The sequence below is a fragment of the Tistrella sp. genome (genome assembly GCF_002684955.1).
Taxonomy (GTDB): Bacteria; Pseudomonadota; Alphaproteobacteria; order Tistrellales; family Tistrellaceae; genus Tistrella; species Tistrella mobilis.
Map to the genome: position 1 here is coordinate 112,371 of NZ_NYWI01000076.1, position 55,184 is coordinate 167,554.

Below are 55,184 nucleotides of genomic sequence, written 5' to 3' on the forward strand. Positions count from 1 at the left end.
GCTGCGCGACCAGCCGGTGACGGTGAAGCCGAGGCCTGCCAGCGCCTGCGCCGCCGCGGCCCCCAGCTCCCCCAGCCCCAGCATGCCGACCCTGAGCGCGCCGCCCGGCACGCTCCGCTCTTCCCACAGGCCGGCGGCCTGCTGGGCGCGATAGCCGGCCGCATCGACCGAGATTGCCAGCACGGCATGGACCACGAAGCGCACCATCTCGCCGGTCATCGCCGGATCGACCGCCCGGCCGAGGGCGACATGGTCGCCGATCGCCGGATCGTTCAGCAGATGCTCCACCCCGGCCCCCAGCGACTGGGCGAGACCAAGCCGGCTCATGCCCGCAAGCGCACCCGCCGGCTGCTTCCAGAGCAGCACCGCCTCGATCTCGGACACATCCCCCAGATCGGGCCAGAGCCTGACCTCCAGCCCCGGCGCCGCGGCCACGAGCGCCCGCTGCCAGCGCGGCTGATCCCAGCCGGGCGCGATGATGGCGGTGACGGGCAGGCGGGGGGTGGCGGCGGTCGTCATCGCATGCAGGCTCCGGTATGGGGAGAGGCAGGACAGGGGATGGGCGCGCAGCATAGCGCGCCGCCGCCGCTGCCGTCATCCTCGGCAACCCCTGCCGTTCAAAGCCTGACCGCAGCCGCGACGAGGAAGGTGATCACCGACCAGCCCGCAAATACCCGCGTCTGCACCCAGGGCTTGCGCCGCATCCCGGGCCTGCCCGCAACTGCCTCGTCCCAGGGCCCGGTGAGCAGACGCGCCACGACCATATAGATCAGCATCCCGGCGAAATACGGCGTCAGCGCCTCGCCCGTTATCAGACGCCCCCACCAGGCCGACCAGACCATCAGCAGCACGGCCAAAGCAAGGACGAGGTATTCAGGCCAGGAGAGACGGGCAGGCGTAAACAAGGTCTTAAGGGCGCGCCACATCAGGGTCGCCCCTTTGTCTGAGCATCTGGCCGAGGAACGCAGTCCGGGCAGGTGAGCTTTCAGCATCCATCAAAATGCGATCCGCACCACGGCGGCCGCCACCAGCGTAACCCCCACCCACCCGGCGAGCACCCGCGTCTTCACCCAGGGCCGCCGCTCCGAAACGCCCCGCCGCAGAAGCATCGCCTTCACGACCAGAAGATAAAGGCAGAACCCCGCGATATACGCCGCCCCGATCTCGCCGCCATAAAGCGGCGTCCACCACACGGTGAAGACGCCGACGATGCAGAGGAGCAGGGAGGTGAGGCGTGCGGTCGGGGCATGACCTGATCGTCGATTTCAGAACTGGTGAGGACCGGATCGACATCACCGGCTGGCAGGTGGACAGCCTGTCGTCGATCTTCATGGAGCAGACGGCAGGCGATACCGTGCTCTCTTTCGACGGGGCTATGCTCAGGGTTCACGGGCGCGTGATGGCCGACGATCTGATCTGGTGACATGTGGCGATGGGGGAGGATCGCGGCTCTCCCCCATTCCCCCAACCCCCGCCCCGCGCTATCCTCGACACGACACCCAATCCCGAGGATGCCGCCCGACCCATGTCCGAGCCCGTCTCCGCCTATCGTGTGTTGATCGTCGACGACCATTCGGTGGTGCGGGCGGGGTTGCGGCATCTGCTGGCGGAGGTGTTCGATCCGGTCGAGATCGTGGAGGCGAACGGGCTGGCGGCGCTGGAGGCGCTGCTCGACGAGGGCATGCGGTTCAGCTTCGCGGTGGTCGATCTCTATCTGCCGGATTTCCTGGGCCAGGACCGGCTGGACCGGATCCGGCGGCGGCTGGAGCCGGCGCCGGTGGTGGCCTTCACCATGTCGGAGAGCAAGTCCGATCTGCGGGCGGCGCTGGCGGCGGGCCTGCGCGGCTACATTCCGAAATCGACCCATGACGAGGTGATCATCGGCATCCTGCGGATGATCCAGGTCGGCGGCACCTATTTCCCCTATGAACTGCTGGCGCGTGATGCCGAGGCAGAACGCGGGCCCGCGCCGATCCCGGCGGCTGCCTTGCCGATTGCCGGGGATGCCGGCCTGGCGGAGGCGGGCGAGGGCGAGAGCGGCGCCGCGCTGACCGAGCGGCAGATGGAGATCATGGACCTGCTGGCCCGCGGCCATTCCAACCAGCAGATCGGCGATCTGCTGGGGCTGAACCTCAATACCGTGAAGGGCCATCTGTCGCGGATCTTCCGCCAGCTGGGCGTGGAGAGCCGGACCCAGGCGATCCTGAAATATCAGCGCATGCGCGGCGGCTGACGGCTCAGCTGCCGGTGGTGGGGTCCAGACGGTCACGGAGATGGTCGCCGATCAGGCAGACGGACATGGTGGTGGCCAGGATCAGCAGACCGGGGATCACCGCGATCCACCAGGCATTGAGCAGCAGCCCGCGCCCGTCGCCGAGCATCTGGCCGAGCGAGGTGGCCGGCGGCTGGACGCCCAGACCGAGGAAGGAGAGCGCGGTCTCCAGCAGGATCGTGCCCGGAAAGTTGAGGGTGGCCTGCACCACCAGCGGGCCGGCGACATTGGGCAGAACATGGCCAAGATGCAGCCGCGCGCCGGTGATGCCGGTCATCCGCGCCGCCCGTACCCAGCCGGCCGAACCGGTGGCGAGCACCAGATTGCGCGACAGCCGGGCATAGCGCTCCCAGCCGTCGAGCCCGACCAGGATCACGAACAGCACCAGATCGTTGCCGAGAAAGGCGATCACCGCCAGCGCCAGGATCAGAGAGGGCAGCGCCGCCTGCACGTCGACCAGCATCATCAGCAGCTGGTCGGCCAGGCCGCGGAAACGGGCGGCGAGGAAGCCGGCGCAGGTGCCGAGCACCGCCCCGATCGCCGTGCCGGCGACCGCGATCAGGATCGACACCCGGGCACCGTAGAGCACGCGCGAGAGCAGGTCGCGGCCGAGCGCATCGGTGCCGAGCGGATGGGAGAGGGTGCCGCCGAAACCTGCCGGCGGGCGCAGCCGCGCACCCAGATCCATGGCGAGCGGATCGGCCGGCGCCACCCAGGGGGCGCAGATCGCGAGCAGGACGAGTGCCGCCAGAAAGCCCAGGGCGCAGCGGATCGACCAGGGCAGGCCGCGGCCGCGTGCAGCGCCGGATGCGAGCGGACGGAACAGCCGGTGCAGCCGGCCGGCGGCGGGCAGGGCAGGGATGGGGCTCATCGGCGGGCCTCTCCGGCAAGGGCGGCGCGGACCCGCGGGTCCAGCCGGGCATGGAGCAGGTCGGCGGCGAGATTGGCCAGGATCATGGCGAGCGCGATCATCAGGATGATGGTCTGCACCACGGCAAGATCGCGGGCGGCCACCGACTGGACCAGCAGCCGGCCGACCCCCGGCCAGCCGAAGACGCTTTCGACCACCACCCCGCCGCCGACCAGCAGCCCGGCTTCGAACCCCAGGAAGGTGATCACCGGCACGGCGGCATTGGGGGCAAGATGGGCCGCGACCAGGCGGATGCGGCCGAGGCGCTTGCCGCGCGCGACCCTGAGATGCAACTGGCCCAGGACATCGAGCACGGCGCCGCGCACGAAACGGGCGAGCTTGCCGGCCATGGCGGTGCCCAGGGTCAGCGCCGGCAGCACCAGATGCGCCGCGGCGCCGAAGCCCGATGACGGCAACACCCTGAGCCAGAGCGCGAAGACCAGGATCAGCACCAGCCCCAGGAAAAAATTCGGCATCGCATAGCCGAAGACCGCCACCCCCATCACGCCCCGATCGACCGGCCCGCCACGGCGAAGGGCGGCGATGGTGCCGGCGGGGATGCCGATCAGCAAGGCGAGGGCGAAGGCGGTGCCGCCCAGCAGCAGGGTCGCCGGCAGCCGTTCGGCCACCACGCCCGCGGCACTGCGCCCGTCGAGCAGCGAGCGGCCGAAATCCCCCGTCGCGAGCCCGCCCAGATAGCCCAGATACTGCTCATAAAGCGGCCGGTCGAGGCCGAGGCGGGCGGCATAGGCGTCGCGGATGCTTTGGGGCGCATCCTCGGGCAGCAGCGCGTCGAGCGGATCGCCCGACAGCCGGAGCACGACGAAAGTGAGGGTGATGCAGATCAGCGCGGTGACCAGGGTGCGGGCCAGGCGGATCAGAAGGGCGCGGGACATCGCGGATCAGGCCTCGGCCGGAGGGGGAAAGTGACAGGCGGCGAGATGGCGCGCGGTCGTGCGGGCTGAGGGTTCCGGGCGTTGCCGGTGGCAGATGTCTTCGGCCAGCGGGCAGCGCGGATGGAAGGCGCAGCCCGCGGGCGGGTTCAGAATGCTGGGCGGTTCGCCTTGAAGGCGCAGGCGCGGCCGGCGCAGCCCCGGATGGGCGACCGGTACGGCATCGAGCAGGGCGCGGGTATAGGGATGGGCGGGGGCGCCGAACACCGCGTCGACCGGCCCGGTTTCCACCACCCGGCCCAGATAGAGCACCGCCACCCGATGGGCGAGGTGGCCGACCACGCCCAGATCATGGCTGATGAACACCATGGCGAGGCCGCGATCCCGGGCCAGCGCCGCCAGATGGTTGACCACCTGCGCCTGGACCGAGACGTCGAGCGCCGAGACCGGTTCGTCCAGCACCAGCACCGAGGGATCCAGGCTGAGCGCGCGGGCAAGCACCGCACGCTGGCGCTGCCCGCCCGAGACCTGATGCGGCCAGCGGTCGAGCAGGGCGGGATCGAGCCCCATGGCGTCGAGCGCCGCAGAGATGCGCCGGCGCCGGTCGGCCGGGGGCAGCCCCGCCACGACCAGCGGCTCGTCGAGCTGCCGGCCAAGGGTCATGCGCGGGTCGAAGGCGCCGAGCGTGTCCTGAAACACCAGCTGCACCGCACGCCGCCGGGCCGGCGGCAGGGGCAGGGTGAGGGCTGCGCCATCCAGCAGCACCCGGCCCCTGTCGGGCGCAATCTCGCCGGCCAGCATGCGGCCGATCGTGGTCTTGCCCGAGCCGCTTTCGCCGACCAGGCCCAGAATCTCGCCCGGCGCGACCTCAAGATCGATGTTCGAGACGATCGCGGCCCGGCGCGGCCGGGTGAAGAGGCCGGGGTCGCGGTGCCGCACATCCAGACCGAGCCCGCGGGCCATCAGCCGCGGTGCGGCGGAGGTGAGGGCCGGCATAGCGGCGGGCCTGGTCGCCGATGTCGTATCGGCCCGGGTGGTGGCCGGGGCGGTCATGCCGGCACCCCACAGGCAACCAGCCCGCCGCCGGCAGCCGGAAGAAGTTTTGGCGGTATGATGGAGCAGCTTTCAGTTGCGCGACGGCAGCGTGGAGCGAAGTCGCAGCCGGGGCCGCGCCGCCCGGGCCGGGGCACCATGCCGGGAATGGCGGCAAGAGGGCTGCCGCGCGCCTGGCGGCCGGGGCGGCAGGCCAGAAGTTCGGCGGCATAGGGATGGGCGGGGGCATCGAAGATCCGGCCGACCGGGCCCTGTTCGACGATCCGCCCGGCATACATCACCGCCATCTCGTCGGCGATTTCGGCGACCACGCCCAGGTCATGGGTGATGAAGACCAGCCCCATCCCGGTTTCGGCGGCAAGCCCAGCCAGCAGGTCCAGGATCTGGGCCTGGACGGTGACGTCGAGCGCGGTGGTGGGCTCGTCGGCGATCAGCAGGCGGGGGCGACAGGCGAGCGCCATGGCGATCGCGACCCGCTGGTTCATGCCGCCGGAGAATTCATGCGGCCAGGCCCGGGCCCGTTCCGCCGCCCCGGCGATGCCGACCCGTTCCATCAGCCGCACGGCTTCGGCCATGGCCGCACGGCGGCTGAACCCCGCCTGTGCCACCAGCGGCTCGGCGATCTGCCGGCCGACCGTCATCAGCGGGTCGAGCGAGGCCATGGCGTCCTGGTGGACCATGGCGAGCCCGGCAGGGGTGGGGCCGCCCGGGCGGAAGGGCCGGCCGTCGATACGAGCGGTGCCGGATACCACCCGGGCGCCCGCCGGCAGCAGCCCCATCAGCGCCAGTGCCGTCAGGCTTTTGCCGCAGCCGCTTTCGCCCACCAGGCAGAACACCCGGCCGCGGCCGATGGCGAGGTCGAGCCCCGCCACAGCCGGGCCGCCCGGCACGTCGATCCTGAGGTTTTCGACGGTGAGTGCGGTCATGCGAAGGACAGGTTGTCGGGGCGGAGATCGAGATAATAGAGCGGGTAATGGGTCCAGTTGACCGGCCGGCGCTTGCCGTAGACCTCGTTGACGCCATAAAGCACCACACCCGGCGCCTCTTCGTCGAAGAGGTCGAGCAGGTGCTGGAAGATCCGCCGGCGATCGGCGGTGTCCTGCGCGGCCTGAAGCTCGGCGATCCCGGCATTGAACCGGTCGGACGACCAGAAACCGCGCTTCTGCACCGCCGAATCCGGCCCCCAGGCCGGCACCACCCCGCCGCCCAGCGGATCGGGGAAACGGAAGGCGGCTGAGATCATCCGCACATCGGCTCCGGGTTCCAGCGCCTGCTTCATACTCTCGACGAATTCCAGCTCAAGCGGCACGCCGATCTGTGCCCACATCGCCTGGATGATCTGCCCGGCCGCCTCGGCCCCGACGTAGTAGCCTGAGATCAGGCGCATACGCACGGGGGTGCCGTCATAGCCGGCCTCCGCCAGCAGCGCCTTGGCCCGGGCCGGATCGAAGGGGAAATGCCGGCGGCCGGCATCATAGAGCGGGCCGAAGGCGGGGGTCTGCAGACCGTTCGGCCGGCTGAACCGTGCGCCCCAGACCGCACGGCCGAGCGCATCATAGTCGATGGCGTGGTTCAGCGCCTGGCGGATGCGGGCATCGGCCACCGCCGGGCGGCGGGTATCGTAGAACAGCATGTGGACCAGATCGAGCGGCACGGCCACCGCCTCGACATCGTCATAGCCGTCGAGCTGCGGCATCTGGTCGGGCAGCAGGTTGGTGACGATGTCGTATTCGCCCGAGATCAGCCCGGCGATCCGGGTTGCGGCCTCGGGCACCACCTCGATGCGCACCTCGCGCGCCGCCGGCCGGCCCATCCAGTAGTCGTCGTGAGAGCTGAGGACCAGCCGGGTGTCGCGGACGAATTCGGCCAGCTTGTATGGGCCGGCCCCGACCGGGGCGGTGCGCATGGTCTCGGGCCCGCCGGCCGCCATCGCCTTCGCCCCCACGATCCAGGCGCCATAGGCGGCCAGGCGCTGGGGCATCACCGGGTCGGGGTTCCGGGTGACGAGATCCACGGTCAGCGCGTCCACCGTTCGGACCTCGGCCAGATGGCCGAACAGGATCCGGCCCTCGGGCCAGGGCGTGTCGGGGCCGATCCGGCCGGGCGCGAAGGTCGCCGCCACGTCGGCGGCCGAGAGGGTGGAACCGTCATGCAGCATCACCCCCGGGCGCAGCGTCATCCGCCAGGTGAGATCGTCGATCCGGGTGACGGCGGTGGCGAGCTGCGGGTCGATCTTCGCCGTGCCAGGCGTGGCGGCCTCCGCCTTGAAGTCGCGCCGGAGCGGGCTGTCGAACAGGCAGGTGGTCTGGCGCAGGCCGATATTGGAGATCACCTCCAGCGGCTCCAGACTGGCGGGCAGGGCCTGAACGGCGATACGCAGAACCGGGCGCGGATCGGCGCCTGCCGCCTGCACCACCGACGAGAAGGTGCCGGGCAGGGCAGCAGTGGCGGTGCCGGCGCCGATCAGGCGCAGCAGGTCGCGACGGGTGATGGTCATGGCGGGAAGGCCTCTCGTCGGATGCAGATCGGATCGATACGGATCTGGGAGGTACGGATAGGGGAGGTGCTGATCAGGCAGGGCCGGTGCGTCGCAGCGCCCGCACCGCCGGATAGGCGTCGTCATGGTCGAGCAGATCGTTCTCGGGCAGGCTGGCCGGGTGGCGGAAATCCAGGCGATGGCGGCCGTCTTCCAGCGTCAGCACCGCCCAGCCGACCCGCTTCTCACCGATCCGCTCCTGGATGTGATCGGGAATGATGAAGGCGGTGGAGGGCATCCACAGATGCTCGACTTCGCCGACCACCAGCCGCCGGGCCTGATGGGCATGGCCGGAGATCACGAAGCGCAGATCGACGCCCGCCAGCACTTCGAGCAGCCGGGCGCGCGGGCCCGCCGGGACATAGCGGACATGGGCCTCGTCGTCGCAGGGGCGGTCGCGGAACAGCGGCTTGTGCAGGAACAGGCCGACGGGCCCACGGGCGGCGGAGAGCGTTGCCGCCAGCCAGTCGAACTGTGCCGCCTCGGCATCCAGCCCGGTGCCGAAGAGCTGGGCGTTGAGCCCGATCAGCCGGAAACCCGCCAGTTCGGTCACCCAGTGATCGGGGCCGAAAGCGGCCGCCCAGGTGGCAAGGCGGGCCGGAGTCACGGGGCTTGCGACATGGGCGCCCGGATGGGGCGGGTTGTCGCCCAGATCGTGATTGCCGGGCACGGCCAGGCGCGGGGCAGACAGCGCCTGCATGGCCTCCAGCGCCTGGCCGTGCTCGGCCGGATCGCCGGCGCCATCGACCGTGACGTCACCCAGATGGATGATCAGATCCGGGCGCTCGGCCTCGATCAGCCGGGCGGCGATGTGCCAGTTGGCGGTGAAGCCGCGGGCGCGGGTGGCGATATGGGTATCGGAAACCAGGGCGATGCGCATGGGCGCGAACCTTTCGGCCGGTCAGATCCTTCCGCCTCCGTCGCAGCCCGGTGTATGCGGCCGCAGCGAGGTGACGCACCGACCATAAGCCGTCATGATGTCACCCTGGTGACCGGCTTCGAACGCTGCCCGAAAGCCGTCATCGAACCGTCGCGAAGGGCAGCCGGCCCCATGTCCATCGGAGCTGCATGTCCACCGAATTGACCACGGCCCGCATTCTGGAGGTCACCGAACGCCTGATGGCGACCACGGACGATCCCGACCGGATCACCGTGCGCCGGATCGCGGCCGCGGCCGGGGTGGCGGTGTCGGCGATCAGCTATCATTTCGGATCGCGTGATGCGCTGATGGTGGCAGCGATGGCGCGCTGCTACACCCGCTTCAATGCCGAACGCCTGAACCGGCTGACCGCGGCGGTCGATGCCGCCCGGCCCTCACCGCCGCCGCTGGATGCGGTGCTGACGGCGCTGCTGGAGCCGTCGGTGCGCTGGCGTTACGATCCGACCTCGGATTATCGCGTGTTCCTGAACTTCCGCGCCATCCCCCGCCGCAGCGCCGATCCCAGGCTCGGCCAGGCATTGGCCGAAGAGGTCGACCATCTGGGGCTGTTCCTGGACGTGCTGGCCCGGATCGCCCCGCATCTGACCCGGGCGGAACTGGGCTGGCGGCTGCATGCCACTTTGGGTATCCGCGACAACGTGCTGCGCAACCGCACCCGGCTGGTGGCCCTGGCCGGCACCGCCATCGACCCGGACGACCCGGCACGGGTGCTGGCCGAACTGGTGGCGATGACCCGTTGCCTGTTTCTGGCGCCGGCGGGCCGGAGGGTGCGTTGATGAGCATGGGTCGGCATGGCAGGACGCCGTGATGTTGTGACCTGACGGACTCTCCGATTGAATCGGCGGAGCCACAAGCGGATCGCCCACGGGAGGCCTCATGTCGAATGTCTTCATCTCGCATGCATCAGTGGACAAGCCCTTCGTGCTGCGGCTGGCCGTGGGGCTGCTGGCGAAGGGGATCCCGGTCTGGCTCGACAGCTGGAGCATGACGCTGGGGGATTCTCTGCGCGATGCCATCTATGAGGGTCTGGAGCAGAGCAGTCTGGTCGTGGTCGTGGTGTCCGATGCCTCCATCCGGTCCGGCTGGGTGAAAAGGGAACTGGTCGTGGCACTGAAGAGGGAGCGGCAGACCGGCCGCCGCTTCGTGATCCCGCTGCGGATCGATGATACGGCTATGCCCTGCGACCGGCTCCACGCAGATTTCGCGGGGCGCGGCTTCTCTGAAGCCCTGGAGGATCTGACCCGTGTGCTTGTCGCGAAAGGCGCCACCGACATGGCGGTCCTGCCGGCGCGGGAGGTGCTGCCGCTGCGCTTCACCCGGCCGGTCGATCTGGACGCCGCGGTGTTGGAGGCCAGCTGGAAGCATATGCGTCGGCGCCATCCGGATCTGGTGCTGTTGCCCGAGCAGGTCGTCCTGGTCGAGGAGCCGGAATACGGGGCCTTGCGCCGGTCGCTGCATCACCGCATCGACGCGATTGCACAGGATCCGGATTACACGCCCGAGGCCGAAAGACATCTGAAAGATGTGAATGACCTGGTCGGCCGGCTGGAGGTCGTGCTACGCACCGGGGTTGCGGAGCTGTTGAACCGGGGCAAGGAGATCGACGCGGTCCTTTGGTTTGCGAAGATCATCCGGGCGCGCGCGCTCTACAGGCTGTGGACCACCAGAATGGTGGCAGGCGGTCTGGGGCAGGGCTGGAAAATTGCCGGTCTTGACGATTACAAGGATGCCCGCGAGCTTTTCGGAACGGACGAGCTGGACCTCGTCGATCTGTGGCGGGACGGGCATCGGACCGGAAATTTCACCCTCTGGATGCCGCGCCGCGACGTCGCGGATCTGCTCCGCTTTGGTACCCCGCAGCGCTATTACGACGGCCTCCCGATGATGATGACGGAGCACATTTATGTGTACCCGCAGATGCTGGCGGAGCACCTCTGTTATCCGCGGAAGACCCGTGAGCCGGTCTGGGATCTCGCCGAGGCGATCATCGGCCTCCACTGACAGGGCCCGGCGCGGTGGGTCAGGTGCCTTCGTAAAGCCGCGGCGCGCGTTCCCAGATCAGCAGGGCGGTGCAGCCGGTGTCGCTGCGCACCTTGTGTTCCGTGCCGGGCTCGTTGACCACCAGCGTGCCGGTCTCGTAGATGCCGGCATCGTCGCTCTGGCGGCCCTCCAGGATGAGGATGGTCTCGCGGCCGATATGGGCGTGGCGCGGCACCTCGGATCCGGGGGCATAGCGCAGCAGCGCCGCCGCCGGGCCGCCATCGGGGCTGCGGTGCAGCCAGTGGGCCTCGACACCCGGGCGGAAGGGCTGCCAGTCCAGCGCCGCGCGGGCGGCGGGGTCGAGCAGGCCGGCGCGGAGCACGGCGGGAAGATCAGTGCTCATGTGTCGGCCCTCAATCCGGCAAGGACGGCATCCACCGGTGCCGCCCAGCCGACGATGCCGGCCTGGGCGGTGATCATGGCGATGGTCGCGGCCTTGAAGTCGGGGAAATAGCTGTCGGTGGCGTCGGTGGCGAGCAGGCAGTCGAAGCCCCGGTCGTTCGCCTCGCGCATCGTGGTCTGCACGCAGACCTCGGTGGTGACGCCGGCGAAGACCAGATGGCCGATGCCGCGGCGGGCAAGCTCGTCGCCGAGCGGGGTGGCGTGGAAGGCGCCCTTGCCGGGCTTGTCGATCACCACTTCGCCCGGCAATGGCGCCAGTTCGGGAATGATATCCGCCCCCGGCTCGCCGCGGATCAGGATCCGACCCATCGGTCCCGGATCGCCGATGCGGAGCGGCCCGGGCCCGCGGCCATGCTTGGCCGGCGGGCAGTCCGAGAGGTCGGGCAGATGGCATTCGCGGGTGTGGAAGACCGGCAGCCCCGCCGCACGGAAGCCGTCCAGCAGGCGCCGGGTCGGCGCGATCGACGGCTGCAGCCGGGCGACGTCGTTGCCGAGCGCGGCGCCGAAGCCGCCCGGCTCCAGGAAGTCGCGCTGCATGTCGATCACGATCAGCGCCAGCCGGTCGCGCGGCGCGGTGAAGGCATAAGGGGCGGCGTCGATGGTGATGGGCATGGCGTGACGGGGCTCCCCTCAGTGGCCGGCCATGTGGCGGCCGATCGCCACGCGGTCGGCGGTGGCGCCGGCCGTCTCGTGGACGATGCGGCCGTCGGAGATGACCAGGATCCGGTCGGCCAGTTCCAGCAACTCGTCCAGATCCTCGCTGACCAGCAGCACCGCGGCGCCGCGATTGCGGGCGCCGACGATCTGGCCGTGGATGTCGGCCACCGCAGAGAAATCCAGCCCGAAGACCGGGTTGGCGGCGATCAGCCCCTCGACCTCGCCGCCGATCTCGCGCGCCAGAACCGCCCGCTGGACATTGCCGCCCGACAGTGCGGCGATCGGCGTGTCGGGCGATGGCGTGCGGACGTTGTAGCGGGCGATCAACTCGCGCGCCGCCGCCCGGATCCGGCCCTTCGACAGGAACCAGCCGCGGGCATAGGGCGCCTGATCGAAGCGGCGGAAGGCCATGTTCTCGGCCACACTCATCCGGCCGACGCAGGCGTTCTTCAACGGCTCTTCGGGCAGCAGGCAGACCTTGTGGCGCAGCATCTGCGCGCGCCTGGCGGCATAGGGCGCGCCGTCGACGGTCATATGTCCCGCCTCGGCCCGGCGCTGGCCGGCCAGCACCTCGACCAGGGCGCTCTGGCCATTGCCCGACACGCCGGCGATGCCGACGATCTCGCCGCGCCGGACCTGGAGCGAGACGCCGCGAAGTGCGGGTTCGCCGGTATCGTCCAGCGCTTCCAGATCGCGGATGTCGAGTGCCACCTCGCCGGGCACGCCCGCAAGGCGGGCGGCCGGTGCCGCCGGCGTCGCCTCGCCGATCATCATCGCCGCCATCCGGTCGACATCCAGATCGGCGACCCGGCCGCCGCCGACCAGTCGGCCGCGGCGCAGCACCGACACCTCGTCGGCAAATGCCAGAACCTCGCGGAATTTGTGGGTGATGATCAGGATGGTGAGGTCACCGGCCCGTGCCATGTCCGCCAGCAGACCCAGGATGTCGTCGGCCTCGTCGGGGGTCAGAACCGAGGTCGGCTCGTCCAGGATCAGGAAGCGGACGTCGAGCCAGATCTGTTTCAGGATCTCGACCTTCTGCTTCTCACCGGCGGCCAGGCTGGCCACGGGTGCCTCCAGCGGCACCCGGAAGGGCATGCGGGCCATGAAGGCTTCGGCCTCGGCCCGCGCCGCCGCCCAGTCGATGATCGCGGGCGTATCGGCCCGGGCCATCACCAGGTTTTCGAGCACCGTCATCCCCGGCACCAGGGTGAAGTGTTGATAGACCATGCCGATGCCCAGCGCATGGGCCTCGCGCGGGTTGGAAATCGGCGCTTCGCGGCGGCCGACGATCACCGCCCCCTCTTCGGGGCGGTAATAGCCCATGATGCATTTGACCAGGGTCGACTTGCCGGCGCCGTTCTCGCCCAGCAGGGCATGAACGCTGCCCGGGCGGACCCGCAGGTTCACGCCGTCGAGCGCCGTGAAGGCGCCGAAGCGCTTGGTCATCGCCACGGCTTCGATGCCGAGCGCCCGGATCTCCGGGCCGTCATCGGCCCCGATCGGTACCGCGGCGTCCGGTACCGCTTCGATCCCGGCCGCGGTGCTCATGGCAGGGCCTCGATGAAGGCGGTGGAGCTGGAGACCGAGCCGAAAACACCGCCCTGCATCTTGATCATGCGGATGGCATGATCGTGATTGGCCCGGTCGGTGGCACCGCAGCAGTCTTCCAGCAACAGGCATTCGAAGCCGCGGTCATTGGCTTCGCGCATCGTGGTGTGGACGCAGACATCGGTGGTGATGCCGGCGAGCACGATGTTGCGGATGCCGCGGGTGTGCAGGATCAGCTCAAGGTCGGTGGCGCAGAACGATCCCTTGCCCGGCTTGTCGATCACGGGCTCGCCCGGCAGCGGCGCCAGTTCGGGGATGATTTCCCAGCCCGGTTCGCCGCGAACCAGGATCCGCCCGCAGGGGCCCGGATCGCCGATGCCGGCGCCGATGCGCTGCGACCGCCAGAGCTTGTTGGCCGGCAGGTCCGACAGATCCGGGCGATGGCCCTCGCGGGTGTGGATGATGTGATAGCCCCTGGCCCGCATCGCCGCCAGCACCGCCCCGATCGGCCCGATCGGCGCGCGGGTCAGCGACAGGTCGTAGCCCATCTTGTCGACATAGCCGCCGACCCCGCAGAAATCGGTCTGCATGTCGATGATGATCAGCGCGGTGTTGGCGGCGGCAAGCCTGCCGTCGAAGGGCCAGGGATAGGGGTCGCCCGGGATGGTGTGGAGATCGGTTGCGGTCATTCTGGACATCCTCGGTTCAGACGGGCGTGAGGGCGGGATCAGCGGGTGACCGACAACTCGCCCGGTGCGCCGGCCAGGCGGCGGCGCGAGGAAGAGGCGAGGACCATGATCACCAGGGTCAGCAGATAGGGGGCGGCGTTGAACAGGTAGTAGCCCTGGGTGACGCCCACCGCCTGGAGCGCGGGGCCGAGGGTGCTGGCGCCGCCGAAGAGCAGTGCGGCATAGAAGCACCAGATCGGGTTCCAGCGGGCGAAGATGACCAGCGCCACCGCGGTGATGCCCTGGCCGCTCGACAGGCCTTCATTCCAGCTGCCGGGGTAGTAGAGCGACAGGAAGGCGCCGCCGACACCGGCCAGGAAGCCGCCGGTCATCGTTGCCCACATCCGCACCCGGTCGGGGTCGTAGCCCATGGCGCGGGCGGCATCGGCGCTGTCGCCGGCCATGCGGATGATCAGCCCCCAGCGGGTGGCGCGGAAGGCCCACAGCATCGCGACCGCCAGCAGCGCGCCGATCACGAACAGCACGTTCACCTCCAGCGCCGCGCGGATCTGCGGCACCTCGCTCCAGAAGCCCAGGCTGATCGCCGGCAGATGCGGGGCGGTGGGCTGGATGAAGGGCTTGCCCAGGAAGAAGGCGAGGCCGGTGCCGAGCAGCATCAGCGCGATGCCGACCGCGATGTCGTTGACCCGCGGCAGGGCGCAGATCAGCGCATGCAGCAGCCCGAAGGCCGTGCCGGCGAGGCCCGCGACCAGCACGCCCGCCCAGGGCGAGCCGGTGAGATAGGCGGTGCCGTAGCCGCTCATCGCGCCCATCACCAGCGTGCCTTCCAGGCCGAGATTGATCCGGCCGCTCTTCTCGGTCAGGCATTCGCCCAGGCTGACGAAGAGGAAGGGGGTGGAGATGCGGATCGCGCCTGCGATCACCGCCAGCGGCACGCCCCACCAGCCCAGAGCCGCGTCTTCCATGGGATCAGGCCTTTCCGGTGGCGGCCGGTGCCGCGGGGGCGGCGTTGCGGCGGCGGGGGAGAGAGGGCAGGCGCAGCCGGCCATAGAGGGTTTCACTGGCAAGCAGCACCACGAACAGGATGCCCTGCAGCACCAGAACCGTGGCGTCGGGCAGGTCCAGCCGGCGCTGAAGCAGGCCGCCGCTGGCGCCGATCCCGCCCATCAGGATCGCGACCGGGATGATGGCGAGCGGGTTCTGGCGGGCGAGGAAGGCGACCAGAATGCCGGTGAAGCCATAACCGGCGGCGAGCGTGGCATTGGCACGGCCATGGACGGCCGCGACCTCGACCATGCCGGCGAGGCCGGCCGCCGCGCCGCCGATCATGGTCACGGCGACGATCAGCCACCCGACCGGCAGGCCGGCGGCCCGGCCGGCGCGGACATTGCCGCCGACCATGCGGGCCGCAAAGCCGAAGGTGGTCTTGAACATCAGCACCCAGGCGGCCAGGCAGAAGACGACGCCGATCACGAAGCCCCAATGCACATCCATGCCCGGCATGTCGCCGATCATGAAGCCATCGCCGATCGCGGGGGTGGAGGGCTTGTTCAGGCTGGCCGGGTCGCGCATCGGCCCTTCGACCATGTGGTTCAGCACCGCGATTGCGATATAGACCATCAGCAGGCTGGAAATCGTCTCGCTGACGCCGCGGGCATGGCGCAGCCCGCCGGCGATGCCGATCCAGACGGCACCGGCCGCCATGCCGGCCGCCGCCATGGCCAGCTGGACCAGCAATACCGGTGCCCCGGCATCGGCCAGCGGCGGGCCGGCCGCCATGGCCGCCAGCCCGCCCAGCACCAGCGCCCCCTCGGCCCCGATCACCACCAGCCCCATCTGGGCGGGCAGGGCGGTGCACAGCGCCACCAGCAGCAGCGGGGCGGCACGCTGAAGCGTGTTCTGCCACGAGAACCAGGTGCCGAAGGCGCCGCGATACATCAGCTGGTACAGCTCGATCGGGTCCACCCCCACTGCCGCCACGAAGGCGCCGAACAGCACCATGCTGACCGCGACCGCCAGCACGGGAATGGCGACGGCCTCGGCCGCCTGCCGGAGTTTCGGGTCTGACATCGTCCGGGCCTGGAGCATGGCGCTGCGCGACTTCCTGACGGCGATGGAAGAGGATGCGGGGGGAGGGGGCGATTGGGGGAGGTGGCCGATCAGGCGGTGGCGCCGATGACGCCCTCGACCAGGTAGTCCATCTTTTCAAGCGCGATGTCGGTCTGGCCGCGGGTGGTGCCGTCGGCGATGACGATGGCGCCCTTGTTGTCCCTGATCGGGCCCTTGAAGATCGCGAAATCGCCGGCCATGAACTGCGCCTTGACCGCATCGGCCGCGGCGCGCCCGGCCTCGCGCGCCGCGGCACCATAGGCCGAGGTCTTGACGATGCCCTCTTTCAGCCCGCCGCGAACCAGCGACGGGATGTCGGTGCCGGCCAGCACGTCCTTCACGAAGCGGGGATAAAGGCTCTCCCAGTTCCATTCGGCGCCGGTGAGATAGCCCTTGGGCGCCAGTGGCGCCTGAGTGGCGTGATAGCCGCAGGTGAACATGCCCCGGCGTTCGGCGGTCTCCACCACCACCTTGGGGCTGTCGACATGGCAGGTCACGACGTCGGCGCCCTGATCGGCCAGGCTGTTGGTGGCCTCGGCCTCCTTGACCGGCATCGACCAGTCGCCGGTGAAGATCACCTGGGTGGTGATGGTCGGATCGACCGACCGGGCGCCAAGGGTGAAGGCGTTGATGTTGCGCAGCACCTGCGGGATCGGCTTGGCGGCGACGAAGCCCAGCTTCTTCGTTTTCGAGGCATGGCCGGCCACGATGCCCGACAGGTATTGCGGCTCGTCGATATAGCCGAAATAGCTGTGGGCATTCTTCGGATGCCCCTCGGCCCAGAGCCCGCCGCAATGCAGGAAGGTCACGTCGGGATATTTCTCCGCCATCTTCATGACGTGCGGATCGTAATAGCCGAAGGAGGTGGGGAAGATCAGTCCGGCGCCGTCGAGATTGATCATGCTCTCGATGGTCTTCTGGACCTCGATCGTCTCGGGCACGTTTTCTTCTTCCAGCACCGTGACGTTCGGGAAGGCCGCCTTCACCGCCGCGGCACCCTGGGCATGGGCCTGGTTGTAGCCGAAATCGTCGCGCGGCCCGACATAGATGAAGCCGACCGTCAGCTTGCCGGCCGCCAGAGCCCGCCTGAGCGGCAGGCCCGCGGTGGCGCCGAGCAGGCCGAGCGCGCCGGCGCCCTTCAGCAGCGTGCGGCGGTTGAGGGAGAAATCATGGGCCATGACGAGAGCATCCTCCTCGGGACGGGCGGGCTGTGGGGCCGGACGGGCGATGGGGGCTGATCGGCCGTGTCTGATCCGCCGTCCGCAAGCCGCGTGCCAAGCGCCCCCGCCCATCGCAATGGATTGATTCAAAAAGAAGAAGCCGGCAGTTGCGCCGCCAACGCAGAGGCTGACTGCATGTGTTTGTCTATTTTATATGCATAAATTGTATGCAATGATTAATTCATAATCATATATGAGGATGGTGCCCGAAAAATCCGGGGGAACTCTCCGGAGTTATTGAATTAATATATTGTTCTAAAAGAGAAAAATATGGCGTTTGCCGACTTGGCACTTTGCATGCAAACTCGTATGCAGCCCCTGACCCCCGCATCAGCAGTCGAAGGCCCCCGATGACCGATCAGATCCGACCCGCCGCCGACGACCCGCCGGGCGGGCTGCGTCGCAGCCTGGCCGATACCCTTGCCCGTGCGATTGCCGACGACATCATCGAAGGCCGCCTGCTGCCGGGCGTGCGGCTTGACGAGCATGAACTGGCTGCCCGCTTCGATGTTTCGCGTACGCCGGTGCGTGAGGCATTGGGCCAGGTCTGCACGATGGGCCTGGCCGAACGCCGGCCCAATCGCGGCGTGCTGGTGATGGTGATGTCCGAGGCCCGGCTGGAAGAGATGTTCGTGGCCATGGCCGAGCTGGAGGCCGCGGCGGCCCGGCTGGCCGCCCTGCATATGACCGGCGCCGAACGCCGCGGGCTGGAGGCGCTGCATCTGGACAGCGCCGCCGCGGTGCGGGCCGGCGCCACCGACGACTATGCCGCCTTCAACACCCGCTTCCACCAGGCGATCTATGCCGGCGCCCATAATTCCTATCTGGAGGAACTGGTCGGGCTGACCCGCAAGCGCCTGGCGCCTTTCCGGCGCGCCCAGTTCAACGTTCTGGGCCGGCTCGCCTCGTCCTGCGAGGAACATGACCGCATGGTGCAGGCCATCCTGCGCGGCGATGCCGAGGCCGCCGCGGCCGAGACCCGCGCCCATGTGCTGACGGTCAGCGCCGCCTCCGTCGCCTATGTCGGCACCCGCGCCCGCAGCACGACCAGATCCGACCAGCCCGTTTAAGGACGTCGCCCGATGACCGACACCCTGCCTGCCGCCTTCGACATTGCCCGGCTTTCCGCGGCCTATGCCGCGGGCGAGACCGACCCCGTGACGGTGGTGCGGCTCGCCTTCGAGCGGATCCGCGCCTGGCCCGACCCGGCCGTCTGGATCCTGCTGCGCGACGAGGCGGATCTGCTGGCCGAGGCGCGGGCGCTGATGGCGCGGGGCCCCGCGGGGCTGCCGCTCTGGGGCATCCCCTTCGCGGTGAAGGACAATATCGATGTGGCGGGGCTGCCGACCACGGCCGCCTGCCCCGAATTCACCTACATGCCTGAGCAGTCAGCCACGGTCGTGGCGCGGCTGGTGGCGGCCGGCGCCCTGCTGATCGGCAAGACCAATCTGGATCAGTTCGCGACCGGTCTGGTGGGCGTCCGTTCCCCCTGGGGTGCGCCCCGCAGCGCCTTCGATGCCGAGTATGTCTCGGGCGGGTCGAGTTCGGGATCGGGGGTTGCGGCCGCGGCCGGGCTGGTCTCGTTCTCGCTCGGCACCGATACCGCCGGCTCGGGCCGGGTGCCGGCCGCCTTCGGCAACACGGTGGGGCTGAAGCCCAGCCGCGGGCTGGTCAGCGCCGCCGGCGTGGTGCCGGCCTGCCGCTCGCTCGACTGCGTCACCGTCTTCGCCCAGACCGCCGATGATGCCGCCGCCGTGCTGGATGTGGCCGGCGGCTATGATCCCGCCGACCCCTATTCGCGCCCGGCCCCCTGGCCCGCGGGCCAGCCCCTGCCGGCGGCACCCGCGGCCTTCCACTTCGGCGTGCCCGCCGCCGATGCGCTGGAATTCTTCGGCGACCGGCTCAACCCGCCGCTCTTCGCCGCGTCCGTCGCCCGGCTCGAAAGCCTGGGCGGCGAGGCGGTGGAGATCGATCTCGCGCCTTTCCTCGAGGTCGCGCGCCTGCTCTATCAGGGGCCCTGGGTCGCGGAGCGCACGGTGGCGGTGGGGGATTTCCTGGCCGCCAACCCCGAGGCCGGCCATCCGGTGGTGCGCGGGATCATCGAGGGCGGCCATGGCGTGACCGCGGTCGCGGCCTTCCGCGCCATGTACCGGCTGGAAGAGCTGCGCAAGGTCTGCGATGCCGTGTGGGATGCGGTCGATCTGGTGATCACCCCCACGGCCGGCACGACCTATACCGTGGCGGCGCTGGAGGCAGATCCGGTACGGCTGAACAGCAATCTGGGCTATTACACCAACTTCATGAACCTGCTGGACTATGCCGCGGTGGCGGTGCCGGCCGGGTTTCGCGATGACGGGCTGCCCTTCGGCGTGACCCTGTTCGCGCCGGCTTTCGCCGATCGCCGGCTGCTGGCGCTGGGCGACCGGCTGCACCGGGCGGCCGGGTTGACCGCCGGCGCCACGGGGCTGCCGCTTGGGCCTGCGGGCCCGCGCGGACCGCTGGAGGCCGGGCGGACGGTAGATCTGGCCGTGGTCGGCGCCCATATGGCGGGGCTGCCGCTCAATGGCGAGCTGGTCGCGGCCGGGGCGCAGTTCGTGCGGGCGGCGACCACGGCGCCGGTCTACCGGCTGTATGCGCTGAACCAGCTGTCCCCCGCCCGGCCGGGGCTGGTGCGGGTGGAAGAGGGCGGTGCCGGGATCGCGGTCGAAATCTGGCGGATGCCGGTGGCGGCGCTCGGCCGTTTCGTGACCGGCATCGCCGCGCCGCTGGGTCTGGGCACGCTGGTGCTGGAAGATGGCGGCACGGTCGCAGGCTTCATCTGCGAGGCGGCGGCGGCATCCGAGGCGCGCGACATCACCGGCCATGGCGGCTGGCGCGCCTGGATGGCGAGCCAGGCCGCGGCCTGAGATTGAGACTGGGGAGAGGAGATGCGGCGGCGTCAGCCGGCGATCTGCCGGCGCGCCGTATCCTCGTCATCCACCATCGGCAGCAGGTCGGCCAGGCCCGACATGGTGATGGTCTGGCGCACCTGATCCTGCACGCCGACCAGGATCATCCGGCCGCCGCGGCGGGTGACCGCCTTGGCATTGGCCAGCAGCAGGCGGATGCCGATCGAGGCCAGGAAGGCGACGCCGGTCATGTCGACGATCACGTTCTTCGCGGCACCGCAGGCGGTGGAGACGGGCAGTTCGGCAGTGGCGCTGCCGGCGACGTCGAGACGGCCCTCGAGCACGATCCGGGTGACGGCATCGTCGGATTTGTGGACGGAGATCTGCATCTGGGCGTGCTCCTGGTCGGAAAGGTCCAGCGGATCATGCCCGGGAATCATGACAGTTTCATGTCGGTATTATGTGATGTCGAGGTGGGGAGAGCGCTCAGCCGCGCCGGGCCGCCGCATCGGCCACCGCCAGGGCGGTGGGCGTGTTGATGTTGAGGAAGGGATCGCCGCCATCCCGGCGGGCGGGGAAGTCGGCGGCAACCGCCCCCAGCGCGGCCAGCGCCCCACCCAGAGAGGCGGCCCTGCCGCCGCCGGTGGCGCAGGCCCGGGCGGTATCGGCCAGTGCCGAGACCCTGGGCGCCAGCGCCAGCGGCCAGAGCGAGACCACCGGATGGATGCGGCCGAAACTGGCCGCCACCGCCGGGCGCGGCGGCCCGCCCGCGGGCAGGGCGGCGAGCAGGCCGCGCACCAGATCTTCGGGCAGCAGCGGCGCGTCGTTGGGCACCACCAGCAGGGCGCGGGGGCAGGGGGTGAGCGTGGCGGCCCAGGCGAGACCTGATTCGATGCCGGCGATCGGGCCGATCGGCGGGCCGGGCTGATCGATCAGCGCCCGCAGCGCGCCCGAGGCGCAGCCGGGTGGCGCGTCGCCGGCAATGCGGGGGAGCGTGCGTCCGGCGCGGATGCTGATCGCCAGATGGCCGACCTGCGGGCGGATGCGGTCGATGACATGGATCAGCATCGGCCGGCCGGCGAGTTCCAGGGCACCCTTGTCGACCCCGCCCATCCGGACGGCCTGGCCGCCATTCAGGATCAGTCCCGCGATCTCCGTCCGTGCCGTCATCGCCTGTCCCTTCTGCGGTAAGCGGGGCGGTGCCTGCCGTCATCTTGGCATTCCCCGGTCGCCGGGGCCAGCCATCCGCGCTCTGGACGCACCAGGGCAAGGCCGCTATATCACGGGGATCGTGACGCGCCGCGAGGGGACGACCCTTCGCCCGATACCGGCCCGGGAGGTCGATGTCAGGACCGGCGCCTCTGCGGGGACGACCCTGCGCTTCACTGCGGGAGGTCTCCGCGCATGTCCTGGATCATTCTCGTCATCGCCGGCCTGTTCGAAATCGGCTGGGCGGTCGGGCTCAAATACACCCATGGCTTCACCCGGCTCTGGCCCTCGGTGCTCACCGCCGGAGCGATGGCCGCTTCCGTCGTCCTGCTGGGGGTGGCGCTACGCTCTCTGCCGCTCGGCACCGCCTATGCGGTCTGGACCGGGATCGGCACGGTCGGCACCGTGCTCTTCGGCATCTTCGTGCTGGGTGAGCCGGCCACCGCGGCGCGCCTCGCCTGCATCCTGCTGATCGTCTCTGGCATCGCGGGTTTGAAGATCCTGGCATCTCATTGACATTAAATTGCGTTTTCGGGCTGCGGCGGGAGGTCGCAGCCCTGAACGGCCAGGAACGCAGAAGAAGTTTTTGTCAAGCCGTGAACTGCGCATGAACCACGCCCAACTGGACTAATAGAGGCTGCGGCGCCTCGGCTGCAGCCCTGATCCAGATGGAGACCGATCATGACCAAAGGTTCGCCGACCATCACTTTCCGCAACCTCGACCGTTCCCCGGCGATCGAGACGGCGATACACGATCGGGCTGAGCTTCTCTACCGCATGGGCGGTCGTATCGAGCAGCTCCAGATCGTGATCGAGGCAGCGAACCGGACCCCCGACGATCGCGTGCAGGGCCTGACGGTGCGGGTGGAAATGGCCGTGCCCGGACCGGATATCGTGGTGACCCGTATCCGCCCGCGCGTCTCCGGCCCCGACGATGTGGTGCAGGTCGTCCGCGATGCGATGGATACCGCCCGCCGGCAGCTGGCGGCCCGGCTGTCGCAGCGCCGCGGCGGTCGCGAGCGCCGCATCGCCTGATCCTGCCCCGGAGGGCCTGATCCCTTCCCGAAAGGGCCAAATCCCTTCCCGAAAGGGACTGATCCCTGCTCAGGACGGGCATGGATCATTGCAGATCTCCAACCGGCCCGCCGGCCTCCGGCGGGCCTTTCTGTTGCCGGGGTATGCGCCTGTCCCGCGATGATCAAACCCCTTGAAAAACCATACGTGCTGATATAACCCTCACAGAAGAGATGTGCCGGTCCATTCAACCATAAGACTGTATGATCGCAGCAGACGGGTACCGGGCAGCGCATCATCGGGCGGGCACGTCAGACAGGGCGAGGGGACGGTCAGATGACGGAAACGGCAACGGGTATCCGCCGCAGGCGGATGCGGCGGATGATGACGTGTGGCCTGGCGGTGGCGTCGATGCTGCTGGGGCTGGGCGATCGGGCCGATGCGGCGGGGCAGGCGGTGCGCTTCGCCCATTGGGTGCCCACCACCCATGCGCTGCATCAGGGGGTGGAAGACTGGGCGAAGGCGGTCACCGCCGATTCGAAGGGCACGCTCGAGGTGCAGGTCTTCCCGGCCGAACAGCTGGGCAAGGCGCGCGATCATTACGACATGGTCGCCAGCGGCATCGCCGATCTGGCGCTGGTGGTGCCGGGCTACACCCCCGGCCGCTTCCCGATCGTGTCGGTGCTGGAACTGCCGTTCCTGGTGCCCTCGGCCGCACAGGCGGCGGCCCCCTTCGACAGCTGGTACCGGCCGCTCGCCCCCCGCGAAATGCCCGAGGTCACCTATTGCCTCGGCATCGTTCAGGAACCCGGCATCCTGCACAGCCGCAAACCGGTGACGGTGCCCGAGGATGTGGAGGGCATGAAGCTGCGCCCCGGCTCGGCCCTGGTCGGCCGGCTCTTCGCCTCGATGGGCGCATCCGCCGTGTCGATCAGCGCGCCCGAAGCGCGCGAGGCGGCGGCACGGGGCGTCATCGATGCGGCGACGCTCGCCTACGGCACTCTGGTCTCCTTCGGGCTCGACAAGGTGCTGAACAACCATATGGATCTGCCGCTCTACAGCGTGCCGGTGCTCTACCTTGCCAATACCCGCTGGTATCAGGGACTGAGCGGCGATGCCAGGGCGGCGGTCGACGCCCATTGCTCGGTGGCTGACGCCGTGCGCCAGTCCACCGCCTGGGGCGATTGGGAACGCGCCGGCCGGGCGACGCTTGCCGGCCTGCCGAACCAGGTGTTCACCACTCCCGATGCGGCGCAGCGTGCACTCTGGGCCGAAACCGGCAAGCCCTTCCGGACCCAGTGGATTGCCGATGCCACCGCCAAGGGCATCGACGGCGCTGCGGCATTGGCGGATCTCGAGGCCGCGATCGCGGCGGCACCGCCGCCCGCCGGGCGTTGACCGGATGCAGGCGGCATTGACACGAGGGGTGGCGGCCGCCGGGCGCTTCGCCGGCAGGGCGGCGGCTGCCGCACTGGGTCTTGCCGTGGTGGCGGGCGGGGTGACGGCTCTTGCCCGCTATCTTTTCGGCTATGCCGTGCCCGACGGTTTCGATCTGGTCCGGCTGACCGGCGGCATCGCCGCCTGCTGGGGGATCGCCGCCGCTATCGCGGCCGACGAGTTGATCCGGATCGATATCGCCCGGGCCCTGCCGCGGCCGCTGGCGGCGGTGGTGGCGGTTCTGGGCGGGGCGGGGGCGCTGGCCGGTGCCGTGCTGCTCGCCCGGTCCGGCGTGCTCGGCACCGATCTGCTGCTGCGTTCGGGCGAAACCACGGCCGATCTGCAGCTGCCGCTCTGGCCCGCCCATCTGGTGATGGCGGCGGGGCTGGTGGTGGCGGCGCTGCTGGCCCTGCTGCGGCTGCTGGCCCCGGTGGAGGGGGACGTGGAGACATGATCGATGGCGGGATTGCCGCCCTCGGCGGTTTCGGCGGCCTGTTTCTGCTGGCCCTGCTGCGGGTGCCGGTGGGGTTCGCCATGCTCATCGCCGGGCTGGGCGGCATTGCGGCGCTGATCGGCTTCAACCCGGCGGCGGCGGTGGCGGTGCAGTCGCCGCTGCGCACGCTGACCGGCTATGACATGCTGCTGATCCCGATGTTCATCGCGATGAGCGCGCTTGCCAACCACACCGGGCTGGGGCGAGAGCTGTACACGGCCGGCCATGCCTGGGCGGGGCGCGCGCGGGGCGGGCTCGGCCTCGCCACCATTCTGGCCAGCGCCGGTTTCGCCGGGATCTGCGGCTCGTCGGTCGCCTCGACCGCCGCCATGGCGCGGGTGGCCCTGCCGGAAATGCGGGCCAGGGGCTATGCGCCCGGCTTTGCGGCCGGCACGGTGGCCGCCGGCGGCACGCTCGGCATTCTGATCCCGCCCTCATTGGTGCTGGCCCTGTACGGGCTGTTGACGGAACAGGATATCGGCCGGCTGTTCGTGGCGGGCCTCGTGCCCGGCGTGCTGGCCGTGGCGCTTTATGCGCTGACGGTGACCCTGATCGCCCGGCGCCGGCCGGAAGCCGCCCCCGGCGGTGCGCCCGCCGGCTGGGCCGAACGCTTCGCCAGCCTGCGCGGGCTCTGGGCGGTGGCCGCGATCTTTCTCGGCATCATCGGTGGGCTGTATCTGGGTGTCTTTGCCCCCAGCGAAGCCGGTGCGATGGGCGCGCTGGCGGTGGCGGCGGTGGGGCTGATCCGCGGCCGGCTGACGCTGGCGGCCGTGGGTGGCGCCCTGACCGAGGCCGCCCGCAGTGCCGCCTCGGTGATGGTCGTGCTGATCGGCGCGCTGGTCTTCGGCTATTTCCTGGCCCTGACCCGGGCGCCCCAGCTGCTGGTTCAGGCCCTGACCGAAACCGGCCTGTCGCCCTGGGGGGTGATGGCGACGATGCTGGCCGGGTATTTCCTGCTCGGCTGCGTTCTCGACACGCTGGCGATGATCGTGCTCACCGTGCCGATCACCTATCCGGTGGCGGTGGCGCTGGGCTTCGACCCGATCTGGTTCGGCGTGGTGGTGACCATGACGGTGGAGATCGGGCTGATCACCCCGCCTTACGGATTGAACGTGCTGGTGCTGAACACCATCGCCCGCGATGTCGGCCTTGCCACCATCTATCGCGGCGTCGCCCCCTTCGTCGCGGCCGACCTGGTGCGCGTGTTCCTGATCTGCCTGGCGCCCGGCATCGTGCTGTGGCTGCCATCGACCATGGGGTGAAGCGATGCGTCCGATCGACCCGTTCCTGCGCGGCCTGCAGCTGGCCCCCGATGCGGCTGCGGCGATAGAGGTCGGAAGCGATGATCCGCCGATCGACTATCGGGGCCTGAATGCCCGGATCGAGGCGCTGGCCGGCTGGCTGGCGGGGCTGCCGGTCGATGGGGCGGGGCAGCTGCGGGTGGCCGTCTATTCCCCCAATGCGGCCATGGGGTTTGCCGCCGTGCTGGCCTGCATGCGGGCCGGCGTGGTCTGGGTGCCGATCAATGCCCGCAACGCCCTGGCTGAGAATCTGTTCATCATGAACCAGGCGCGGGTGGGCGTGCTGGCGATCGCCGATGCCTTCCTGCCTGACCTGCCCGAGATCCTGGATGCGGCGCCGGGGATCGGGGCGGTGCTGCTGCTGGGGGCCGGCGTTCTGCCGGAACCGCCCGTGCGGCCGTTACATCTGGTGTGGGCGGCGGAGCTGATCGCGGCCCCGCCGCCGCCGGCGCCCGACCCGGTGCATGATCCCGACCGGGTATCGGCGATCCTGTCGACCGGCGGCACCACCGGCCGGCCCAAGGGCGTGGTCTGGACCGACCGGATGTGGGAGGCCCTGACCCTGTCGATCTGGGCGCATATGCCCATGCCCGAAGGCGAACGGCCGGTGCATCTGGTGGCCGCACCCATGACCCATGCCGCGGGCGTGATCGCGCTGCCGCTGACGGCCGGCGGGGCCACCACCGTGATCCTGCCCAAGGCCGATCCCGTGGTGATCATGGATGCGATCGAACGCTATCGCGTGACGCATCTCTTTCTGCCGCCGACGGTCGTCTATATGATTCTGGCCGACCGGTCGACCCATGGCCACGACCTGTCGTCGCTGCGCTATCTGATCTATTCCGCGGCCCCCATGGCACCCGACAAGCTGGCCGAGGCGATGGCCCTGTTCGGCCCGGTTCTGGTTCAGGGCTATGGCCAGGCCGAAATCCCGCTGATGGGCACCTTCATGAGCGCGGCCGAACATGTGGCGGCGCTGGATGCCGGGGATCATGCCCGCCTGGTTTCCGCCGGCCGGCCGGGGATCGCGTCTCAGGTTTCGATCCGCGACCCCGGGGGACGGGAACTGCCGCGCGGCGAGACCGGCGAGATCTGCTTCCGCGGCAGCCTGGTCACCCCCGGCTATGACGGCCGGCCGGAGCTGACGGCCGAACATCGTTTCGGCGACTGGCACCGCACCGGCGATCTGGGGTTCATGGACGCGGCCGGCTATGTCTCGATCGTCGATCGGGCGCGGGACATGATCATCACCGGCGGCTTCAACGTCTATTCGGCCGAGGTGGAGCGCGCCATCCTGGCCGACCCCGCCGTGCGCGACTGTGCGGTGATCGGCATCCCCGATCCGGTCTGGGGGGAGGCGGTGACCGCGATCGTCGAGCCTGCCACCCCCGATGCGGTCGATGTGCAGGCGCTGACCCTGCGGCTCCGCGCTGAACTCGGCGGGGTCAAGACCCCCAAACATGTGGAAATCTGGCCCGAATTGCCGCGCAGCCCGGTGGGCAAGGTGCTGAAGCGCAAGATCCGTGACCGCTATTGGCAGGGGCGCGAACGGAAGATCTAGATGAAAAATCCGTGGTTGTGCGCGACATGGCTTGACGCCGGCCCGCGGCTGGGGAACGGTGAGGGCCATCTGTGACCGGGCGCCTGCCCGGCGCATCCGGTTTCCTCTCTCCTCCGAGGATGCGACCCCATGTTCGCCTCGTCCTCTCCCGCGTCGGATCTGCGGCCGGTGCCGGTGCCTCGGGTGCTGGCCCTGGCCGAGGCCGATCCGCAGCGTCCCGCCGTCGAGTCCATGCTGATGGCGCTGGCGCTCGACGATCTGGCGGCCCTGCACGACCGCACCCGCAGCGCTGCGCGTGCGGCACGGGCCGCCGACGACATGCCGCGCCTGTTCGATCTGGTGCGCGGCATGAAGACCCTGCAGCGGATCGCGGGCGCGCGCGGCCGGCTGCTGATGGCCCCGCCCGTCCGCCAGGGCTGATCCGGGCATTCCTCCGACCTGTCAGGACTCCCCCGCCGATGTCGGATGTCAATCGATCGGGCGACACCCCGTCGCCGGTGATCGCCGGGCTGAAACTGGCCCTGCCGATCATGGCCGCCTATTTCTCCGTGGCCTTCTCTTTCGGCCTGCTTGCAACCGAATCCGGCCTGCCGGCCTGGGCGGCGGTGGCCATGTCGGTGCTGGTCTATGCCGGCGCCTCGCAATTCATGGCCGTGGCGCTGATTGCGGCCGGCACCGCCATGCCGGCGATCGTGCTGGCCGTGGGCGTGCTGAACCTGCGCCATATGGTGATGACCCTGGCCCTGCCCGGGATCCGCCCGGCGGTCGGCCGGCTGAAGCGGCCCTGGCGCATGGCGCTTTACGCCGGCATCACCGACGAGGCGTTCGCGGCGGCGAGCTTCGCCCGCGACCCCGCCGCGGCCCGGCCGGCCGCTCTGGGGACGCTGGTGCTTGCGATCTATCTGTCGTGGATCGCCGGCACGCTGGGCGGCATCGCCGCCGGTGCGCTGGTGCCGGCGGATCTGCGCGCCGCCATGGCCGCCGGGCTCTATGCCCTGTTCGTCGCCCTGCTGGTGCCGGGGTTGAAGGCGCGGCCGGCGATGGCGCTGGTGGTGAGCGCCGCGGCGATCCTGAATGCGGCCTTGAGCGCCGTGCTGCCGGCGGGCATCGCGCTGCTGGTCGCCATCCTGTGCGTGGCCGGCGGCCATGCCTTCATCTCGGGCGGCGGGTCGGCACCCGAGCCCGCCACCGACGCCACCGGGCGCCGGCTGGGGAGGGGCGGGTGATGATGTCGGACACCCTGCTGCTGATCACCATCCTGGGCATGGCGGCGGCGACCGCCGTGCCGCGGGTGCTGCCGGCGCTGCTGCCCGCGGGCTGGCGGCCCGGCCGCCGGCTTCAGGCCTTTCTGGATGCGGTGCCCTTTGCCGCGCTGGGCGCGCTGATCGTGCCCGGCGTGTTCCAGATCGAGGGCGGGGTAACGGCCGGGCTGGCGGTTGCCGGCGCCGCGGCGGCAGCCGCCTTCGCCCGGGCGCCGCTTGCCATCACCGTCGTCATCGGTATCGCCGTCGCCTGGGCCATGGCCGGGGGTATCGTCGGCGGCTGATGCCGATGCGTTCTTGCCCCCGGCGGCATGGGGGTGCAGGATCGAAGCATGAGGCCGGCCCGGTGGCCGGCATCGCCTCGCTTCTACCGGGACGCGCATGAAGACCGATACGCCGAAGACCATCCTGCTCTCCGAGTACACCCCGCCGGCCTATCTGGTGCCGTCGATCGATCTGGAATTCCGGCTCGATCCGCATGCCACCCGGGTGACCGCCGTCTCGCGGATGGAGCGGACCGCCGATACGCCGGCCGATGCACCGCTGGTGCTGAACGGCGCCGGGCTCAAGCTGGTCTCGGTCGCGATCGACGGCGCGCCCGTCGGCCCCGACCGCTGGCTGCAGGAAGAGGAACGCCTGGTGATCCGCAAGGTCCCGGCCGCCTTCGAACTGACGGTGGTGACCGAGATCGACCCGGCGGGCAACACCGCGCTCGAAGGGCTCTACCTCTCCAACGGCATCTTCTGCACCCAGTGCGAGGCGGAAGGCTTCCGCAAGATCACCTATTTCCCCGACCGGCCCGATGTGATGGCGCGCTACCGCACCACCATTATCGGCGATCCGGCGGTGCTGCCGGTGATGCTGTCCAACGGCAACCCGGTGGCCGACGAGATCGGCGAAGACGGGCTCCGGCACATCACCTGGGAAGACCCGTTCCCGAAGCCCAGCTATCTCTTCGCCCTGGTGGCGGGCGATCTGGCGCTCTGCGAAAGCCCGTTCACCACCATGAGCGGCCGCGACGTCTCGCTCCGGCTGTATGTGGAGCCGCGCAACGCCGACAAATGCGAGCACGCCATGGCCTCGCTGAAGAAGGCGATGGTCTGGGACGAGCAGGCCTATGGCCGCGAATACGATCTCGACATCTACATGATCGTCGCGGTCGACGACTTCAACATGGGGGCGATGGAGAACAAGGGTCTCAACGTCTTCAATTCGAAGTATATTCTGGCCCGCCCCGACACCGCGACCGATTCCGATTACGGCGGATCGAGGCGGTGGTCGCGCATGAATACTTCCACAACTGGACCGGCAACCGCATCACCTGCCGCGACTGGTTCCAGCTCAGCCTGAAGGAAGGGCTGACCGTTTTCCGCGAGCAGCAGTTCGTGGCCGACCACCAGTCGGCGGCCGTGTCGCGCATCCACGACGTGCGGGTGCTGCGCGCCGCCCAGTTCCCCGAAGATGCCGGGCCGACCGCCCATCCCGTCCGGCCCGACAGCTATATCGAGATCAGCAACTTCTACACCTCGACCGTCTACAACAAGGGCGCCGAGGTGATCCGCATGCTCCACACCCTGATCGGGCCCGAGGCCTTCGCCCGGGGCATGGATCTTTATTTCGAGCGTCATGACGGCCAGGCGGTGACCTGCGAGGATTTCGTCCGCGCCCATGCCGATGCCAACGAGCTGGACCTCGGCGATTTCTTCCGCTGGTACGTCCAGGCCGGCACGCCCGAGGTTTCGGTCGAAACCCGCCACGACCCCGAAAGCCGCAGCTTCGAGCTGACCTTCACCCAGACCCTGAAGCCGACCCCCGGCCAGCCGGTGAAGAAGCCGATGGTGATCCCCGTGCGCACCGCGCTGATCGGCGCCGACGGCGCGCCGCTCGCGCTCAGGCTGGCGAACGAGGCGGCGGATGCACCCGAAGCCGGCGCGACCGAGCGGGTGCTGGTGCTGGAGGATCGCGTCACCCGCTTCACTTTCGCCGATGTGGCCGAGCGGCCGGTACCTTCGCTGCTCCGCGGCTTCTCGGCCCCCGTCAAGCTGGAGACGCGTGCGGAAGATGCCGATCTGGCCTTCCTGATGGGCCATGACGACGACGCCTTCAACCGGTGGGAGGCGGCGCAGACCTATGCGATCCGGGTGATCCACCGCCTGATCGCCGACGTCGCCGCCGGCCGGCCGCTGGTGCTGCCCGCGGATTTCCGCGATGCCTTCGCCCGCACGATCGGCGATGAAAGCCTGGATCCGGCCCTGATCGCCGAGGCGTTGACCCTGCCGGGCGAAAGCTATCTGGCCGAGACCATGACCCGGATCGATGTCGAGGGCATCACCGCCGCCCGGCAGTTCGTCCGGCGCGAGATCGGCCGCAGCCTGGAAGGGCTGCTGCTGGAGGTCTTCGACCGGCTGGCGGCTGAGGATGCGGGCAAGCCCTACAGTTTCGATCCTGCCTCGGTGGGCCGGCGGTCGCTGGCCAATCTGTGCCTGGCCTATCTGGGCGCCCCGGGCGGTACGGCCGGACTGGAACGCGCCCGCCGGCGCTTCGAGACCGCCGACAACATGACCGATGCGCTGGGCGGGCTGCTGGTCCTGGCCGACCAGGAAGACGCGCTGTCGCAGCCGGCCTTCGACGCCTTCTATGCCCGCTGGAAGGACGAGCCGCTGGTGGTCGACAAATGGTTCATGGTTCAGGCGACGGCCTCGCGCGCCGATGCGCTGGACCATGTGCTGAAGCTGATGGAGCATCCGGCCTTTTCGATGCGCAACCCCAACCGGGTGCGCTCTCTGATCGGCGCTTTCGCCGCCAGCAATCCGCGCGGCTTCCACGAGGCCTCGGGCCGCGGCTATGACTTCCTGGCCGATCAGATCATCACGCTGGACGCCAGCAACCCGCAGATCGCGGCCCGGCTGGTGGGCCCGTTCAAGCGCTGGCGGCGCTATGACGACCAGCGTCAGGCCCTGATGCGCCAGGCGCTGGAACGCATCGCCGCCCGCCAGGGCCTGTCGCGCGATGTCTACGAGATGGTCAGCAAGTCGCTGGCCTGATGTCGCGCGACTGACCGGGAAGGGGCGGCACCGTCACGGCGCCGCCCCCTGTTTTTATCCCCGTCAGCTGTGGCGATAGACCGCGGTTTCGAAGGCGAGATAGCCGCCGACCGAGGCGGCATCGGCGAAGGGCAGGATCTGCGTCGCCCAGAATCCGCCGAGCCCGTTCTGCCGGTCGATCCAGTAGAAGAGATTGGCGAGCCCCGCCCAGGCGAGCGCCCCCGCCGGCCGGCCGGTGGGGGCGGGCTCGTCGTTGATCATGAAGGTCAGCCCCCAGGATTTGGGCATGCCGGGGAAAAACTCGGCATCGTTCGACAGGGCGGGGATCACGCCGGGCAGCATCTTGATCTTCATCTCGCCCAGCCCGTTCTGTTCCGCCATCCGCACGGTCTCGGGCCGCAGCACCGGGCCCTCGGGCCCCATGCCGTCGTTCAGCCACATGCGGATGAATTTCGTGTAGTCCATGGCGGTCGATTGCAGGCCATGGCCGCCCATATGGATCTCGGGATCCTGGGGCAGCATGAAGTCGGGCAGGGGCGTCAGGCTGCCATCGGCCTCGCGCTGATGCATCACCGCCAGCCGCGCACGCATGTCGACGGTCATGGTGAAGGCGGTGTCGGTCATGCCCAGCGGATCCAGGATCCGGCTCTGCATCACCTCGCCCAGGCGGCGGCCGGTGATCGCCTCTACCACCCGCCCGGCCTGATCGATATTGCTGCCATATTCCCAGGCCTCGCCCGGATCGAACAGCAGCGGCGTATCGAGCGCCGCCGCCGTGGCGGTGATCACGCTCGGCTGGCCCCTTGTGGTGGCCAGGCGCTCGTAGACCGGATTGAAGAAGTCGTAGCCGAAGCCGGCGGTGTGCAGCAGCAGCATGCGGGTGGTGATCTCGCGCCGCGGCGCCCGCAGCCGCGGGCTGCCATCGGCCTCGAAGCCGTCGATCACCTGCACCCGGCCCAGCGCCGGCAGATAGTCGCGCGCCGGCGCGTCGAGGTCGAGCAGGCCGTCTTCCACCAGCTGCAGCACGGCCGTGCCGGTCAGCGCCTTGGTGGTGGAGAAGATCGCGAAGACGGTGTCCGCCGTCATCGGCGCATCCCCGCCCGCGGCGCGGCGGCCTGCGGCCCCCCGATAGATGTCGCCCGCGCGATCGGTCGCCACGGCCACCACGCCCGGCAGACCGGGGCCCTCGGTCACGGCCCGGTTCAGCACCGCATCGGCGGCGGTTTTCAATGTCTCGGTCATTGCCATCCTCCCTGGACGGAGCCTCAGGCCTCTCCGCTCTCGATCCGGGCGGGGTTCGACCTTGGGGCCCATGGCGGGCAAGGGTAGCGGGCAGGGGCGGCCCGTCTCTATCCGGCATCGGCAGCGCCTGTCGGATATCGGCAGTTTCTGCACCGCAGACCCGCCTGAAACTCGCCAGCCGCCGGGTCGGGACGCTATCGTGATGCCAAAGCGCCACCCGCAAAGGGGGCAGGGGGAAGGAAGACGTCTGCGTGCTTCGACAGGGGAGGCGGGCACATGCTGAAAGATGCGCTGATCTATGACGCCCGGGGCAACCCGATCCGCCAGCATCACAAGGTGAATTCCCGCGACTGGGACGAGATCCGCGACTGGTCGAACCGGGTCTACATGCCCTATCGGGTGGCGCCCACGGGCATGGCGGCGACGCCGGATTCGACCATGCATTCGGCGCGGGTGGGGCGGATCATCGTCACCCGCTTCGCCTATGGCATTCCGGTCCGCGTGCAGGACTGGTCCGAGGATGCCGGCAATGCGGTGGTGCTGACCACCATCGCCGGCAATGCCCGCCACGCCGCGACCGCGCGGCAATTCGAGGATACCGGTATCGGCGAAAGCTTCGTGGCCGATTGCAGCCGCATCGACCATCTGATCGATTTCGACCCCGACCATCTGCAGCTGAACCTGACCATCCCGCACGCGGTGCTGGAACAGGCCTGCCGCGACTGGCTGGGTTTCGTGCCGGGCGATGCGCTCTGGCAGCACAAATGCCGGATCGGCGGTCGGGGATCGGCCTGGCTTGCGCTGATGGAATATCTGGTCCGGGCGATCGCAGAGGCGCCGGACCGGCTGGCGGCCGACCGGGTCGGCCGGCATCTGGAGCAGACGGTCTGCCTTCATCTGCTGAACGACTGGGCCGCCTGGGCCGGGCTCGCCCCCGCCGAGCCGGGGCGCAGCGTGGTGCCGCGCCATGTGAGGCTTGCCGAAGCCTACATGGCCGAGCATGCGGCCAGCCTGCCGGCCATGACCGAGGTCGCCCGGGCGGCGGGCGTCAGCCTGCGCAGCCTGACCGACGCCTTCAGGCGCTTCCGCGGCTATACCCCCAGCGCCTTCCTGCGCGAACGCCGCCTGCAGGAAGTGCGCCGCCTGCTGCAGGCGGGCGGATCGGACATGACCGTATCGCGTGCCGCCTATGCGCTGGGCTATGTCAATCTGGGGGAATTCGCCCGCAGCTATCGCGCCCGGTTCGGCGAACGGCCGTCGGAGACCCTGCGGCTTTGAACGACGAACGCCCGCAGGCCCCCTCCGGTCCTGCGGGCGTTCCTCAACCGGACGCGGGTGCGCCTTGTCCGGTCAATGCTCAATGGTCAGGGCTCAATGCTCCGTCAGTCGCGGTTGGCCCGCAGCCGGTTCATGAAGCCGGTCATCTCGGTCGACAGATGGTTGGCGCGGGCCTCCAGCATCCGGGCGGTTTCGGCCACTTCGTCCGCGGCCGTCTTGGTATCGGCGTTCACCCGTTCGATGCCCGACACGCCGCGGGTCACCTCGCGGGTGCCGGACGAGACCTGTTGAATGTTGAGCGCGATATCGCGGGTGGCGGCGCTCTGTTCCTCCACCGCCGCGGCGACACCGGTTGCGATCTCGTTCATCCGCCGGATGGTTTCGGCAATCTTGTCGATCGCCTGGGCGGTGGCCGAGGCGACATTGCGCATGTCGCCGACCTGGGCGCTGATGTCCTCGGTCGCGCGTGCCGTCTGGGCGGCGAGGTTCTTCACCTCGCCCGCGACCACGGCGAAGCCCTTGCCGGCCTCGCCGGCGCGCGCGGCTTCGATGGTGGCGTTGAGCGCCAGAAGATTGGTCTGTTCGGCGATGTCGTTGATCAGCTGGACGATTTCGCCCACCTTGCCGGCGGCACCCAGCATGCCCGAGACGGTGGTCGTGGTCTGGCGGGCATCCTCTACCGCCTGCCGGGCGATTTCCGACGACTGCGACACCTGACCGGCGATCTCGCTGATCGAGCGCGACAATTCCTCGGATGCGGCGGCCACCGCATCGACATTGGCGGCGGCCTGCTCTGCGGCGCCGGCCACGCTGCTCGCTTCGGACCGCGCCATGTCGGCCGCACTGGTCAGCCCGTTCGAGGCACCGCCCAGCCGGCCGACCGTCTGGGTCAGATCCTCGACCACGCCGCGGATCGAGGCGTCGAGTTCACGCGCCGCTTCAAGACGTGCCGCACGCACCTGCGCCATGACCCCGGTGATGTACTGCTCCATCGCCAGATCCATGTCCAGGAACACCACCCGGCTCACCGCCGACATGGCCCGCTCCCGCTTGTCGTGCGACCAGCGATAGCTTCGCGAAATGGCGGCCAGCAGGCGCTGCAGCACCATCTGATAGCCGCCCATATACCAGCGCGGCTCCAGCCCGATGCGGACATGGGCATTGCCGATCCGGGTGGCGCGCGCGACGTAGTCGGCGTCGAAGCGCCCGGACATCAGCGCCGTCCAATGCGCCTTCTGGGACGTTTTCAGATGGTCGACCATCCCCGGCTTCGCGATCAGCGCCTGCATCGGCGGGTAGGTCGCGAGCGTGCGGTAAAAAACGTCCAGAAGATCCTCGATCTCCGCCTCGATCACCGGCCGGACCAAAGCGAGATCGGCGATGGTGGCGGCATCGATGCCGAGGAAACGCAGACGCTCGGCGTCGAGCGCGGAAGCGGTGACGGGCGAAGCCATGATATGAGGGACCAACCTGTTGGTTCGTGACACTTTTCTGGGGTTCGCCCACGGCCTGTCGCCGGCCGTGAGACAAGCCGTTACCAAATCTTAAGGCTGAGAGGGTTGATAAATGATTACGGAATGCGTATCCGGCTTGGGCGGACGCCGGCTTGACCGGTGTCTGCGCCACCCCATCACGGACAGGATTTCCGACCATGTTCTTTTCGCTGTCGAAGCTGGTCGGGCATCTGATCCTGCCGGTCACGCTGGTGCTGATCATGCTGTCGGCGGCGCCCCTGATCCGCTGGCTGGGTCTGCGCCGTCTGGCACGGTTCTGCGGCACCGCCGGCGGGCTCGCCCTGATCGTGATGCTCTTCACGCCGTTGGATAACTGGCTTCTCTCTCCTCTGGAGGATCGGTTCCCACAGATGGAGCGACAGGCGGTCGTTGATGGGGATTTCGCCGGCATCATCGTTCTCGGCGGCGCCGAAGACGGGCGGTTGACCCGGGCCCATGGCCAGCCTGCGGTCGGATCGGGGGCCGAACGCTTCATCGAGGCGGCGATCCTGTCCCGGCTGCGCCCCGACCTGCCGGTGGTCTTCACCGGCGGCAGCGGCTTCTACAGCGATCCCGAGGCGAGCGGCGGGCCGGTGGCCGAGGCGCTGCTGCGGGATCTGGGGGTGCCGGCCGATCGCCTCGTCATCGAAGGCCGCAGCCGGGATACCTGGGAGAACGCGACCTTCAGTCGCAGCCTCGTCGGGGACGTGGCAGGTCGCCCCTGGATCCTGATCACCAGTGCGTATCATATGCCGAGATCATACGGCGTGTTCATAGCCGATGGCTGGAATGTCCAGGCATACCCGGTGGACTACAATGCTCCGGGCCCGATCTGGGGGTGGAACGACTATCGGTTCGTCGATCGCCTGTGGCAGATCCATACGGCGGCGCGTGAGTGGCTGGGTCTGCTCGCTTACAGGCTGACCGGGCGCCTGGACGATATCTTTCCCGCTCCGGTGGTTCGCCCGGCGTCTGAATGAAGACTCTGGTTTTGATTTAACAAGGATGCTGTTGTGCAGGCCGCGGCACCTCATTATACCTGTCTGTTGGCGAGAGTGTTGCCGAAGGAATGCACGCTGCAATTTGCATGACTTCGGGATCTTTGGGCAAGAGGCGGCGACCCGAAGTGAGGCCATGCGAAACATTGGTATCAGACAGCTGGCACTGGCACTGACGGTCATGACCGTCCTGCCCCTGATGGCGGTTCTGGGCTGGTCGGTGATCACCACCGGCCGGCTGGATCAACAGCGCGTCGGCGAGCAGTTTTCGGTGACGACGCATACCGCCGCTCAGGAGCTGCGCCAGCGGATCGATGCCGCCCGGCAGCTGATCGCGGCGATGGCCGCGGGCGGCGTGCCGGGCATGAATGATCCGGATTGTGATGCGCGCTTCGCCCAGCTGGTGCATCTGCGGCCGATCTACAACAACATGTTCGTCACCGACCTCTCAGGCCGGATCGTCTGCGCGGCACGGCCGATCCCCTCGGCGGACGGCCAGCCGGCCAGCCTGGGGGCGCGGCCCTATTTCGCGGCCGGCATGCGGGCCACCGATCCCCTGGTCGCAGGCTGGCTGCCCGGCCTCGCCAATGGTCGTCCGATTCTGCCGGTGGTGATGCCGGTCCGCGATGCGCAGGGCCGGCCGGTCGCCATGGTCGGGGCGTCGATCGACCTGCTGGCCTTCGTGCAGGGGATCCGGGCAGAGCTGCCGGCGGATACCGGGGTGACGCTCTGGTCGCCCGAGGGGGCGCTGGTCACCCATGCCGGCCCGCTGCCGCCGCCGGATCCGAAGGAAACCGCGCCTCACCTGCAGTCGCAGGGGCTTGGTGCGGCTCTGGCTGCCGACGCCGGCTCGGCGATCCCGATTCTCGGCCTTCCCGCCGTGCAGGACCTGCCCGAACGGGTGATGATGCTGGAGACGGTGTCCTTCGGCGAAGAGGCGCTGACCATCGGGATCTCAATGGACGAGGCACGGCTGTTCGGCCCGGTCCGGGCGCTGATGTCGAGCAATTTCGTCCTGGCGCTCTGGCTGGCGGCCGGCCTGGTGATCCTGTCGATGGCGGTGATGCGCATGGTGCTGGTGCGTCCGCTCGGCCGCCTGTCGCATTATGCCAAGGCCATGGCCAGGGGAGAGGCGCCCCGCCATATTCCGGATGTCTCGAAGGTGCGCGAAATCAGCGATCTGGCCTCCACCCTGGATGCTCTTTTCGCCGATCTGGCCGAGCGCGAGACCCAGCGCAACCGGGCGGAAGAAGCGCTGCAGCGCGCCCTGGCGGGCATGGAGCGGACGGTGGCGGCGCGCACGGCTGAACTGGCGGATGCGCACGAGGCGGCGCGCCTGCGGGCGCGTGACCTGGAGCGCGGCCGCAACCGCGAGCGGATCGCCGGTCGGATGACCGATCTCATCCAGTCCTGCGCCTCGGTCGACGAGGCGATGGGCGTGCTGGCGCGGATGATGCCGTCGCTGTCGAACGGCGATCGCGGCCGGGCCTTCCTGCACCGGCCGGGCCAGACCGCGCTTGAACCGGCGGCGCTGTGGGGCGAGCCCCTGCTGCCCGGGCACAGCATCACCGAGGACGACTGCTGGTCGCTGCGCCTGGGCCATGCCCATGTCAGCCGGGCGGAGGGCACGATGCCGGTCTGCCGGCATCTGGACGGGGTGCCGGGCCGCCACCTCTGCGTGCCGCTGATCGCCCATGGCGAGATCCTGGGAATGATCACGCTGGAACGCGATGGCGTCGACGACCGCACCGACTGGGCCGAAGACGAAATCGCGGCCCTCGACCGCGTGGCGTTGTCGATCGCCAACGTCAAGCTGCGCGAGACGCTGCGCGGCATGACCATCCGCGATCCGCTGACCGGCCTTTACAACCGTCGTTTCGCAGACGAAACCCTGGTCCGCGAGGTTGCCGTGGCGCGCCGCGACGGCCGGCCGCTGGCGGCGGTGATGGCCGATATCGACCATTTCAAGCGCTTCAACGATGCCCACGGCCACGAGGCCGGCGATCGGGTGCTGCGGATGACCGCCCGGGTGATGGCCGATCACTTCCGCCGCAGCGATGTGGTCTGCCGTTATGGCGGCGAGGAATTCCTGATCCTGATGCCGGGTGCCACCGCCGCCGATGCCGCGGCGCGGGCCGACGCCTTCCGCCGTGCCCTGGCCGGGACGGTGGAAGAAAGCGGCGATGCGGCATTGGGGCCGGTCACCATCTCGCTCGGCGTTGCGGTCTTCCCCGACACGGTGACCGACGATGGCCGCCTGATCGCGGCTGCGGATGCCGCGCTCTACGCCGCGAAGCATGCCGGCCGCAACCGGGTGATGCTGGATGGTCAGGTGCAGCCCGCCGACAAGCTGACGGGCTGATCCGTCACCTGGCCGCGCCGGCCGGTACCACCCGCCCGGCGCGGATGTCGCGGCGGCGATCCTCGACATGCTCCAGGATCGTCTGTTTGCCGTCGTCATCCAGCCGGCGCCAGACGCGGATCTCGTCGATGGTGCGATAGCAGCCTTCGCACCAGCCGGTGACGGTGCTGATGCGGCAGACATTGACGCAGGGCGAGGCGACGGTCATCGGGCAGCGGGGCTCCGGCTCTGTGGGGCAGGGGGCTCTGTGGGTCGGGTCAGGGTTCGAACTGTTCGCGCAGAATGCGCTCTTCCAGGCTGTGGCCGCGATCGAACAGCAGGGTCAGTTCACGCGCGGGATCGCGGGCGACATCCACCCGGCGCACGTCGCGAACCTCGGTATAGTCGGCAACCGCGCTGACCGGCCGTTTCATCGGCTCCAGGATCTCGAAGGTGATGGTCGCGGTATCCGCCAGCAGGGCGCCGCGCCAGCGCCGCGGCCGGAAGGCGCTGATCGGCGTCAGCGCCAGCACGCCCGCGCGCAGCGGCAGGATGGGGCCGTGCGCAGAAAGGTTGTAGGCGGTGCTGCCGGCGGGGGTGGAAACCAGCGCACCATCCGCGATCAGCATCGGCTGGCGCTCGATGCCGTCGACCAGAATGCGCAGCTTGGCGGTCTGGCGGGTTTCCCGCAGCAGCGACACCTCGTTGATGGCCAGTGCCCTGTGTTCGGTGCCGTCGACCGTATAGGCGCGCATCAGCAGCGGATAGATCGTCGCCGGCACGGCCTCGGCCAGGCGCTGGTCCAGCCCTTCCACCCGAAACTCGTTCATCAGGAAGCCGACCGTGCCGCAATTCATGCCATAGATCGGCACATCGCGGTGCATGAAGCGGTGCAGGGTTTCCAGCATCAGCCCGTCGCCGCCCAGCGCCACGATGACCTCGGCGGTTTCCGGCGGGACTGTGGCATAGGCGGCTTCGATCGCCGCCCGGCCGGCGCAGGCCTCTTCGGTATCGCCCGCGACCACCGCAAAGGTGGGGATGCGGCCGGCGGCGGCCGGCATCGGGGCGGTGCCGACCGTTGCGACACCCTGGGGCGGGATCTGGGTCATCTGCCGGTCAGCCGCCCGTCATGCTCATATGCCGGGTGAGGGCCGGGGCGGCGCCCCGGCGCTCGATCACGAAATCATGGCCCTTGGGCTTGGCGTCGATGCCCCGGCGGATGGCTGCGATCAGGGGCGCGTCGTCGTCCGGGCTGGCGCGGAGCGGCTCGCGCAGGTCTACCTGATCATCCTGGCCCAGGCACATATACAACCGTCCGGTGCAGGTCACCCGAACCCGGTTGCAGCTTTCGCAGAAATTATGGCTGAGCGGGGTGATGAAGCCCAGCCGGCCGCCGGTTTCGGCGATCCGCACGTAGCGGGCCGGCCCGCCGGTGCGGTCGGGCAGATCGGTCAGGGTGAAGCGGGTCTCCAGCCTGCGGCGGACCTCGGCGAGGGAAAGATACTGGTCGACCCGGTCCTCGTCGATCTCGCCCAAGGGCATGGTCTCGATCAAGGTGAGGTCGAACCGGTTCTCGCCGCACCAGCGGACCATGTCCTCGATTTCGTCTTCGTTCTCGCCGCGTAGCGCCACCATGTTGATCTTGACCGCCAGCCCCGCCGCCTTGGCGGCGGCGATGCCGTTCATCACCCGATCGAGCGTGCCCCAGCGGGTGATGCGCTGGAAGCGCACCGGATCGCGACTGTCGATCGATACGTTGATCCGCCGCACCCCGGCCCGGTAGAGCCCTTCGGCATGGCGGTCGAGCTGGGTGGCGTTTGTGGTGAGCGTCAGTTCGTCCAGCCGGCCGGCGGCGACGTCCCGGCCCAGTTCGCCGATCAGATCCATGATCCCGCGGCGGACCAGCGGCTCGCCGCCGGTCAGGCGCAGCTTGCGTACCCCCAGGGCCATGAAGGCGCGCGACAGCCGGGCCAGTTCCTCCAGCGTCAGCAGATCGGCCTTGGGCAGGAAGGTCATGCTTTCGGCCATGCAGTACACGCAGCGCAGGTCGCAGCGGTCGGTGACCGACAGGCGCATGTAGTGCACATGCCGGCCGAAGGGATCGACCAGCGACGGGCGATCGCTCAGGGGCATGGGGGAGGCATTGCGGATCTGGCTCACTGCGGCGGCTCGCTCGTCCGGAGGCCCGTCATGGAAAGGCCGTCATCAGGGGCGTGTCCCGTTCACCGGGCTGTCTTGAGACAACATTGTGGGGGTGCAGAGGTTGCCGCGCAAGGGCCGCAACGCAACCGGGCGGGGCCGCGTCCGGCGGTTCAGATCGCGTCGCCGTCCCACAGCGCCAGAATGGCGAGCGCCCGCCGGCGGTCGACCATGTCGAAAAACGCCACCGCTTCAAGCAGATCCTTGGGATCCGACACCCTGGTGCCGCGGCTCATCTTGCGGGTGAGCATGAACAGCGTCGAGAAGCCCTGACGGGTGACGTCGGCCGCCTTGCAGGCGATCGCCAGGGCCTGGCCGGTGGTCTCGAAGGCGATCCGTCGGGCGGTGATCGGGCGGATCTCGGTCATATGGGCAAGCGCCGCCTCGAACAGCGCGATCTCGCCCTGGCGATAGCTTTGCAGCAGGAAGGTCTCGGTGACGCCGCCGCCGCGCGCCAGCATGGCGACGCGCTGCCGCGCCCGGCCCTGATCTTCGGCCAGGCGGCCGGTTTCGGTCACCCTGCGGTCCACCACCCGGGCGACCGCCCGTTCGATCATCTCGGGCGAGACGTCGAACCGCTGGACGATGTGGCGGCGCAGCGACGCCCCCACCCACCAGAACATCCGATAGGCCAGCCCCGCCGGCAGTTCCTGGCGCTGCAACAGCGGCGGCTGGATCACCTCCATCCGCTGCGACAGCATCACGATACGCTCCAGCAGCTTCGGCGACAGCGGGGCCGTCCGGTTCGCCAGCCGCGCCGTCACCACCTCGGCCTCGGCGGCATCCAGCAGGGCGCCGGTGACGGCGTCGCTCAGATCCGGGCGCTGGGCGATGGCGGTGCGGTGGGCGGAAGAGCGTTCGCGGGCGATCGCGATCAGATCCGGATCGGTCAGGATCGGCGAGCGCGACAGCAGGGGATGGGCGACCTCGATCCGGTCGTTGGCCAGCATCACGAACAGGTTGGGCGGCAGTTCCCCCGCTTCGGGCATCGCCGCCAGTTCTTCCGCCAGTTCGCGGCGGAGCGTGTGCTCGATATCTGCAACCAGGGGTTGGATCAGATGGGCAACGACGCCGCGCACCCGTTCGGTCAGCTTGCGCTCACGGTCGATCAGCATCGTTGCGATGGTGCCGGCAATCGCCTGCCGCTGCGATGGTGGCTTCTGGAGAGCCGCCCGCGCGAGTGCTTCGACCTCGCGTTCGATCACGATCCCCCCGCCGACCACCAGCAGCTTCCCCGATATGGCCCGGCTTCCCTCTCCACGACAACGGGATCCACGATGCGGATCATCGAAGCGTCCCGGGGCGGGTATGGTGATGCGGGGGCAGGTATCATCACGTTCCGTGGCAGAGCGGCCGCAGGCCGGCCCATAGCAGAGTGACCGCAGGTGCTGGTCTTTGGCGGAGAACCGCAGACCCTGCCCTTCGGCGGAGAAAGTCTCGCGGGACGAAGCGTCCGGCGCATCCTGTATTTACGAAGCCCGGATGGCGGCTGCAACCGCAAAAGCTGTACCGTGGCTTTCCGGTGCCCCTGGTCGCTCAATCGTCATCATCCGGCGGGTTCGGTCCGCGGACCAGTTCCAGATCGACGACATCGGCATGCACGGTGCGCTTCCCGCCATGTTCGAAATTGACGGTGACGCGATGGGCGGCCACGCTCTGGACCTGACCCAGCCCCCAATCGGGCTGACCGGGCAGGCGGACGAGGCTTCCCGGCGGGTACAGCATGCCGTAAGGTGCCGGCGTGGTCATCTGACGATCCTTCCGGATTGGGTCCGTTCCCGACACAGATGGGGTGGCGGCATCGCCTGCACCAGGGGCCGTTTCCGGGGAGCCGATGCCGTCCGTGGCCGGGATCCGGGGGGTGCGCGCATATGGTTACGGCAATCGCGCTGCGCCTAAGGGAAATTTAACGCTTGCCGCCGTAAAAGAAGAAGGCGAGCCCCGGTAGGTTCACCGGGGATGCGATCGGTTTCAGGGAGTGACGCGACGTGGGCGAGGGAGATTGGGTACGACTCTCCGGACTGGTGTGTGCCAGGCTCTGCCACGACCTGGTCGGTCCCGTCGGTGGTGTCGTCAACGGCGTTGAGTTCCTGGCCGAAGACGGCATGGGAGACGACGCGCTGCAGCTGCTGGCCGACAGTGCGGCCCGCGCCGCCCGCCGGTTGAGTTTCTATCGTCTGGCCCTGGGCGCCGGCGGCAATCCCGACGAACGGGTGGCGGCCGGCGATCTGTCAGCGGCACTCGCCGGATACTTCACCGACGAGCGTGCCGGTCTGGACGTCATCGCCTGGCCGAGCGACGGCAATGTGCTGAGGGCCCATGGCGGCATCGTGCTGTGCCTGGCGGCAATCTCGGCACAGGCCCTGCTGCGCGGCGGCACGGTCACCATCGCCTGGCGGACCACGGTCGAGGGCGGCAGCGTGAGCGTGGTGGCCGAAGGCGGCCCCATGCGCCTGCCCGAGACGCTGGTCCCGTCGATCGAGGGACGGATCGATCCGGCGGCGCTGGATGCCCGTACCGTGCTGCCCTTCATGGTTTCCGAAATGGCCGCCGCCGTCGGCGGCCGGCTTGCGGTTGCCACCGACTGGTCGGGCGCCGATCTGCGCCGCCTGACCATCACGGGCGATCTGCCGGTCTTCACCACCCGGGCCGGCGTCTCCAGCCTGGAGCGGACCGGCGAAACCGGCCCCTGAACCCCTCTCTTCGCCGCCGGCGGGCCTGCCCGCGGCGGCCCCGTCTGCGGACACTCCGACGACTTCACACGCAAGGCGCCACGGCGCCAGCCATTCACGGCAGCAGGGATGAGAACGCCATGGACGAGCTGCTGAGCGAGTTCCTCACCGAAACGACGGAGAGCCTGTCCACGCTCGACGTCGAACTGGTGCGCCTGGAGCGCAATCCAGACAATCCGGAACTGCTGCAGAACATCTTCCGCCTTGTACACACCATCAAGGGGACCTGCGGGTTCCTGGGCCTGCCCCGGCTCGAGAAGGTGGCGCATGCGGCCGAGAACGTGCTGGGCAAGGTGCGTGACCGCGAGCTGACGGTCACCCCCTATATCGTGACGCTGATCCTGGAGAGCCTGGACCAGATCAAGGAGATCCTGGCCGAGCTGGAACGGACCCAGGCCGAGCCGGCCGGCAATGACGCCGACCTGATCGGCCGCCTGGATGCCGCGGCCGAAGGCGTCGAGGCCCCGGCCAAGACCGCCGCGCCGACCGGTGCCGACGGCGCCCCCGATTTCGAGGCGGTGCGCCGGATGATGGCGGCTGAAATCTCGGGCAACGCCCTGCCGGACGACGAGGACGAGACCGAGGCCGAAGCCCCGGCGGGCCTGCCGGTGGGCACGGCCCAGCCGCAGGCGCTGGTGGCCGCCGGTGCCGGTGCGGTCGCGACCCAGCAGGCGCCGGCGGCGGCAGAGGCCGCACCGCGGGCCGATGCCGGCGATCACCACGATGCCGGCAGCAATGGCGGCCCGCGCGAAAGCCACATCGCCGGTCAGACCATCCGCGTCAATGTCGACCTGCTCGAACATCTGATGACCATGGTCAGCGAACTGGTGCTGACCCGCAACCAGCTGCTCCAGATGGTGCGCGGCCGCAGCGACAGCGAGTTCACCGTGCCGCTGCAGCGCCTGTCCCATGTCACGTCCGAGCTGCAGGAAGGGGTCATGAAGACCCGCATGCAGCCGATCGGCAATGCCTGGGCCAAGCTGCCGCGCATCGTCCGCGACCTGGGCCAGGAACTGAACAAGAAGCTCGACCTGAAGATGTACGGCTCCGAAACCGAGCTGGACCGTCAGGTTCTGGAGCTGATCAAGGATCCGCTGACCCACATGGTCCGCAACTCGGCCGATCACGGCCTGGAGCGGCCCGACGAGCGGCGGGCGGCGGGCAAGCCCGAGACCGGCACCATCACCCTCAACGCCTATCACGAAGGCGGCCACATCATCATCGAGATCGCGGATGACGGCCGCGGCATCGATCTTACCAAGGTGCGCCAGAAGATCGTGAAGGTCGGCCTTGCCACCGAGAACGAACTCGACGGCATGACCGACACCCAGATCGCCCAGTACATCTTCCGGCCGGGCTTCTCCACGGCCGAGAAGGTGACCAGCGTCTCGGGTCGCGGCGTCGGCATGGACGTGGTGCGGACCAATATCGAGAAGATCGGCGGCACGATCGAGCTGCGGACCGTCAGCGGCAAGGGTTCGACCTTCGTCATCAAGATCCCGCTGACGCTGGCGATCGTGGCGGCGCTGATCGTGGAAGCCGCGGGCGACCGTTTCGCGCTGCCGCAGATCAGCGTGGTGGAGCTGGTGCGTGCCTCCAACACCTCCGAGCATCGCATCGAGCGGATCAACAGCCGGCCGGTTCTGCGCCTGCGCGACCATCTGCTGCCGCTGGTGAGCCTGGGCCACGCCCTGGCCCTGGTCGACGAGCACGATCCGCAGGTCGAAATCGACGACGACGGCCTGTTCGTGATCGTCTGCAAGGTGGGCACCTTCTCGTTCGGCATCATCGTCGACCAGGTCTTCGACACCGAGGAAATCGTGGTCAAGCCGGTGGCGCCGATCCTGCGCGACATCACCATGTTCTCGGGCAACACCATCCTGGGTGACGGCAGCGTGGTCATGATCCTGGATCCGAACGGCCTGGCGACCTCGGTGGGCGAGATCCAGACCGCCAGCGACCGCCGCGCCGAGGCGGCAGCGGCCGAGGCCGCCGCCAATGCCGACGACAAGCTGTCCCTGCTGGTGTTCCGCGCCGGCGGCGAGGATCCGAAGGCGGTGCCGCTGTCGCTGGTGGCGCGCCTGGAAGAGATCGACCTGGCCACGGTCGAACGCTCCGACGGCCGGCCGGTGGTGCAGTATCGCGGCCAGATCATGCCGCTGGTCATGGTCAACGAGGGCCAGGAGCTGGCGCGCGAGGGCCGGCAGCCGGTGGTGGTCTTCACCGAGCGCAACCGCACCATGGGCCTGGTGGTCGACGAGATCGTCGACATCGTGGAAGACAGCTTCAATGTGGAGCTGCGCAGCCGCCGCGACGGCCTGATCGGCACCGCGGTGATCGCGGGCCGCACCACCGACATCGTGGATGTGGGCTATTATCTGCTCCGCGCCACCGGCGACTGGTACGAGGCCGAGCCGCGCAAGATCGGCGCCGCGCGCGCCCGTCGGGTGCTGCTGGTCGATGACAGCGCCTTCTTCCGCAGCCTGATCGCGCCGGTTCTGCGCGTGTCCGGTTACGAGGTCTCGGGTGTGGAAAGTGCCGAGGCGGCGCTGAAACTGCGCGACCAGGGCGCCGAGTTCGATATCATCGTCAGTGACATCGAGATGCCGGGCATGGACGGCTTCGCCTTCGCCCGCACCATCCGCGAAGAGGGCGCCTGGTCCCAGGTCCCGATGATTGCGCTGTCGTCGCATACCGCGCCCGAGGATTTCGATCGCGGCCGCGACAGCGGGTATGACGACTATGTGGCGAAGTTCGACCGTGAGGGCCTGATCGCGGCGATCGGTCAGGTGATGAACATGGCGAAGGGGAGCGTGGCATGAGTGCGGATATCGTCCGCTACGCCGGTGGCGGCAACGCCCTGGCCCGCACCGGTGACGACGAGGTCGTCGGCGCCCAGCGGCAGTTCGTGACGGTGGTGATCGAACGGCAGACCTTCGGCATCCCGGTGCTGGTGGTCCAGGACATCCTGGGCCCCCAGAAGATCACCCGGGTGCCGCTGGCCCCGGCCGAGGTCGCAGGCGCGCTGAACCTGCGCGGCCGCATCGTCACCGCGATCAATGTCCGCCGGCGCCTGGGCCTGGCGCCCCGCCCGGCGGAGATGAAGGGCATGAACGTGGTCGTCGAACACGACGGCGAGCTGTACAGCCTGATGGTCGACGGGGTGGGCGAGGTGCTCTCTCTCGACGACGCCCGGTTCGAACGCAACCCGGCCAATCTCGCGCAGCATTGGCGAGACGTCTCTCTCGGGGTATACCGACTGAACGACAAGCTGCTGCTGGTGCTTGATGTCGAGCGTCTGTTCGAATTCGGCTGATGCCGCCCCTCGCGCCGGCCCGGCCTGTCCGACCGAAGCCTTTCCTCCCCACAAGTGCCCGGGCGTCGGGCGGCGCGTTCGAGGATCCGATCTGAAATGAAGACCTGCCTGATCGTTGACGACTCCAAGGTCATCCGCATGGTCGCGCGGCGCATCCTTGAGGGTCTCTCCTTCGCCACCAGGGAAGCCGCGGATGGTCAGGAGGCGGTGGATCGCTGCCGCGAGGCCATGCCGGACGCCGTGCTGCTGGACTGGAACATGCCGGTGATGAACGGGCTGGAGTTCCTGAAGGCGCTGCGTCAGATGCCGGGCGGCGACGCGCCGATCGTCGTCTTCTGCACCACCGAGAACGATCTCTCCCATATTCAGGAGGCGATCATGGCGGGTGCGAACGAATACATCATGAAGCCGTTCGACAGCGAGATCATCGAAACCAAATTCACGCAGGTGGGCCTCATCTAGTGAGCTCTTACACAGCAGGGGGCGGAGGTGTCGAACCCTATCGCGTGATGGTGGTCGACGACAGCGCGGTCATTCGCGGTCTGTTCATCCGTGTCCTAGAAGCCGATCCCGAGATCCGTGTCGTCGCCTCTGCCGCGAATGGCCGGATCGCACTCAACCAGCTGAAACGCCAGCCGGTGGAAGTGGTCGTGCTCGACATCGAGATGCCGGAAATGGACGGTCTGACCGCCCTGCCGGAGCTGGTGCGGGCGCAGCCCGGGCTCAAGGTCATCATGGCGTCTACGCTGACCCGCAAGAATGCGGCGGTCAGCATGGAGGCCCTGGCCAAGGGCGCGGTCGACTACATTCCCAAGCCGAGCGCCACCAGCGAGGTCTACTCGAACGAGGGTTTCTCGCGCGAGCTGCTGGCCAAGGTGAAGGCCCATGCCGATCGCGGTCGCCGCGACGGCACGGCGCCGGCACTCGGCAGCGGTGGCGGTGCCGCCGCACCGGCGGCGCCTGTCGCCGCCGCCAGCCCGACCACGGCCTATCGTCCGCGGACCGAGCCGGCGGCACCTGCCGCGCGTCCGGCCGCGGCGCCGGCCACGGCGGCGGATCTGCCGCAGCGGCTGGGCCTGCAGCGCAAGCCCGTGGTGCTGCGGCCGTTCCCGCCGGCCTTCCGGGCCAAGGCGCTGGCGGTCGGCAGCTCCACTGGCGGCCCGCAGGCGCTGTTCACCCTGTTCGGGGCGCTGGGGCCCGCACTGCAGCGGATTCCGGTGTTCATCACCCAGCACATGCCCGCCACCTTCACCACCATCCTGGCCGAGCATCTGGCCCGCGCAAGCGGCCTGCCCTGCGTCGAGGCCGAGGACGGCATGCCGGTGAAGGCCGGTCGCATCCACGTCGCCCGCGGTGACTGGCACATGGTGCCGACCGAAGCGGCCGGCGGGGCGGTGATCCGGATCAACCAGGATGCGCCGGAGAATTTCTGCCGGCCGGCGGTGGATCCGATGCTGCGGGGGCTGGCGAAGATTTATGGCCGCAATCTGCTGACCGTGATCCTGACCGGTATGGGGTCGGACGGGCAGCGTGGTGGCGAACATGTCGTTCAGGCGGGCGGCGTGGTCATGGCCCAGGACGAGGCGTCGAGCGTCGTCTGGGGCATGCCGGGTGCGGCTGCCCAGGCCGGGCTGTGCAGCGCCGTGCTGCCGCTGGATCGTATGGCCGGCGAAGTCCGCCGGCTGGTCGACGGAGGACCGTGATGGCGCCGGAGGATTTCGCCTTCATCAGCGGCATGCTGAAGCAGCGGTCCGGGCTGGTGATCGGCCCCGACAAGCTGTACCTGCTGGAAAGCAGACTGTCGCCGCTTGCCCGGCGCCGTGGGCTGCCGGGACTGTCTGAGCTGATCGCCGAGCTGCGCAAGCCGTCGGCGGAAGAACTCCGGCGTGACGTCACGGATGCGATGACGACGAACGAGACGTCGTTCTTCCGCGACATCAAGCCCTTCGAAGAGCTGCGCACCTTCGTCCTGCCCGAGATGCTGGGCCGGCGGCAGGATCGCCGCCAGCTCAGGATCTGGTCGGCCGCCGCGTCGACCGGGCAGGAAGCCTATACCATCGCCATGCTGTTCAAGGAGATGGGGGCCAAGCTCGACGGCTGGCGGCTGGAGATCATCGGCACCGACCTTGCCAACGAGGTGCTGGACAAGGCCAAGGCTGCGACCTATTCGCAGTTCGAGGTGCAGCGCGGCCTGCCGATCACCATGCTGGTGAAGTATTTCCAGCAGGATGGCGAGCAGTGGCGCCTGAACCAGACCATCCGGTCGATGGTGCAGTTCCGTCAGCACAACCTGCTGAACGGCGCCGCGGGCTTCGGCACCTTCGATGTCATCTTCTGCCGCAACGTGCTGATCTACTTCGATCAGGACACCAAGCGGAAGGTGCTGGAGGATCTGCGCAAGGTGATCGCGCCCGACGGCTTCCTGTTCCTGGGCGGTGCAGAAACCGTGCTCGGCATCACCGACCGCTTCCGGCCGCTGCCGGATCACCGGGGCGTTTACGTCCCGGCCTGATCCGGCCCCGGATCAGAGAACGTTGCACGGAAAACCGCCGGCGGAACAGCTTCCGCCGGCGGTTTTCGCGTTGGGGAGAGAGGGCCGGCGCGATGGCCGATCCTCGTCATCAGTCCTCAGGCGGCGTCGGTGCGCCGGCGGCCCGATCCGTCGTCACCGCTGCGGCTGCCCAGTTCCGGATCCTTCAGCACATAGCCTCGGCCCCAGACGGTGTGGATGTAGTTGTCGCCATGGGTGGCACTGGTCAGCTTCTTACGCAGCTTGCAGACGAAGACGTCGATGATCTTCAACTCGGGCTCGTCGATGCCACCATAGAGATGGTTCAGGAACATCTCTTTGGTCAGCGTCGTGCCCTTGCGCAGCGACAGCAGTTCCAGGATGGCGTATTCCTTGGCGGTGAGATGGACCGGCCGCTCGTCGACCGTGACCGACTGCTTGTCCAGATCGACCGTCAGCCGGCCGGTGCGGATCACCGACTGGGCATGGCCGCGCGACCGGCGCACCACCGCCTGGATGCGGGCGACCAGTTCCGCCATGTCGAAGGGCTTGGTGACATAGTCGTCGGCGCCGACGCCCAGGCCCTTGATCTTCTTGTCGGTATCGGTCAGCCCCGACAGGATCAGCACCGGCGTCTGGACCCGGGCGGCGCGCAGCCGGCGCACCACTTCGTAGCCGTCCATGTCGGGCAGCATCAGATCCAGGATCATGAGGTCGTAGTCATAGAGCCGCCCGATCTCGAGGCCCTCTTCGCCGAGATCGGTGGTGTCGCAGACGAACCCTTCCTTTTTCAGGGCGAGTTCGATCGAGCGGGCAGTCGACGGATCGTCTTCGACGAGCAGAATACGCATGGACCAGCAACCTCTTCCGATCGGCGGCAATCCGCCAGTCCCGCACGTGGTCTGGCGACCATGGCGCGCTGGAACGACGCTTCTTATGTCTTTCCACGGTATCACGTCAGGATTGTGATGAAAATCGGACAGACGTGTTTGCGAGCACTTCTCAGGGTGTAGGATCGCTTATCGGGATATCGTCCGCGGATCCGAAATGAAAAGAGGCGGCGGCAGATGGAGAGGCGGCAGATGAAAGGGCCGGGTCGATGCAGGATCTGATCCGCTCTCTGGCGGGCACGATCGAGGCGCTCGACAGCTACGTGGTGCGCGGGCGCATCGTGGCGGTGCGCGGGCTGATGGCCGAGGCCAGCGGCGTGGCTGCGCGCACGGCCCTTGGCGACCATGTCCGCATCCGGCTGCGTGATGGCGGCAGGCTTGCGGCCGAGGTGGTGGGCTTTCGCGACGGCCGTGCCCTGCTGATGCCCTTCGGCCCGCTCGACGGCGTGGCGCTGGGGGCCGAGGTGGAGGCGAGCGGCGGCGAGGCGACCATCCGGCCCTCCGAAGGCTGGCTCGGCCGGGTGATCGACGGCTTCGGCCGGCCGATCGACGGCAAGGGGCCGCTGGTGCCCGGCGCCCGTCCGCGGCCGATGCGGGCGCCGCCGCCGCCCGCCCATGCCCGCACCCGGGTCGGCGCCAAGATCGATCTGGGCGTGCGGGTGCTGAACACCTTCGTCACCTGCTGCCGTGGCCAGCGTCTCGGCATTTTTGCGGCCTCGGGCGTCGGCAAATCGGTGCTGATGGGCATGATCGCCCGCTATACCGCGGCCGATGTCTCGGTGGTGGGGCTGATCGGCGAGCGCGGCCGCGAGGTGCAGGAATTCATCGAAGGGGCGCTCGGCCCCGAAGGTCTGGCGCGCAGCGTGGTGGTGGTGGCAACCTCCGACGAGCCGGCGCTGATGCGCCGCCAGGCCGCCTATACCACGCTCGCGGTGGCCGAGCATTTCCGCGACCAGGGCGCCGATGTGCTGTGCATGATCGACAGCATCACCCGCTTCGCCCAGGCGCAGCGCGAAATCGGCCTGGCGGCGGGCGAACCGCCGGCGAGCAAGGGCTTCACGCCATCGGTCTTCGCCGAACTGCCCCGCCTGCTGGAACGGGCGGGGCCCGGCACCGGCCAGGGCTCGATCACCGGCCTGTTCACGGTGCTGGTCGAAGGCGATAACCATGACGAGCCGGTGGCCGACGCCACCCGCGGCATTCTCGACGGTCATATCGTGCTGGAGCGGTCGATCGGCGAACGGGGCCGCTATCCGGCGGTGAATGTGCTGCGCAGCGTGTCGCGCACCATGCCCGACTGCAACACGCCCGAACAGAACGCCGTCGTGATCCGCGCCCGTCGCCTGCTGTCGACCTATGAGGACATGGCCGAGATGATCCGCCTCGGCGCCTATCGCGCCGGTTCTGACCCCGCGGTCGACGAGGCGATCCGCTATCACGAGGGGCTGGAGCGGTTCCTCTCGCAGGGCAAGGCCGAACGCGCGACGCTGGCAGAAGGCTATGACCAGCTGGCCCAGCTGCTCGGCATGCCGAAGCCCGGAGGCTGATCCCCGATGGCGAACCCGGTCAAGGCCCTCGACGGGCTGATCCGCCTGGCCCGCAACGGCGTCGATGCCGCCCGGCGCAACGTCACCGCGGTCGAAGACCAGATCACCGCGATCGAGGCCGATGACGCCAGGCTGGTCGCTGAGGTCGCGGCCGAAAAGGCGGCGGCAGGCAACGACCCGGCGATGATCGCCGGCTGGGTCGCCTATGCCGGCCGGGTCGACCGGAAGCGGGCAGAGATCGCCCGGCATCTGACCCTTCTGCGCAAGGCCCGCGAACGCGCGCTCGAAGACCTGGCCGAGGCCTTCCGCACGGTGAAGCGCTATGAAATCGCCCGCGACAACCGCCTGGCCCGCGCCGCCCACGAGGCAGATCTGCGCGAAACCGACCGCATGGACGAAATCGGCATGGCCGGCTTCCGGCGCAAGGCGGCGGAGGAGGGGGAGTAAATCGCGGCCCGGCTGTCTCAGGCTTGCCAGGGATCTGTGACGGCCAAACCGCCGGCAATGAACGGGGCCGTATCGCGCGTGGCCACCGTAAGCCCGTGCGTCGCGGCAATGGCGGCGATGAAGCCGTCAGGGATGGGGAATCCACGCCCCGCTGCCCGGGCGGCTGCGGCACAGCGGGCGTAGGCGGCGGCGGACTGGGCATCGAAGTCGAGGACGCGCCCCCGGAAAAGCGTCAGGAGACCGTCGAAGGTGCGCGAGAGCGCATCTTTACGTCGTCCGGCCGGCAATATTGCCAGTCCGAACAAGAGCTCGGCTATGGTAACACTGGACAGATAAAGTGTGCCGGACGGTTGGCTATTCAGCCACGCCTTCACCCTGGGGTGAGGTTCTTGTTTCATCGCCTCCGAGACGACGTTTGTGTCCAGAAGGATCATTCAAATGAAACCGGTGTCGCGGGTGCTTTGTTCCGGCCATTCTGAATGGTTTCGATATCCTGATCACTCAGGCCGATCTCCCGCCCGAGCGCCGCAAGAGCGTCTCCCATACGCAGTGGCGGTGTGTGCTTGACGGCCCTGGCCAGAATGTCACGAGCTTCGGCCTCCGCTGTGCGGCCATGTCTGGACGCCTGGGCCTGCAAAGCACTGTGCACCTCGTCGGGCAGATCATTGACGGTCAGGGTTGCCATCGCGGGGTCATCGCATCTCGTTGTGGTCGAAGAGAAAGATGGCCCCGTTGTGATCCGCCTGCAAGTCCCGCCACTTTCCACCCGGAAACACTTGAACCCCACCCCGCATCTGCCTACGCTTGCCGGCGTGGCGGACAACAGATCCGTCGCACACGACATCGTCGTCCAGCGTAAGGAAGATGGGCATGAAAATCCGTCCCTCGCACGACTGCGTCGTCAGCCGCATCGCGTCCGGCAAGGCCACGCCCGGCGGCACCGTCATTCACAGCACAGCCTGACCACCATCCTGCGGGATCGGGTCTTGCATGGCCCGATTGCGCCAGGGCCGGCACGTGATGCCGCCGGGTCTGCACCGGCCGTGCCACGGTGTCGGCGGGGGCCGGGGGTCCGGTCTGCCTGATCCATGCGGGGGTGCGCCCCGTTCAGGCTGCCCGATCTTCGGCAGAGAGAGACCGGCATATCCGCGTGGAGGGAGGCGGATATGCCCGGGGCGGCGCCTTGCGCCCCCGTTCCGGCGAAGAGAATGATGAAGACGATGCTCCTTCGCGCCGCGGTGATCGCGGCGCTGCTGATGCCCGCCGCCATCGCACCCATGGCGGCTTCGGCCGAGACCAGCTCAGGGCCCGACGGGTTCTGGATGACCACCCCCTATCCCGATCTGGCGGTGAAGCCGGGCGAGACCGCCTCGATCCCGCTGACCCTGCGCAATCAGGGCCTGCCGCCGCAACGCGCGACACTCGACGTCTCAGGCCTGCCCGAGGGCTGGACCTCCACCCTGAAAGGCGGCGGCCGCGAGATCGGCGCGGTGATGGTCGGCCCCGACGACCGCGAGCGGATCACGCTGGAGGTGACCCCGCCCAAGACCGGCGCCAGGGCGCCGGTGCCGCTTGCGGTCAATGCCCGCCATGGCGGCGAGACCACCACCCTGCCGCTGACCATCCGGCTGTCGGATGCGGCGGGTGGCGGGCTGAAACTCGCCCCTGAACTGCCGGCGCTCCGCGGAACCGCGCGCACCACCTTCAGCTTCCGGATCAAGGTGACCAATCAGAGCGGCGAGGGGGGCCTGTTCAACCTGTCGGCCCGGGCGCCCGACGGTTTCCAGACCCGGTTCAAGCGCGGCTACGGCACCGAAGAAATCACCGGCCTGCCGATCGAGCCCGGCGCGTCCGAGACCCTGACGCTGGAGGTGGTGCCGCTGCGCACTGCCCCGGCCGGCCGCTATCCGGTCAAGGTCGCGGTGACCGGCGGCGAGGTCAGCGCCGCCACCGATCTCGGCATCGAGATCACCGGCCAGCCCGACCTCGCCATTTCGGGCCCGCAGGAACGGCTGTCGGGCGATGTGGTCGCGGGCGAGCAGACGGAATTCCCCTTCACCGTCACCAATACCGGCTCGGCTCCGGCCGAGGGGCTGGAGATGTCGGCGACCCCGCCCTCGGGCTGGAAAGTCGAATTCGCGCCGCAGCAGATCCCGAGCCTGGCCCCCGGCGCCGACGCCCAGGTGGCGGTCAGGATCACCCCGTCGGAAAAGGCGGTGGCGGGGGATTACGTGGTCGGCGTGCGCGCCGGCAGCGGCAGTCTTTCGCAATCGGTGCAGTTCCGCACCACCGTCACCACCTCCACGCTCTGGGGGATGATCGGCCTGGGCGTGATCGCCGTGGCGGTGCTGGTGCTGGCCGGTGCCGTGCTGCGCTATGGGCGGAGGTGAGGCGATGACGCCCGAATTTTCATCCCGGCCCGAGGGTGGTGCAATCGCAGCCACCCCGGCCGGGCCGCCGGTGATCGAGGCGCGTGGCCTGGTCAAACGCTATGGCGCGGCGGTCGCGGTCGCCGGTATCGACCTTCAGGTCGGTGCCGGCGAGGTGGTCGGCCTGCTCGGCCCCAACGGGGCCGGCAAGACCACCACCATCCTGATGCTGCTGGGGCTGACCGAGGCCAGCGCCGGCCAGGTCCGGATCCTGGGACACGACCCGCTGCGCGAACCGCTGGCGGTGAAGCGGCGGGTCGGCTATCTGCCCGACCAGGTCGG

56 protein-coding genes and 1 pseudogene (2 of these 57 cut by a window edge) are annotated in these 55,184 nt (G+C 69.1%); 29 read left to right on the forward strand and 28 right to left on the reverse strand.

The window, feature by feature from the left end; all coding sequences use genetic code 11:
- The 3 genes from CMO28_RS25885 to CMO28_RS25895 all read right to left on the reverse strand — a co-directional run.
- Positions 1–519, reverse strand: partial view of a 2-hydroxyacid dehydrogenase gene (locus tag CMO28_RS25885; protein ID WP_296719186.1) — the 5' portion only. The gene continues 435 nt to the left of window position 1, outside the view; the window shows 519 of its 954 coding nt (coding positions 1–519); it begins with the start codon at positions 517–519; its stop codon lies off the left edge, out of view.
- A gap of 98 nt (positions 520–617) precedes the next feature.
- A complete protein-coding gene (locus CMO28_RS25890; protein ID WP_296719189.1) occupies positions 618–926 on the reverse strand; it encodes a hypothetical protein in 309 nt (102 codons plus the stop codon).
- A 69-nt stretch (positions 927–995) separates the two neighbouring features.
- A complete protein-coding gene (locus CMO28_RS25895; protein ID WP_296719192.1) occupies positions 996–1,193 on the reverse strand; it encodes a hypothetical protein in 198 nt (65 codons plus the stop codon).
- A gap of 41 nt (positions 1,194–1,234) precedes the next feature.
- On the opposite strand from CMO28_RS25895, the gene CMO28_RS25900 reads away from it, so the two are divergent.
- Together CMO28_RS25900 and CMO28_RS25905 are read left to right on the forward strand one after the other, a co-directional pair.
- Complete coding sequence (locus tag CMO28_RS25900; protein WP_062763787.1) at positions 1,235–1,423, forward strand: hypothetical protein; 189 nt, start codon at positions 1,235–1,237, stop codon at positions 1,421–1,423.
- Positions 1,424–1,525: 102 nt separating this feature from the next.
- Positions 1,526–2,233: a response regulator transcription factor gene (locus tag CMO28_RS25905; protein WP_296719196.1), complete on the forward strand. Its 708-nt coding sequence runs from the start codon at positions 1,526–1,528 to the stop codon at positions 2,231–2,233.
- Positions 2,234–2,237: 4 nt separating this feature from the next.
- Here the strand turns inward: CMO28_RS25905 and CMO28_RS25910 are convergent, their stop codons facing one another.
- The 6 genes from CMO28_RS25910 to CMO28_RS25935 all read right to left on the reverse strand — a co-directional run bounded on the left by CMO28_RS25910 (position 2,238) and on the right by CMO28_RS25935 (position 8,544).
- A complete protein-coding gene (locus CMO28_RS25910; protein WP_296719199.1) occupies positions 2,238–3,143 on the reverse strand; it encodes an ABC transporter permease in 906 nt (301 codons plus the stop codon).
- A complete protein-coding gene (locus CMO28_RS25915; protein WP_296719201.1) occupies positions 3,140–4,078 on the reverse strand; it encodes an ABC transporter permease in 939 nt (312 codons plus the stop codon). Before CMO28_RS25915 ends, CMO28_RS25910 begins: the two co-directional genes overlap by 4 nt.
- Positions 4,079–4,084: 6 nt before the next feature.
- Positions 4,085–5,128, reverse strand: coding sequence for an oligopeptide/dipeptide ABC transporter ATP-binding protein (locus CMO28_RS25920; RefSeq protein ID WP_296719203.1), 1,044 nt, complete (start codon positions 5,126–5,128; stop codon positions 4,085–4,087).
- Entirely contained in the window at positions 5,125–6,054 is a 930-nt protein-coding gene (locus CMO28_RS25925; RefSeq protein WP_296719206.1) for an ABC transporter ATP-binding protein, read from the reverse strand. The genes CMO28_RS25920 and CMO28_RS25925 overlap by 4 nt, the downstream gene beginning before the upstream one ends.
- Complete coding sequence (locus CMO28_RS25930; protein ID WP_296719209.1) at positions 6,051–7,625, reverse strand: ABC transporter substrate-binding protein; 1,575 nt, start codon at positions 7,623–7,625, stop codon at positions 6,051–6,053. The genes CMO28_RS25925 and CMO28_RS25930 overlap by 4 nt, the downstream gene beginning before the upstream one ends.
- Positions 7,626–7,698: 73 nt before the next feature.
- Positions 7,699–8,544, reverse strand: coding sequence for a metallophosphoesterase family protein (locus CMO28_RS25935; RefSeq protein ID WP_296719211.1), 846 nt, complete (start codon positions 8,542–8,544; stop codon positions 7,699–7,701).
- A gap of 188 nt (positions 8,545–8,732) precedes the next feature.
- Between CMO28_RS25935 and CMO28_RS25940 the strand changes: the two genes are divergently transcribed.
- Positions 8,733–9,380 (forward strand): TetR family transcriptional regulator, encoded by a 648-nt coding sequence (locus CMO28_RS25940; protein ID WP_296719216.1) that lies wholly within the window; start codon positions 8,733–8,735, stop codon positions 9,378–9,380.
- Positions 9,381–9,480: 100 nt separating this feature from the next.
- The gene (locus tag CMO28_RS25945; RefSeq protein WP_296719219.1) at positions 9,481–10,605 is read left to right on the forward strand and encodes a toll/interleukin-1 receptor domain-containing protein; all 1,125 of its coding nucleotides are present in this window, start codon (positions 9,481–9,483) and stop codon (positions 10,603–10,605) included.
- A 19-nt stretch (positions 10,606–10,624) separates the two neighbouring features.
- On the opposite strand, the gene CMO28_RS25950 is transcribed toward CMO28_RS25945, so the two are convergent.
- The 7 genes from CMO28_RS25950 to CMO28_RS25980 all read right to left on the reverse strand — a co-directional run bounded on the left by CMO28_RS25950 (position 10,625) and on the right by CMO28_RS25980 (position 17,230).
- Positions 10,625–10,987, reverse strand: a complete 363-nt coding sequence (locus CMO28_RS25950) for a cupin domain-containing protein (RefSeq protein WP_296719222.1) — start codon at positions 10,985–10,987, stop codon at positions 10,625–10,627.
- The gene (locus tag CMO28_RS25955) at positions 10,984–11,658 is read right to left on the reverse strand and encodes a cysteine hydrolase family protein (protein ID WP_296719225.1); all 675 of its coding nucleotides are present in this window, start codon (positions 11,656–11,658) and stop codon (positions 10,984–10,986) included. The genes CMO28_RS25950 and CMO28_RS25955 overlap by 4 nt, the downstream gene beginning before the upstream one ends.
- Before the next feature lie 18 nt (positions 11,659–11,676).
- Positions 11,677–13,254: an ABC transporter ATP-binding protein gene (locus CMO28_RS25960; protein ID WP_296719228.1), complete on the reverse strand. Its 1,578-nt coding sequence runs from the start codon at positions 13,252–13,254 to the stop codon at positions 11,677–11,679.
- Entirely contained in the window at positions 13,251–13,943 is a 693-nt protein-coding gene (locus tag CMO28_RS25965) for a cysteine hydrolase family protein (RefSeq protein WP_296719231.1), read from the reverse strand. The genes CMO28_RS25960 and CMO28_RS25965 overlap by 4 nt, the downstream gene beginning before the upstream one ends.
- A gap of 38 nt (positions 13,944–13,981) precedes the next feature.
- Positions 13,982–14,908, reverse strand: a complete 927-nt coding sequence (locus CMO28_RS25970) for an ABC transporter permease (RefSeq protein ID WP_296719234.1) — start codon at positions 14,906–14,908, stop codon at positions 13,982–13,984.
- 4 nt (positions 14,909–14,912) lie between these two features.
- Positions 14,913–16,031, reverse strand: coding sequence for an ABC transporter permease (locus CMO28_RS25975; protein ID WP_296719237.1), 1,119 nt, complete (start codon positions 16,029–16,031; stop codon positions 14,913–14,915).
- A gap of 71 nt (positions 16,032–16,102) precedes the next feature.
- The gene (locus CMO28_RS25980) at positions 16,103–17,230 is read right to left on the reverse strand and encodes a BMP family ABC transporter substrate-binding protein (protein WP_296719239.1); all 1,128 of its coding nucleotides are present in this window, start codon (positions 17,228–17,230) and stop codon (positions 16,103–16,105) included.
- A gap of 392 nt (positions 17,231–17,622) precedes the next feature.
- On the opposite strand from CMO28_RS25980, the gene CMO28_RS25985 reads away from it, so the two are divergent.
- Both CMO28_RS25985 and atzF read left to right on the forward strand, forming a co-directional pair.
- Positions 17,623–18,342, forward strand: coding sequence for a GntR family transcriptional regulator (locus CMO28_RS25985; RefSeq protein ID WP_296719242.1), 720 nt, complete (start codon positions 17,623–17,625; stop codon positions 18,340–18,342).
- A gap of 12 nt (positions 18,343–18,354) precedes the next feature.
- Positions 18,355–20,178: an allophanate hydrolase gene (atzF, locus tag CMO28_RS25990; protein WP_296719245.1), complete on the forward strand. Its 1,824-nt coding sequence runs from the start codon at positions 18,355–18,357 to the stop codon at positions 20,176–20,178.
- 32 nt (positions 20,179–20,210) lie between these two features.
- Here atzF and CMO28_RS25995 read toward each other — a convergent pair whose 3' ends face one another.
- Together CMO28_RS25995 and CMO28_RS26000 are read right to left on the reverse strand one after the other, a co-directional pair.
- Positions 20,211–20,549, reverse strand: a complete 339-nt coding sequence (locus CMO28_RS25995; protein WP_296719248.1) for an STAS domain-containing protein — start codon at positions 20,547–20,549, stop codon at positions 20,211–20,213.
- 97 nt (positions 20,550–20,646) lie between these two features.
- Positions 20,647–21,330: an NTP transferase domain-containing protein gene (locus CMO28_RS26000; RefSeq protein WP_296719251.1), complete on the reverse strand. Its 684-nt coding sequence runs from the start codon at positions 21,328–21,330 to the stop codon at positions 20,647–20,649.
- A gap of 234 nt (positions 21,331–21,564) precedes the next feature.
- Between CMO28_RS26000 and sugE the strand changes: the two genes are divergently transcribed.
- The 10 genes and pseudogenes from sugE (at position 21,565) to pepN (ending at position 31,481) form a co-directional block, all read left to right on the forward strand.
- Positions 21,565–21,885 carry a quaternary ammonium compound efflux SMR transporter SugE gene (gene sugE / locus CMO28_RS26005; RefSeq protein WP_296719255.1) on the forward strand — a complete coding sequence of 107 codons (321 nt, stop codon included), beginning with the start codon at positions 21,565–21,567 and terminating at the stop codon, positions 21,883–21,885.
- A gap of 165 nt (positions 21,886–22,050) precedes the next feature.
- Entirely contained in the window at positions 22,051–22,404 is a 354-nt protein-coding gene (locus CMO28_RS26010) for an HPF/RaiA family ribosome-associated protein (RefSeq protein ID WP_062763323.1), read from the forward strand.
- 360 nt (positions 22,405–22,764) lie between these two features.
- Positions 22,765–23,781 carry a TRAP transporter substrate-binding protein gene (locus CMO28_RS26015; RefSeq protein WP_296719259.1) on the forward strand — a complete coding sequence of 339 codons (1,017 nt, stop codon included), beginning with the start codon at positions 22,765–22,767 and terminating at the stop codon, positions 23,779–23,781.
- Positions 23,782–23,797: 16 nt separating this feature from the next.
- Positions 23,798–24,274 (forward strand): TRAP transporter small permease subunit, encoded by a 477-nt coding sequence (locus CMO28_RS26020; protein ID WP_296719262.1) that lies wholly within the window; start codon positions 23,798–23,800, stop codon positions 24,272–24,274.
- On the forward strand, positions 24,271–25,575 hold the full coding sequence (locus CMO28_RS26025) for a TRAP transporter large permease (RefSeq protein ID WP_296719264.1): 1,305 nt from the start codon (positions 24,271–24,273) through the stop codon (positions 25,573–25,575). Before CMO28_RS26020 ends, CMO28_RS26025 begins: the two co-directional genes overlap by 4 nt.
- A gap of 4 nt (positions 25,576–25,579) precedes the next feature.
- Positions 25,580–27,175: an AMP-binding protein gene (locus CMO28_RS26030; RefSeq protein ID WP_296719267.1), complete on the forward strand. Its 1,596-nt coding sequence runs from the start codon at positions 25,580–25,582 to the stop codon at positions 27,173–27,175.
- A gap of 129 nt (positions 27,176–27,304) precedes the next feature.
- Positions 27,305–27,595, forward strand: a complete 291-nt coding sequence (locus CMO28_RS26035) for a hypothetical protein (RefSeq protein ID WP_296719271.1) — start codon at positions 27,305–27,307, stop codon at positions 27,593–27,595.
- A gap of 38 nt (positions 27,596–27,633) precedes the next feature.
- Entirely contained in the window at positions 27,634–28,401 is a 768-nt protein-coding gene (locus CMO28_RS26040) for an AzlC family ABC transporter permease (RefSeq protein ID WP_296719274.1), read from the forward strand.
- Positions 28,401–28,721: an AzlD domain-containing protein gene (locus CMO28_RS26045; RefSeq protein ID WP_014744727.1), complete on the forward strand. Its 321-nt coding sequence runs from the start codon at positions 28,401–28,403 to the stop codon at positions 28,719–28,721. The genes CMO28_RS26040 and CMO28_RS26045 overlap by 1 nt, the downstream gene beginning before the upstream one ends.
- Positions 28,722–28,818: 97 nt before the next feature.
- A pseudogene (pepN, locus tag CMO28_RS26050) lies at positions 28,819–31,481 on the forward strand (aminopeptidase N).
- Between the two features lie 63 nt (positions 31,482–31,544).
- Here pepN and CMO28_RS26055 read toward each other — a convergent pair.
- Positions 31,545–32,723 carry a serine hydrolase domain-containing protein gene (locus tag CMO28_RS26055; RefSeq protein ID WP_296719279.1) on the reverse strand — a complete coding sequence of 393 codons (1,179 nt, stop codon included), beginning with the start codon at positions 32,721–32,723 and terminating at the stop codon, positions 31,545–31,547.
- A 276-nt stretch (positions 32,724–32,999) separates the two neighbouring features.
- Here CMO28_RS26055 and CMO28_RS26060 point away from each other — a divergent pair, with 276 nt between their 5' ends.
- The gene (locus CMO28_RS26060; RefSeq protein WP_296719282.1) at positions 33,000–34,001 is read left to right on the forward strand and encodes an AraC family transcriptional regulator; all 1,002 of its coding nucleotides are present in this window, start codon (positions 33,000–33,002) and stop codon (positions 33,999–34,001) included.
- 104 nt (positions 34,002–34,105) lie between these two features.
- Here CMO28_RS26060 and CMO28_RS26065 read toward each other — a convergent pair whose 3' ends face one another.
- Positions 34,106–35,455 carry a globin-coupled sensor protein gene (locus CMO28_RS26065; RefSeq protein ID WP_296719284.1) on the reverse strand — a complete coding sequence of 450 codons (1,350 nt, stop codon included), beginning with the start codon at positions 35,453–35,455 and terminating at the stop codon, positions 34,106–34,108.
- A 197-nt stretch (positions 35,456–35,652) separates the two neighbouring features.
- Between CMO28_RS26065 and CMO28_RS26070 the strand changes: the two genes are divergently transcribed.
- Positions 35,653–36,474: a YdcF family protein gene (locus CMO28_RS26070; protein ID WP_296719287.1), complete on the forward strand. Its 822-nt coding sequence runs from the start codon at positions 35,653–35,655 to the stop codon at positions 36,472–36,474.
- A 154-nt stretch (positions 36,475–36,628) separates the two neighbouring features.
- Positions 36,629–38,854 (forward strand): diguanylate cyclase, encoded by a 2,226-nt coding sequence (locus tag CMO28_RS26075; RefSeq protein ID WP_296719291.1) that lies wholly within the window; start codon positions 36,629–36,631, stop codon positions 38,852–38,854.
- 4 nt (positions 38,855–38,858) lie between these two features.
- Here CMO28_RS26075 and CMO28_RS26080 read toward each other — a convergent pair whose 3' ends face one another.
- The 5 genes from CMO28_RS26080 to CMO28_RS26100 all read right to left on the reverse strand — a co-directional run bounded on the left by CMO28_RS26080 (position 38,859) and on the right by CMO28_RS26100 (position 42,781).
- The gene (locus CMO28_RS26080; protein ID WP_296719293.1) at positions 38,859–39,062 is read right to left on the reverse strand and encodes a DUF1289 domain-containing protein; all 204 of its coding nucleotides are present in this window, start codon (positions 39,060–39,062) and stop codon (positions 38,859–38,861) included.
- A gap of 49 nt (positions 39,063–39,111) precedes the next feature.
- A complete protein-coding gene (locus CMO28_RS26085; protein ID WP_062763353.1) occupies positions 39,112–39,894 on the reverse strand; it encodes an NAD kinase in 783 nt (260 codons plus the stop codon).
- Positions 39,895–39,949: 55 nt separating this feature from the next.
- Positions 39,950–40,966, reverse strand: a complete 1,017-nt coding sequence (moaA, locus tag CMO28_RS26090) for a GTP 3',8-cyclase MoaA (protein ID WP_296719300.1) — start codon at positions 40,964–40,966, stop codon at positions 39,950–39,952.
- Positions 40,967–41,145: 179 nt separating this feature from the next.
- Positions 41,146–42,255, reverse strand: coding sequence for a DUF2336 domain-containing protein (locus CMO28_RS26095; RefSeq protein WP_296719303.1), 1,110 nt, complete (start codon positions 42,253–42,255; stop codon positions 41,146–41,148).
- A gap of 313 nt (positions 42,256–42,568) precedes the next feature.
- Entirely contained in the window at positions 42,569–42,781 is a 213-nt protein-coding gene (locus CMO28_RS26100) for a DUF3553 domain-containing protein (RefSeq protein ID WP_014744739.1), read from the reverse strand.
- Positions 42,782–43,020: 239 nt separating this feature from the next.
- Here CMO28_RS26100 and CMO28_RS26105 point away from each other — a divergent pair, with 239 nt between their 5' ends.
- The 6 genes from CMO28_RS26105 to CMO28_RS26130 all read left to right on the forward strand — a co-directional run bounded on the left by CMO28_RS26105 (position 43,021) and on the right by CMO28_RS26130 (position 49,592).
- Positions 43,021–43,725 carry a histidine phosphotransferase family protein gene (locus CMO28_RS26105; protein ID WP_296719308.1) on the forward strand — a complete coding sequence of 235 codons (705 nt, stop codon included), beginning with the start codon at positions 43,021–43,023 and terminating at the stop codon, positions 43,723–43,725.
- Between the two features lie 119 nt (positions 43,726–43,844).
- Positions 43,845–46,586 carry a chemotaxis protein CheW gene (locus CMO28_RS26110; RefSeq protein WP_296719311.1) on the forward strand — a complete coding sequence of 914 codons (2,742 nt, stop codon included), beginning with the start codon at positions 43,845–43,847 and terminating at the stop codon, positions 46,584–46,586.
- Entirely contained in the window at positions 46,583–47,080 is a 498-nt protein-coding gene (locus tag CMO28_RS26115) for a chemotaxis protein CheW (RefSeq protein ID WP_014744742.1), read from the forward strand. The genes CMO28_RS26110 and CMO28_RS26115 overlap by 4 nt, the downstream gene beginning before the upstream one ends.
- A 96-nt stretch (positions 47,081–47,176) precedes the next feature.
- The gene (locus CMO28_RS26120) at positions 47,177–47,542 is read left to right on the forward strand and encodes a response regulator (protein WP_014744743.1); all 366 of its coding nucleotides are present in this window, start codon (positions 47,177–47,179) and stop codon (positions 47,540–47,542) included.
- Positions 47,543–47,589: 47 nt separating this feature from the next.
- Positions 47,590–48,783: a protein-glutamate methylesterase/protein-glutamine glutaminase gene (locus CMO28_RS26125; RefSeq protein ID WP_296719574.1), complete on the forward strand. Its 1,194-nt coding sequence runs from the start codon at positions 47,590–47,592 to the stop codon at positions 48,781–48,783.
- On the forward strand, positions 48,783–49,592 hold the full coding sequence (locus CMO28_RS26130) for a CheR family methyltransferase (protein ID WP_296719320.1): 810 nt from the start codon (positions 48,783–48,785) through the stop codon (positions 49,590–49,592). The genes CMO28_RS26125 and CMO28_RS26130 overlap by 1 nt, the downstream gene beginning before the upstream one ends.
- A gap of 116 nt (positions 49,593–49,708) precedes the next feature.
- Here the strand turns inward: CMO28_RS26130 and ctrA are convergent, their stop codons facing one another.
- Positions 49,709–50,440, reverse strand: a complete 732-nt coding sequence (gene ctrA, locus CMO28_RS26135; protein ID WP_014744746.1) for a response regulator transcription factor CtrA — start codon at positions 50,438–50,440, stop codon at positions 49,709–49,711.
- Between the two features lie 248 nt (positions 50,441–50,688).
- Between ctrA and fliI the strand changes: the two genes are divergently transcribed.
- Positions 50,689–52,026: a flagellar protein export ATPase FliI gene (gene fliI, locus CMO28_RS26140; RefSeq protein ID WP_062763891.1), complete on the forward strand. Its 1,338-nt coding sequence runs from the start codon at positions 50,689–50,691 to the stop codon at positions 52,024–52,026.
- A 6-nt stretch (positions 52,027–52,032) separates the two neighbouring features.
- Positions 52,033–52,473 (forward strand): flagellar FliJ family protein, encoded by a 441-nt coding sequence (locus tag CMO28_RS26145; RefSeq protein WP_296719325.1) that lies wholly within the window; start codon positions 52,033–52,035, stop codon positions 52,471–52,473.
- Between the two features lie 17 nt (positions 52,474–52,490).
- Here the strand turns inward: CMO28_RS26145 and CMO28_RS26150 are convergent, their stop codons facing one another.
- Positions 52,491–52,907: a type II toxin-antitoxin system VapC family toxin gene (locus CMO28_RS26150; protein ID WP_296719327.1), complete on the reverse strand. Its 417-nt coding sequence runs from the start codon at positions 52,905–52,907 to the stop codon at positions 52,491–52,493.
- On the reverse strand, positions 52,904–53,158 hold the full coding sequence (locus CMO28_RS26155) for a FitA-like ribbon-helix-helix domain-containing protein (protein WP_296719329.1): 255 nt from the start codon (positions 53,156–53,158) through the stop codon (positions 52,904–52,906). The genes CMO28_RS26150 and CMO28_RS26155 overlap by 4 nt, the downstream gene beginning before the upstream one ends.
- 535 nt (positions 53,159–53,693) lie before the next feature.
- Here CMO28_RS26155 and CMO28_RS26160 point away from each other — a divergent pair.
- Positions 53,694–54,863 (forward strand): NEW3 domain-containing protein, encoded by a 1,170-nt coding sequence (locus CMO28_RS26160; RefSeq protein WP_296719331.1) that lies wholly within the window; start codon positions 53,694–53,696, stop codon positions 54,861–54,863.
- Between the two features lie 4 nt (positions 54,864–54,867).
- A protein-coding gene (locus CMO28_RS26165; protein WP_082828503.1) for an ABC transporter ATP-binding protein crosses the window boundary here: on the forward strand, positions 54,868–55,184 show its 5' end (the start). It continues 676 nt past the right edge of the window; only the first 317 of its 993 coding nucleotides appear in the window; the start codon lies at positions 54,868–54,870; the stop codon falls past the right edge of the window.

Coding starts and splice junctions, on each gene's coding strand:
- CMO28_RS25890 (WP_296719189.1), bottom strand. CDS start 926: ATGTGGCGCGCCCTTAAGACCTTGTTTACGCCTGCCCGTCTCTCCTGG.
- CMO28_RS25905 (WP_296719196.1), top strand. CDS start 1,526: ATGTCCGAGCCCGTCTCCGCCTATCGTGTGTTGATCGTCGACGACCAT.
- CMO28_RS25910 (WP_296719199.1), bottom strand. CDS start 3,143: ATGAGCCCCATCCCTGCCCTGCCCGCCGCCGGCCGGCTGCACCGGCTG.
- CMO28_RS25915 (WP_296719201.1), bottom strand. CDS start 4,078: ATGTCCCGCGCCCTTCTGATCCGCCTGGCCCGCACCCTGGTCACCGCG.
- CMO28_RS25920 (WP_296719203.1), bottom strand. CDS start 5,128: ATGACCGCCCCGGCCACCACCCGGGCCGATACGACATCGGCGACCAGG.
- CMO28_RS25925 (WP_296719206.1), bottom strand. CDS start 6,054: ATGACCGCACTCACCGTCGAAAACCTCAGGATCGACGTGCCGGGCGGC.
- CMO28_RS25930 (WP_296719209.1), bottom strand. CDS start 7,625: ATGACCATCACCCGTCGCGACCTGCTGCGCCTGATCGGCGCCGGCACC.
- CMO28_RS25935 (WP_296719211.1), bottom strand. CDS start 8,544: ATGCGCATCGCCCTGGTTTCCGATACCCATATCGCCACCCGCGCCCGC.
- CMO28_RS25940 (WP_296719216.1), top strand. CDS start 8,733: ATGTCCACCGAATTGACCACGGCCCGCATTCTGGAGGTCACCGAACGC.
- CMO28_RS25945 (WP_296719219.1), top strand. CDS start 9,481: ATGTCGAATGTCTTCATCTCGCATGCATCAGTGGACAAGCCCTTCGTG.
- CMO28_RS25950 (WP_296719222.1), bottom strand. CDS start 10,987: ATGAGCACTGATCTTCCCGCCGTGCTCCGCGCCGGCCTGCTCGACCCC.
- CMO28_RS25955 (WP_296719225.1), bottom strand. CDS start 11,658: ATGCCCATCACCATCGACGCCGCCCCTTATGCCTTCACCGCGCCGCGC.
- CMO28_RS25960 (WP_296719228.1), bottom strand. CDS start 13,254: ATGAGCACCGCGGCCGGGATCGAAGCGGTACCGGACGCCGCGGTACCG.
- CMO28_RS25965 (WP_296719231.1), bottom strand. CDS start 13,943: ATGACCGCAACCGATCTCCACACCATCCCGGGCGACCCCTATCCCTGG.
- CMO28_RS25970 (WP_296719234.1), bottom strand. CDS start 14,908: ATGGAAGACGCGGCTCTGGGCTGGTGGGGCGTGCCGCTGGCGGTGATC.
- CMO28_RS25975 (WP_296719237.1), bottom strand. CDS start 16,031: ATGCTCCAGGCCCGGACGATGTCAGACCCGAAACTCCGGCAGGCGGCC.
- CMO28_RS25980 (WP_296719239.1), bottom strand. CDS start 17,230: ATGGCCCATGATTTCTCCCTCAACCGCCGCACGCTGCTGAAGGGCGCC.
- CMO28_RS25985 (WP_296719242.1), top strand. CDS start 17,623: ATGACCGATCAGATCCGACCCGCCGCCGACGACCCGCCGGGCGGGCTG.
- atzF (WP_296719245.1), top strand. CDS start 18,355: ATGACCGACACCCTGCCTGCCGCCTTCGACATTGCCCGGCTTTCCGCG.
- CMO28_RS25995 (WP_296719248.1), bottom strand. CDS start 20,549: ATGCAGATCTCCGTCCACAAATCCGACGATGCCGTCACCCGGATCGTG.
- CMO28_RS26000 (WP_296719251.1), bottom strand. CDS start 21,330: ATGACGGCACGGACGGAGATCGCGGGACTGATCCTGAATGGCGGCCAG.
- sugE (WP_296719255.1), top strand. CDS start 21,565: ATGTCCTGGATCATTCTCGTCATCGCCGGCCTGTTCGAAATCGGCTGG.
- CMO28_RS26010 (WP_062763323.1), top strand. CDS start 22,051: ATGACCAAAGGTTCGCCGACCATCACTTTCCGCAACCTCGACCGTTCC.
- CMO28_RS26015 (WP_296719259.1), top strand. CDS start 22,765: ATGATGACGTGTGGCCTGGCGGTGGCGTCGATGCTGCTGGGGCTGGGC.
- CMO28_RS26025 (WP_296719264.1), top strand. CDS start 24,271: ATGATCGATGGCGGGATTGCCGCCCTCGGCGGTTTCGGCGGCCTGTTT.
- CMO28_RS26030 (WP_296719267.1), top strand. CDS start 25,580: ATGCGTCCGATCGACCCGTTCCTGCGCGGCCTGCAGCTGGCCCCCGAT.
- CMO28_RS26035 (WP_296719271.1), top strand. CDS start 27,305: ATGTTCGCCTCGTCCTCTCCCGCGTCGGATCTGCGGCCGGTGCCGGTG.
- CMO28_RS26040 (WP_296719274.1), top strand. CDS start 27,634: ATGTCGGATGTCAATCGATCGGGCGACACCCCGTCGCCGGTGATCGCC.
- CMO28_RS26045 (WP_014744727.1), top strand. CDS start 28,401: ATGATGTCGGACACCCTGCTGCTGATCACCATCCTGGGCATGGCGGCG.
- CMO28_RS26055 (WP_296719279.1), bottom strand. CDS start 32,723: ATGACCGAGACATTGAAAACCGCCGCCGATGCGGTGCTGAACCGGGCC.
- CMO28_RS26060 (WP_296719282.1), top strand. CDS start 33,000: ATGCTGAAAGATGCGCTGATCTATGACGCCCGGGGCAACCCGATCCGC.
- CMO28_RS26065 (WP_296719284.1), bottom strand. CDS start 35,455: ATGGCTTCGCCCGTCACCGCTTCCGCGCTCGACGCCGAGCGTCTGCGT.
- CMO28_RS26070 (WP_296719287.1), top strand. CDS start 35,653: ATGTTCTTTTCGCTGTCGAAGCTGGTCGGGCATCTGATCCTGCCGGTC.
- CMO28_RS26075 (WP_296719291.1), top strand. CDS start 36,629: ATGCGAAACATTGGTATCAGACAGCTGGCACTGGCACTGACGGTCATG.
- CMO28_RS26080 (WP_296719293.1), bottom strand. CDS start 39,062: ATGACCGTCGCCTCGCCCTGCGTCAATGTCTGCCGCATCAGCACCGTC.
- CMO28_RS26085 (WP_062763353.1), bottom strand. CDS start 39,894: ATGCCGGCCGCCGCCGGCCGCATCCCCACCTTTGCGGTGGTCGCGGGC.
- moaA (WP_296719300.1), bottom strand. CDS start 40,966: ATGCCCCTGAGCGATCGCCCGTCGCTGGTCGATCCCTTCGGCCGGCAT.
- CMO28_RS26100 (WP_014744739.1), bottom strand. CDS start 42,781: ATGACCACGCCGGCACCTTACGGCATGCTGTACCCGCCGGGAAGCCTC.
- CMO28_RS26110 (WP_296719311.1), top strand. CDS start 43,845: ATGGACGAGCTGCTGAGCGAGTTCCTCACCGAAACGACGGAGAGCCTG.
- CMO28_RS26115 (WP_014744742.1), top strand. CDS start 46,583: ATGAGTGCGGATATCGTCCGCTACGCCGGTGGCGGCAACGCCCTGGCC.
- CMO28_RS26120 (WP_014744743.1), top strand. CDS start 47,177: ATGAAGACCTGCCTGATCGTTGACGACTCCAAGGTCATCCGCATGGTC.
- CMO28_RS26125 (WP_296719574.1), top strand. CDS start 47,590: ATGGTGGTCGACGACAGCGCGGTCATTCGCGGTCTGTTCATCCGTGTC.
- CMO28_RS26130 (WP_296719320.1), top strand. CDS start 48,783: ATGGCGCCGGAGGATTTCGCCTTCATCAGCGGCATGCTGAAGCAGCGG.
- ctrA (WP_014744746.1), bottom strand. CDS start 50,440: ATGCGTATTCTGCTCGTCGAAGACGATCCGTCGACTGCCCGCTCGATC.
- fliI (WP_062763891.1), top strand. CDS start 50,689: ATGCAGGATCTGATCCGCTCTCTGGCGGGCACGATCGAGGCGCTCGAC.
- CMO28_RS26145 (WP_296719325.1), top strand. CDS start 52,033: ATGGCGAACCCGGTCAAGGCCCTCGACGGGCTGATCCGCCTGGCCCGC.
- CMO28_RS26150 (WP_296719327.1), bottom strand. CDS start 52,907: ATGATCCTTCTGGACACAAACGTCGTCTCGGAGGCGATGAAACAAGAA.
- CMO28_RS26155 (WP_296719329.1), bottom strand. CDS start 53,158: ATGGCAACCCTGACCGTCAATGATCTGCCCGACGAGGTGCACAGTGCT.
- CMO28_RS26160 (WP_296719331.1), top strand. CDS start 53,694: ATGCTCCTTCGCGCCGCGGTGATCGCGGCGCTGCTGATGCCCGCCGCC.